Origin of the sequence: Collinsella sp. An2 (genome assembly GCF_002160065.1) — a bacterium.
Lineage (GTDB): Bacteria > Actinomycetota > Coriobacteriia > Coriobacteriales > Coriobacteriaceae > Limicola.
On sequence record NZ_NFJW01000013.1, the window covers coordinates 1 to 51,984 of the forward strand.

Here is a 51,984-nt window from a genome sequence, read left to right on the forward strand (position 1 = left end):
CTGTATGCGTCTTAGTTATCGAATATCCGTCTGGTAGGAACCGCGGGCCGCCGGCGTCCCCGCCGGCGTGTCCTCGATCCTGTACGACTTGTATCCCTTCGCATCTGGAAGATGGTGTTGTCAGTCTGTCCTCGGCAGGACCCGGGGTTCTCCCCCTGGTCCTCCCTCGCGGTATCCGGTTCTCAAGGTGCACGCCCCGCGGCCCTGGGCCGCGCGGCAAGGGGATATGTTGCCAGACCCGGGCCCCGCCGGGGGCGGGAATCGGCGTCTCCACGGGGTCTACACAATTCTGGGGTACTTGGAGCAGCCCTCTTTTCTAACTTCCCTGCTTCGCCATAGGGATAGACATCGCTCTCATAATCGGCATTTCCCCAGGTAGCTTCATCCCCTATTCCTGGTTTCTCATTAAGAAGTAGCGCCCACTCGTCTAACGCGCCCTATCAAGAGGCTCTATACAAGTTTCTGTTACAAACCTCAGCATCGGAAGAAAGCCGCTGCAATTCCTTCGAATCGGAAACGTTTTGCGGCAATCCACACGCGCTGAATACGTTTTGTGGCAATCCACACGAACGAGGTACCCTGGAAGGTGGTCGAGCGTGTGATTTGCTACAAAACTCAGCCCAGGCTCGGCGCAAGCGTGTGATCTGCTGCAAAACTCAGCCCAAGCTCAACCCAAGCGTGTGATTTGCCGCAAAAGAGGAACCTCGTTTGCTGCGGCGCAGATTCCAGCAAAAGACATGCTGCCCGCAACCTGGAACAGTCCGCTGCGAAAGGACACTTCTCATATAGACCGCCTCCGCGTATCAAGACCTCTCGCCCTATATAGAGCGCTTCCCCATGTACGTCTTCCTTCACATACAAAAACGGCGAGCCGCCGAAGCGACCCGCTGTGAGCTCGGACACACACGTGCATCCGTATATGTTTTGACCTCTTAGGCCTCGAGCGCCTTCTTGGCGATCGCGGTGAGCTCGTTGAACGACTCGATATCCTCGCAGGCCATCTGAGCGAGCACCTTGCGGTCGAGCACGATGCCGGCGAGCTTCAGGCCGTGCATGAACTGCGAGTAGGACATATCGTTCATGCGCGCAGCAGCGTTGATGCGGGTGATCCACAGGCTGCGGATCTCGCGCTTCTTGGCGCGACGGTCACGATACTGATACTGCAGGGAGTGCTGGACCTGCTCTTTAGCATGCTTGTACGTACGCGAAGCGGCACCGTAGTAACCCTTCGCACGGCTCATAACGGTACGGCGCTTCTTCTTAGCAGACACTGCGCGCTTGATGCGTGCCATATCTCATCAACTCCTCGTAGGGGAAAGAACGTGAACGGTGGAAGGGAATCTACGCGAGACGCGAAACGACGGTCTTGCGGTCGGCGGAGGACACAGTGGCCTCCTGACGGAAACCACGCTTACGCTTGGTGGTCTTCTTGGTGAGGATGTGGCTCTTATAAGCCTTGCCACGCATGATCTTGCCGGAACCGGTCACGCGGAAGCGCTTCTTGGTACCGCTGTGGGACTTCATCTTAGGCATGGACTTCTCCTTAATCGCTTGCAGAACTACTTGTCGCCATCGCTTTTGGAAGGCTTCTCGTCAAACGCTCCCTTGATGGGGGCAAGCAACATGAGCATGTTGCGCCCTTCCAGCTTGGGTGCGGATTCGACCGTTGCGTAGGGCTTCAGGTCATCGGCGAGTCGTTCGAGCACGTTCAGGCCCTGCTCCGGGTGCGCCATCTCGCGGCCGCGGAACATGATGGTGATCTTCACGCGTGCGCCCTTCTTGAGGAAGCGCAACACATGGCCCTTCTTGGTCTCATAGTCGCCCACGTCGATCTTGGGACGGAACTTCATCTCCTTGACCTCGACGCGAGACTGGTTCTTACGAGCCGCCTTGGCCTTCATGGCCTGCTGGTACTTGTACTTGCCGTAATCCATCACGCGGCAGACCGGAGGGTCTGCGTTCGGCGCGATCTCGACAAGGTCAAGACCCTGCTCGTCGGCAACACGCTGCGCGTCACGAATGCCGAAGAGACCCAGCTGGGATCCATCGACACCGATCAGGCGGCACCTGGTAGCGGTGATCTCGTCATTGATGCGCGTGTCATCGTGCTTAGCTATTTTCCTTACCTCCCTACAAATGAAATGACCCGGAGCCTCCAAGAGACATCCGGGTTCACACACTCGAAGAAACGGCAGCAAACGCTGCCGCATACCTGTTTGTTGTGAAGACCAGACAGCTGCTCTAAGGCGCCGAAAGGTGGGGACCCGCAGGTCCCACTTTGCAAACATCGCTTGCGCGATGCAGAGCGAATGATAGCACAGGCCATAGCTCTTCATCACAAGACCACGAAAGCCCTGAGAAGTGTGGTGCCTGAGAAGAGACTCGAACTCTTATGGTGTTGCCACCGGCGGATTTTGAGTCCGCTGCGTCTGCCAATTCCGCCACTCAGGCTCGTATGGCCGGGCTTATCGCCTGTGTACCAGTGCGTACCGGCACATGGTACCACAGTTGATGCGCGCAGGCCATGAGACCTCCCGACAATCAGGCCTCCTCGAGGCTTATGAGCTCGACCGAGCGGGCCATCTCGCAGTCGTCACAGCCTCGCCCGTCGACGCTCGCCTCCCCTGTCTGGTTGTCGAAGGGATCCCAGCGGATTCCGTCGGCCGGCGGTGTGAGCTCGGCCTGAAACGCCCCGTTCGCAACCATGCGCCAGGGGTCGAGGTTACCGAAGTGGTGGAGACGGCGTGCCTCGTCGCCGGTACGGCGTGCAGACGAGCCAAACGAGCAGTCCGCCCACAGCCAGCCATACTCATCGGTGTAGAACTGGGCCCAATCGTGCGGCCCCACATGGTCGGGGGCAACGTAGAGTCCGCTCTGCCAGCGAGCGGGAATCCCGGCGATGCGGCACATGGTGATAAACGTGAGCGCGAACACGCCGCAGTCCCCTCGCAGGGACTTGGCGCAGGAGTCCGCAATATCGTCAAGCTGGGCGTAGGCAGGCTGATAGCGATAGTCCACGTTGCGGGTGATGTAGTCGTAGATGGCCCGTGCTCGATCGATCGGGCGTTCTATGTCTGCGACCACACGCGCGGTCAAAGCCTGCAGATAGGGTGTGAAGCGAATGTGCGGACGCTGCTCGGCAAGATCTGCCGAAGTGTAGGCAGGATCGGGATCGGCGACAGCGTGCTGCGCCGGTGCGGGCGCGAGCGTGTCGACATAGGGTGCGCAGATACGGTAGCGATAGGTGACCTCGAACGCGCGCCTGTCGGTAGACTCCCAGTACACGGTGCGCGCCGGAACATCCTCAGGAGCAATCTGAGCTCCCGGCGTCGCATCGAGCACCTGGATGTCCGACTGCTGGAATGACGCCGCCGGCAAAGGCAGCCACGCGCGGACCGTCTCTCCCGGCAAAGCTCCCGGCACCTCGATGCGGGCGCGCAACGTGATGGCACGCTCGGCCTGCCCATCTGCACGCATACGGGCAAGCATGGCGTCACGAGCGGCGATGTCCGCGGGAGGCTCGGGCTTGAGACCCGGGACCTCGGCGGGATATACGCGCAAGGAGTCGAGGAGGTTCTTCAAGAAGCGCTGCTCTCCATCGATAAAGCGCCAATCCATGCGGCGCGTGCGCACCAGGCGGTCAAGATCGTCTTCGGTAAAGGGGGGCCACTCGGCACGAATGAGCTCGAGCGCGCGGTCGCGCGTGACGCTGAACTGTCGGGCAAGGCGCCCCATGCGGTGCCGCTCGACACGCAGACACGCCTCGAGCTCGGGCTGGACGCCCGATTCGATGACGCGCGTGCACTCTGCGATGGCCTCGTCCAAATGGCCGGCGGCCTTGAGACGCGCGATCTCGGGCGGAAGGCCCACGTCCAAGTATCGATAGTCATCGTTTGAGACGTCGTCTGTCGAGCCGACCGGCCCGACGTCTACCAGCTCGTCCTTATCCGGATAGTTGCATACAATCGCCATCGGCGTGTTACCTCCACCGTCCATCCGAGACGCCGCACTGCCTGTTGACGCCTACAGGTTTATTGCACTCGTTCGATAGGATACGCCTCTCTCCGGAGTTCTGCGACATCCCGTTTTCGCAGGCAGCCATTGCCCCAGGCAGTACGCCGAGGAGGGGCGCTCGATCTTGGGGCAGGCCTGGCGGCGCGTGCGGGCAGCTTATCCCCGGCGTCGGAGCGAAGCGGTGAATGTCGCCTCGGCTATCGAATCTGCATACCTCATCGAGTATCGAACGCACAGAAACAGAAGGAGGCCCCGAGAGCCTCCGCGACATCCGTCATGCCTGCACTATGGCGGGCAAAACGTATCACGAAAACCCTTCGGGGCCTCCTGAGCAGCCTCAAAGCAGGCGGTTTACGCCTGGTTCACCGAACCGAACTCGGCCATGAGCTCCTTGGTGCGGGCGACGATGGCCTCGCGACCAGGCTTGAGGAGCTTACGCGGATCGTAGCCCTTGCCCTGCTGATCGGAGCCGGCCTCGATGTAGCCGCGCGTAGCCTTGGCGAAGGCGAGCTGGAGGTCGGTGTTCACGTTGATCTTCGCAACGCCCATGGAGATGGCCTTCTTGATCTGGTCCTCCGGGATGCCGGTGCCGCCATGCAGCACGAGCGGCAGGTCGCCGGTGAGGGCCTTGATCTCGCTCAGACGCTCGAAGGACAGGCCGGCCCAATCCGCGGGATACACGCCGTGGATGTTGCCGATGCCGCAGGCGAGGAAGTCGACGCCCAGGTCGGCGATGGCCTTGCACTGCTCGGGATCGGCGAGCTCGCCGTTGGAGGTGACGCCGTCCTCGGTGCCACCGATGCCGCCGACCTCGGCCTCGACGGAGATGCCCTTCTCGTGGGCGACCTTCACGACCTCGGCGGTGCGCTCGAGGTTGAGCTCGAAGGTCTCCTCGTGGCTGCCGTCATACATGACGGAGGTGAAGCCGGCCTCGATGCACTTGAAGCAGTCCTCATAGGAACCGTGATCGAGGTGCAGGGCCACCGGCACCGTGATGCCCAGGGCCTCGACGCAAGCCTTCACCATGTCGGCACAGACCTTGTAGCTGCCCATCCACTTGGCGGCACCACCAGTGCACTGCATGATGAGCGGGGACTTGGCCTCCTCGGCGGCCTGCAGGATGGCGAGGGTCCACTCCAGGTTGTTCGTGTTGAACGCGCCCAGACCGTAGTGGCCAGCCTCGGCCTTCTTGAGCATGTCAGTTGCATTGACGAGCATAGAAAACCTCCCATATCAGGATTGCCCTAAAACAGTTCGCATTTTACCACGCTGGCTCAGAGCCATACCGATGGAATGGCCTCGCGGAGCGCATTCTTGCGACGAAGATGATCGCGCGCGCTAACGCCCCTCGCGCCGTGCGTGCTCGTGCAGCGCCCGCACCATGAAGGGGTTGCCGGCAAGCTCGGAGGCGATCGTGGTTGCGGGGCCATGGCCCACAAAGCAGCGCGTCTCGGGCGGCAGCACCGTCCCCAGCTTTGCGAGCGACTTCATGATGGCGCCCTCGTCTCCGCCCTCGAGGTCGGTGCGGCCGTGGCTTCCTGGAAACAGCGTATCGCCCACAAACGCCACGGGGCCGTCTTCCGTCGCCGCAAACAGCACCACGCCGCCCGGCGTATGGCCCGGTGTGGCCACGACCTGCAGATGCACGTCGCCCACCGCGATGACATCCCCCTCGGTGACCAGGCGGCTCGGCTCGCCGGGGTCTTCGGTCTCGATGCCCCACTTCTGGCGCTGGTGATCGATGTTGGCGCGCACCATGGGAACGTCCTCGCCCGAAAGGACAAACGGCGTCTCCTCCCCCAGCGCGCGCCGGATGCCGGCGACGCCTCCCACATGGTCGGCATGACCGTGCGTGCACACGATGCCTCGCAGCTCCACATCCGGATGGCGATGCGAAAAGTCGGCGACGAGCGCCTCGCCATCCCAGGCGGGGTCGATGACCAAGGCCTCGCCTTTGCTTGTGATGAAATAGGTGTTGGTCTCAATGGGACCGTTCACCACGCACTCGATATCGATCGAGCCGTGCGGTGTGAGGTCGAGGATGGACGTCTGCGTATCCATGGGAATCCTTTCAAACAGGTATGTGTAGCTCGCCATTGGGGACGGGTACAGTTGGCAGGCGCGGCGGTGTACCGAGGCATTCGCCAACTGTACCCGTCCCCAATGGCGAGCCTGTCCGTCTACCCGCGACGCTTCATGGTCTTGGAGCCTTCGCCGGGCATGAGGCGGCGAGCATCGTAGACGCTCTCGACACGGCTGATGGCCGCCAACAGCGGGTCCAGACCGCTCGCGTCGGAAATCTCGACCAGAAAACGCAGGGTGGCAATGCCCTCGCGATTCGTGGAGGTCGATGCCGACAGGATGTTCGCACCGGCATCGCCGATGGCGATCGTCACGTCCTTGAGCAGGCCCATGCGGTCGAGACACTCGACCACGATCTCTACCTGGAACAGCGCGTCGGCAGCGTTGTCCCACTCCACGGCGATCATGCGCTCGGGGTGCTCCATGAGGCCCTTCACGTTAGGGCAGTTGGCTCGATGCACCGAGACGCCGCGCCCACGGGTGATGAAACCCACGATGTCGTCGCCCGCAACGGGGTTGCAGCAATGCGCCAGGCGCACGAGCAGCCCTGCATCGGGCGACCCCTTCACCACGACGCCGGAGTTACCCTTGTTCTTGCGAGGACGGCGGTTGGAGCCGCGTGCGGGATGCGAAGCCGCGATTGCCTCGACGGCCGGGGCCGTCACCTCGGGCTTGGGGTCCAAGATGTGCGCCACCTTGTTGCCCACCATGCGCGGAGCGACCTTGCCGGACCCCACCGCGGCGAACAGGTCCTCGAGCTGCTTGTAGTTGAGCTGCTCGCAGACCGTGTTGAGGGCGCGCGTAGAGCGCGGCGTCGAGATGCCATATCCGCGCTTGCGCAGGTCCTTTGCCAGGATCTCTCGTCCGGCCGCGGCATCCTCGTCCTTGGTCGCCGCAGCAAAATACCGACGAATCTTGGACTTCGCCGACGGCGTCTTGACGATGTTCAGCCAGTCGCGCGACGGCTTGGCATTCTTGTTGGTGAGGATCTCCACCCGGTCGCCGGTGAGCAACACGTGCGTCAGCGGCGCGACCACGCCGTTCACCTTGGCGCCAACGCAGTGGTTGCCCACCTCGGTGTGGACGGCGTAGGCGAAGTCGAGCGGCGTAGAGCCCGCGCGCAGGCTCATGACCTCGCCCTTGGGGGTGAAGACAAAGATCTCCTGGTCGTACAGGTCCACCTTGAGGGAGTGCAGGAACTCCTTGGGGTCCTCGATCTCGTCGGAGGCGACCCAGTCAAGCGAATGCTTGAGCATGTTAATCTGGTCGTCGAGCCGCTGGGCGTCGAGCGACTTCGTAGCCGACGACCCGCCCGACTTCTTATAGAGCCAGTGGGCGGCGATGCCGTATTCGGCCTGCTCGTGCATCTCGTAGGTGCGAATCTGGATCTCGAGCGGGCGCGCCGTGGGTCCGATGACCGTGGTGTGCAGGCTCTGGTAGTTGTTGAGCTTGGGCATGGCGATATAGTCTTTGAACCTGCCCGGCATAGGATGCCACAGGGAGTGCACCGCACCCAGCGCAGAGTAGCAATCGCCCACCGTACGGCAGATGACGCGCAACGCCACGAGGTCGTAGATCTCTGAGAACTCCTTGCCCTTGCGGCGCATCTTCTGATAGATGGACCAGTAGTGCTTGGAGCGCCCGTTGATCTGAAAATCGGTGAGGCCGGCGCTTTTGAGCTCGTCGGTAAGTGTCTTTATGGTCTCGGCCAGGAACCGTTCACGCACCTCGCGCGACTCCGCCACCATGCGTGCGATGCGCTGGTAGGCGTCCGGCTCCAGATAGAAGAACGAGAGGTCCTCGAGCTCCCACTTGATGGAGCTCATGCCCAGGCGGTCGGCGAGCGGCGCGTAGACGTCCATGGTCTCGCGCGCCTTGAAGAGCCGCCGATCCTCGCGCAACGCCGCAAGCGTACGCATGTTGTGTAGACGGTCGGCGAGCTTCACGATGATGACGCGAATGTCCTTCGACATGGCGAGGAACATCTTTCGCAGGTTGAGCGCCTGCTTCTCGTCCATGCTGTCGACTTCGATGTTGGTGAGCTTCGTCACCCCGTCGACGAGCTCGGCGACGGTATCGCCGAAGATGCCCGCGACGTCCGCAAGCGATGTCTCGGTGTCCTCGACGGTGTCATGGAGCAGCGCCGCGCACACCACGTCGCAGTCCATCTTGAGCTCGGCCAGAATAATCGCGACCTCTACGGGATGGTTGATGTAGAGCTCACCGGAGCGACGCTTCTGGTTGGAGTGCTTTTCCGCCGCGAAGCAATAGGCGTGCTCGACCTTGGCGCCATCCTCGTCGCTCATGTACTTGCCGCAGAGCTGCGCGAGTTTGTCGTAGTTGTCGGCCTGAATCTCGGGCGGGAGGTCATCCGCCCGGGTATAGAGCACCATCTTGTCGAACGGCTGCAGGGATGCATCGTGCGCCGCGCGGGAAGCTGCGTCCATAGTCGCCCCCTTACCTCGATGTTCTCACGCCCGAGGGACGATCGGGCGATTCACTCGTGCAAGCATATCATGAGCCGGTGCCTCAAGCGCCCAGCGGCGAAACGCCGTAAAGGCGACGCGGGCATGCAGCCCCTCCAGATACCTGATAGAGCTGGTCAGCGCCATACGCCCAGGGTTTTCGGCCATATGGATGCGCCGTCCCTCGTCGTGGCCGGAAACCTGCGCGAAACCAAGCTCCTCGAAGATCGCCAGGCCGCTGCCCACGCTGCGCTCGTCCACAGGAGTTCGCGCGTCGATGGCAAGGCACATGTTGGCGATGTCCAGGTCGCTGGCCTGGAAGCTCCCCTCCCCCGTCTTGCCGCGATTGGCGCGCCACATGGTCTGAAGCGCGCGATAGAGCGTCACCAGCTCGTCCCGCTCGGGGGCCGCCGCATCCAGCATGCGCTCGTTGATGCGGGCATCGCGGGCAGAATACAACAGGTGGATGGACGCCGGAGCGCCATCGCGCCCTGCGCGGCCGCTCATCTGGTTGAACTCAGTCGCCGAGAACGGCATGTGGTAGAGCACCACGTGGCGGATATCTGGCAGGTTCACGCCCTCGCCGAACGCCGATGTCGACACGATGCACGACAGCGCCCCCGACCGGAAGGCGTCCTCCACCCGCGCGCGATCCGAGCGGGTGAGCCCTGCGTTGTAAAACGCCACCGAACCCGCGAGCTCGGGAACGCGCTTGCGCAGCGTGCGGGCGAGCGACAACGACTGGTCGCGCGAGTTGACGTACACGACGCACTTCTCGCCCGTGGCCACGATGGAGACCAGGCGGTTTTCGCGGCTTGCAAGGTCGCGGTCATCTTCGATGTCCAGGTTCTCGCGCACCGTGCCGTCCACCACCACGCGGTCGATACCCGCCAGGCGGCAGATCTCACGCGCGACGGAGGTGTCGGCTGTCGCCGTGGCAGCCAAGACGCAGGGGCGCCCTAGATCCTCGAGCACCTGAGGAAGGTCCTGATAGGCGGTTCGGTCGCCGCCTTTGGCACCTGCCGCATGGTGCGCCTCGTCCACCACCACGAAGCCCACGCGCCGCGCGCGGGCAAACCGGCTGCGGTGGATGGACAGGAACTCCGGGGTCGTGAGCACGATGTCCACCGAGCCGGACTCGAGCCCGGCAAAGGCGGCATCGCGCGCCGCCTGGACGCTCTCGCCGGTAAGCACGGCCACGCGAACACCCAGCTTGCCGCAGACGGAAGCCAGGTGATAGGCCTGGTCGGCCACGAGCGCGCGCAGGGGATATACGAAGACGCTGGCGCGACCGTTCAGCACGGCCTCGCGCACGGCATGCACCTGGAAGATAAGCGATTTGCCGCGCCCCGTCCCCATGACGGCGAGCACGCTCTCGCCTCGCTTCAAGGCGTCGAGGGCCTCGACCTGGGCGCGATGCGGCTCGGCGGCACCGATAAACGTATGCAGCAACGTACGGGTAAGCTCGTCGTAGGACAGATTTGCAAGCATGGCGCGCCGCTCGGCACCCCGAGCGGCAAGGTCTGCCGCAGAGGCATCGGGAACCGCGGACGGCTGGGCACAGGGCCGGCCGCCCTGGGACGGCTCCCCCTTGGCGAGCGCCGCATCGGAGGCGCTACCCGGGGCACCTGCGCCCTGGGCGGCGCCGGCGGGCGCATCGTCGCAGGTGCGGCGCAGAATGTCCTTCACCATGAGCTTGGGCTTCACCCTGCCCTGCCAATGCTCGGCGACCGCCTCGAATACCAAATCGACCACGCTGTCGCAGGCACACAGGGCATCGACGTCGGGCGCACGGAACATGATGGCGGGCACACTCGCCACGCCGTCGGTCGCCGTGAAGCGGATGTGATCGCCCGTGCGGCCCACGACGGCACGGTCCTGCATGGTGACGCCCGTCGCCGCCAGCAGCGGCACCCGGTTGCCCTGGCCAAACGGCTCCAAGATCGAAATCTGCTCGACCGTGTCGATGTCGAGCTCCGAGAGTGAGACGGTCGCCGCGACCTCGCCGGTATCCTCAAAGGCTTCGGCAGGCAGCTCAGAGAGCACGGCATCCATGCGCTCGCGAAGCGCATCGAGGTTCTCGGCAGGAAGGGTGACGCCCACCGCGCCGGCATGCCCGCCGAACCGCGTGAGCAGATCGGAGCACTGCTCCACCGCCTCGAACAAATTCACCGTTCCCACCGAGCGACCCGAACCGCGCGCGACGCCGTCTTCGATTGAAAAGAGCAGGCAGGGCACGTGATACCGATTGACCAGACGGCTTGCCACGATGCCCTTCACGCCCTCGTGCCAGCCTTCTCCACCCACCACGATCACCCGTCCGCCGGTATAGGTCTCCTCGACCTTGGCCATGGCGTCGTCGGTAAGGTGCGCCTCTATGTCGCGCCGCTCTTGGTTGATCTGCTCCAGCTTTGCCGCCAGGCGACCGGCCTCCACGGGGTCGCGCTCCAGCAGCAGGTCGAGGGCGAGCGTCGGGTCGGCCATGCGCCCCGCCGCGTTGAGCCGTGGGATGAGCGAGAACGAGAGCGCGTCCGCCGTAATCGTCGACAAATCCGTCTTGGTAAGCGCGGCAAGCGCCACAAAGCCCGGACGCGACGTGGCGCGCATCTGGGCGATGCCGTCGGCCACAAGAGCGCGGTTCTCGGGCGTAAGCGGCATCATGTCCGAAACCGTTCCAAGCGCGGCGACCTCGGTATAGCGCCGCCACAGCTGGGGTTTGCCGCGGCGCGTCCCCAGCACGTCCACCAGCTTGAGCGCGACGCCCGCGCCAGCAAGCTCGTGCGAGGGTCCGAAGGGGACGAGCTTGGGGTCCGTGAGCGGAACGCCTTGCGGCACCATGTCGGCTGGCTCGTGGTGGTCGGTCACCACCAGGTCGATGCCGCGCTCGCTGAGATACGCCACCTCATCGCGGGCGGCAATGCCGTTGTCCACCGTGATGACCAGCGACGGGGCGCACGCCTTGACCACGCGGTCGAGCGCCGCCTCAGAGAGGCCGTAGCCCTCGTCGAACCGGTGTGGAATGAACGCGTGCACCCGGGCGCCAAGCTCCTGCAGCGCTTCGGTAAGCAGGCAGGTCGACGTGATGCCGTCCACGTCGAAGTCCCCGAACACGGCGATGTCCTCGCCCGACTCGATAGCGGCATCCACACGGTCGGCGACCTCGGACATGCCCGGGATGGAGAGCGGGTCTGCCCAGTCGCGCTCGAGCGAAGGGGTGAGGAAGAGCCTCCCCTCCTCGACCGACTGGATGCCATGCGCCACCATGATTCGCGCCACGAGAGGCGCGACCTGGAGCTGCGTGGCAAGTTCGTCGGCAAGGCGGGGGTTCTGCGGAGAAACGACCCAACGATGCGTGGTCTTAAGCGATGCCATGGCTACCACCTGCCCCAAGCGATTTGCCGCATGGCGGCGATGGCTGCGCGGACAGGTGCCGCGATATGTGGCAGAGCGCGGCAGCATGGCACGCAACCGCGCGTAAAAGATGCGCTTGTCATAGCGAACGTCCTTGTATATGGCCCGCTGCGGCGAGCCGAGCTGTTGTTCGCCGGTCATTATACCCTGTGGCCCGGACAGACCCACTGTGCCGCCCGGCGAGCGGGCTCGTTCGCAGGACCGGCGGCAGCTTTCACGCATGGGGTTGTCCCACGGCGCGCTCACGGAGGACGCACCCTATCGCGGGCAGCGCTCCCTAGAACCGACTTGACGCACGCAATGTCGGCTCTTGGCGGCGCCGCTCCGAGCGCGCGGGAACCGGCGCGCTCACCACACGCGTCGCCGGCCTGTGCGAAGGGCGCGGCGCCGGTGCCGACGCGCCATACGTACGCGCCGCGCCGCCGCGCGTGCCCGTTGCAAATCCCTGCTGCGTCGGGCGCAGGGTCTCCCACGGCACCAGGGCGCCAACAGCTCCCACCGCCGCTATCACCAGCACGAATGCCCCCGCCATCAAGGAGTACGGCATCACATGGATACCTACGCCCACCACGCCCCAGACAACGGCAATGCCGAAGGCGACGTCATCACACAGCCTGCGCATGAGGTACGAGACGGCAAGGAGCGCCGCGGCCGTAAACATCGTTCCCGCCCCGGCGGCAACCGGATCCGTGCCGGCGCCTTGGGCCGCTACGCCAGACACGCAGGACGCCATCAACACGGCAAGCCATCCGCCCCACGCAGAAAACGGCATCCAGCGGGTCCACTCCCCTGTTATGCGCTCCCATACGAAGGCGCCGGCGACAGATGCCCATTGCAACACGGCCACAATCGTGGAAAGCACGTCGAGCCCCGAGCACCACAGCACCTGCCATGCCGCACCCAGCGCGCAACCGGCTGCAACCAGACCGAGCGCAGCGTCGCGTACGGGAGGCCTCATCTCCGCTGTGACGGATACGCGAGCAAGCCAAATGCCCACACCAAGGTCGATGACCCATGTCATGGTATACGCGTACCCCGCCGGGATAAACCAGAACGGAGCGGTATCGGCGATCTGCGCGACGGTGCACCCTCCCGCCTGAACGATGTCATATGCCACACCGATGCCGACCATAGCCACCCATGCGATCCAGCAAGCTGCCAGAAGCGGCGTGGAAGGACGCGCCGACGGGATGCGCATCGACTGGCGCTGCGATCCCCAACGCGCGGCAGAACCCCGCGGTGTCTGAGAAGGCTGTGACCTGCGCGGCGATGACTGACGCGCACGGCTTGAAGGCGCAGGCACATGCCCGCGTCCGGAGCGACGCGACGCCGTCGTCGGTGCGGGTGCCGCCGGCCATCGCGCGGTCATCCCCAGACCATATGAGGGCTGGGCAGCCGAAGACACGGGACCAGAGGGCATGGGCCGCCGCGAAGCCCCGGAGACATACTCGCGCGGAGCCGCGTTTGATGCATCCGCCCACCGCATCTCCGGCCGGACACCTCCTTGCCGGTCCATACGCACCTCTGGAGCATGCACCCGTGCACGTGGCAGCGGCTGCGTCACCTGGGCGGGAGAAAACCGCGTTCCCACCGGTCGGTACGCCCCCGATGTCGACGATACGACCTGCCCGGACGACGCCACACCCCCCGAAACGTATCCCGACGCATGACGCATTCCCTCGAGGCCGCTCGCTGGGCGAGGGTGTAGAGGCTGCTGGACCGCAGGGGGCTCGACCTGCACCGACGCCTCACGCACCTGTGCATGTCCCCAAGAACGGGCGGCATGGGCAGGCCGATAGTCCCCGCGCGATGTCCTTGAGGCGCGCGCCGGCCGCCGCGTCTCAGATACGGGCGCCCCCTTTTCAAAACGCGTCGACGAGGGGTGCGCGGGAGCGTGAGCGACGTCTTTGATTCGGGCGCGGTCGACGTGCGGCGCCGGCTTTGTCGCCGCCTTCCAGGCAGCGCGCCACGTAGTCCGGGGTGCCGGGCGTGGCGTGGGGTGCTGCGACACCGCAAACCCCGCGCCGGCGCCCTGATGCGGCGCGCGCGGGTGCGCATGCTGAGACGCTGTCTGTCGAGATGTCGCCATATATGCTCCGGTCATAGCTTTGGGAGGGACATTGTTTGCCCCGCCTCAACAATAACCTCAAATGCCCTGGTTGGTAATATTGTGACAACATCACGCGCCATTCGGCGGCCTCAACGGTCAAAAAGAAGCCCCAGGTGGCTAAGATGGTGGAGGCGAGGCATCGCGAAAACCGCATGCCAGCCTCAATTGCAAAGGAGCAGCCATGTCCAGGACGCTCGTTCTTGTTCGCCATGGAAAGCCGGAGCCTGCCGGACCCGGTGTAGTCGATTTCGACCGCAAGCTCACACCCGCAGGCATCGCGGCGCTGGAAGGCCCCGACGGATTTAACCGTACGTTTAGCCTTCTCTTGGATGAAGAGCGAAGCGGCGCCGAGATTTGGACAAGCCCCGCCGTACGCGCCCGACAGACCGCCCAGGCGGTGGGTCGCGCTCTGGACAACAACGCCATGCGCGATTGCGAGCAGCTGTGGCAGCAGGACCACGCCGGATTCCTTGCGGAGGTCGCCTCGAGCTCTGCGCCGTGCGTCATCGCCGTGGGGCATATCCCCTTTATGAACGAGGCGGTCGCCTATCTTACCGGCGCTGCGATTTCCTTCAAGCCCGGCGGAGCCGCCGCCATCGAGCTGCCCGACCCGTGCGAACCCGCTTCGCTTCAGCAGGGCTCGTGCCGCCTGCTGTGGTTTGTGCAGGGACCGACCGTCGCGTCATAGGCGCGGCAATCGGAACCTGCGCACACATATCATTTATGCGGACAGCTCGACGATCTTCGTTCCATGGAGCTCTCGGGCGCCCAAGGCTTCTGCAACCGCATCCGCATTGCGGAAGGTGATGCCCGCGCCGGGCAGAATGATCAACCGGTCGTCAGCGGCATCCATAAGCGCACGCAGATGCCCCAGGTTGTCTTCGATAGCCGTTCCGGCCGCGCCCCCGTGCGTCAGGATGCGCGAGAAGCCCAAATCGACCAGCTCGTCGATTGCTGCTGGCTGCGCGTCTTCCGGCAGCTCGTCGAAGGCCATATGAAACGTCATGTCGAGCTCCATATCGAAGGCGTCTGCCGCGCTTCGGGCAAGTGTGACCAGACGCGTCAGAGCCGCATGATCAAGCTGGAGCGCCCCCTCCTCGTCCGGGGCCAGGCAGCCCAGCACGATACCGTCGGCACCCGCCTCACAGGCAGCGAAGACGTCCGCCTCCATCGCCTGCAGCTCCGCCTCGGTGTAGACGAAGTCCCCGCCGCGCGGGCGAATCATCGCCATGACGGCGGCGTCGTGCTCGTGCGCATAGAGCGTCGCGACCTCCATGACGCCTATCGACGGCGTGGTGCCGCCCACGGCAAGGTTGTCACAAAGCTCGATGCGCCGCGCCCCTGCCTCGATGGCCTGTGGCACCAGCGTAAAGTTCTCGGCGCAGAATTCGCGCAGGAAATCAGCATTGCCCATAGGTGATTCTCCCCTGTTTGCCGGAGGCCGTCATTGGCCGAGATTATACGACACCCATATGCGCACTCGCCATCTGCCATTGGGGACGGGTACGGTTGGCAGGCGGACGGCAAATCGCCCCCGCCTGCCAACCGTACCCGTCCCCAACGGCACACCCGTCCCCAATGGCAGATAACAGGTTGACAAAAGCCCCGGCAGCCGCAGAGGCCACCGGGGCAAAAACGTAAGCCAGAACGTGCCTGTTCCCTTCTGGTCGGCTAGCCGCCCAGATACGCCTTTCGCACGTCGTCGTTGTGCAGCAGCTCCTGGCCCGTACCCGTGAGGGTAATGGTGCCCGTCTCCATGACGTAGCCGCGCGTCGCGATCGAAAGCGCCGCCTGAGCGTTCTGCTCGACCAGCAAAATGGTCGTGCCGGCCTTGTGGAGCAGCTCGATGATCTCGAAAATCTGCTCGACCATAATGGGCGCAAGGCCCATCGAAGGCTCGTCGAGCATGAGCAGCTTGGGGTTCGCCATAAGGCCACGGCCCATGGCGAGCATCTGCTGCTCGCCGCCAGAAAGCGTGCCGGCCACCTGGCGGCGACGTTCCTTCAGGCGCGGGAAATGGGCGTAGACGCGCTCGAGGTTATCGGCGATCGTCTCCTTGGGCTGGGTATAGGCACCCATATCGAGGTTCTCCTCGACCGTCATCTGCGCAAAGACGCGACGGCCCTCGGGCACGTGCACCAGGCCGTTGGCGACGATGCGCTCGGCCGGCATGTGCATGATGTCCTGGTCCATGAACTTAATGGAGCCAGAGCGCGAGCGCAAAAGACCGGAGAGGGTCTTCAGCGTGGTGGACTTGCCGGCACCGTTTGCACCGATCAGCGCCACGATCTCGCCGTCGTTGACGTCGAAGGAGATGTTCTTGATGGCATGGATGGCTCCGTACCACACGTTGATGTTGTACACGGAGAGCATTTACGCCTCGACCTCCTTCTTCTGCTTGCCCAGATACGCCTCGATGACGGCGTCGTTCCGCTGGATCTCCTCAGGCGTGCCCTTGGCGATGATCTTGCCGAAGTTGAGCACGCAGATGCCCTCGCAGATGTTCATGACCAGGTTCATGTCGTGCTCGATGAGCATGATTGCGATGTGGAACTGGTCGCGAATCTTAACGATGTTCTCCATGAGCTCGGCGGTCTCGGAGGGGTTCATGCCCGCCGCCGGCTCGTCGAGCAGCAGCAGCTTAGGGTTCGTGGCAAGCGCGCGCACGATCTCCAGGCGGCGCTGGGCACCGTAGGGCAGGCTGCCCGCCTCGTGATCGGCCAGGCCCGTCATGCCAAAGATGTCGAGCAGCTCCATGGCGCGGTCGTGGAACTCGCGCTCGGCCTTCCAGTGGCGCGGCAGGCGCAGGATGCCCGAGACCATGCCGCATGGGATCTGGTTATGCAGACCGATCTCGACGTTCTCCTCGACCGTAAGGGAGCTGAACAGGCGAATGTTCTGGAACGTACGCGCCACGCCCAGCTGGTTCACCTTGGCGGGGCTCAGGCCTGCGGTGTCGCGGCCACCCACCATGATGGTGCCGTGCGTAGGCTGATACACCTTGGTGAGCAGGTTGAAGACGGTGGTCTTACCGGCACCGTTAGGGCCGATGAGGCCGCAGATCTCGGTCTTGCCCACGGTCACGTTGAAGTCATCCACGGCCTTGAGGCCGCCGAATTCGATGCCCAGATGCACGCACTCAAGCGCAGGGGCCTCGCCCAGGTCGCGCTCGGGCATGATCGAGACGCTGGGCACCGGAACCATCTTGGTGCTCTTGCGGCGCGCCTCGGCGAAGTCGGTGAGCTTACTCATCGGCGCCACCCCCTTCCGCGGCCACCTCGCGGCGGCTCTTACGCAGGCGCGAGCGAACGGCGTCGACGGTACGCTGGTAAATCTTGAGATGCGGCACGACCATCACGAGGATGAGCACCACGGCGTAGATGAGCATGCGGTACTGGTTGATGGGGCGCAGCACCTCGGGCAGGATGGTGAGGAACGCGGCCGAGATGACCGATCCCCAGATGTTGCCCATGCCGCCGAGCACCACGTAGACCAGAATCAGGATCGAGGTGTTGAAGTCGAACTGCGACGGCACGATCGAAGAGTAGTTCATGGCGTAGAGCACGCCCGCGGCGCCGGCCAGAGCAGAGGCCACCACGAAGGCCATGAGGCGATACTTGGTGACGTTGATACCCACGGACTCGGCAGCGATACGGTTATCGCGCACGGCCATGATGGCACGGCCGCTACGGCTGTGCATGAGGTTGAGCACCACGGCGACCGTGATGAGCACCAAGATCACACCGCCCACGAAGGTGGAGATCTTATCGATACCCACCGCGCCGCGCGGGCCGTTGATAATCACGACGCCCTGCGTCATGCCCAGCGAGCTCGAGTCGGTCATAGAGAAATGCAGACCAGCATCGTCCACGCCGATATAGAAGTTGTTGAGCAGGTTCTTGATAATCTCGCCGAAAGCCAGCGTAACGATGGCAAGGTAGTCGCCCGAAAGGCGCATGACCGGGATGCCGACCACAAGGCCGATGATGCCGGCTGCAATGGCACCCGCCACGGCGGACACCACGAAGAGCAGGATGTCGGACTCAACGCCGGCGCGGGTGAGGCAGGTTGCCACGATGACGCCGGTGAAGGCGCCCACGCTCATGAAGCCCGCGTGTCCCAGCGACAGCTCGCCGGAAACGCCGACCACCAGGTTGAGCGAAACGGCCAGACACACATAGGCGCAGATGGGCACGAGCTGGCCGCGCAGCGAATTGGAGATAAGCCCCACGCTCTCGAGGAGCGTGACCACGATGAAGGCGCCGATGGCGAGGGCATAGGTGAGCAGCGTCGAACGCGTCTGTCGCTTCAAGCCTTTGATGTTCATGCCTATCACCTACACTTTCTCGCGAACGGTCTTGCCAAGCAGGCCCGAGGGCTTGATCAGCAGCACGACGATCAGCACGGCGAAGACGACGGCATCGGCAAGCTGGGTACCAATATAGGCGCGAGCGAAGATCTCGATGATGCCCAGAAGCACGCCGCCGAGCGCGGCGCCCGGGATGGACCCGATGCCGCCAAGAACGGCCGCGGTGAAGGCCTTGATGCCGGGCATGGAGCCGGTGGTGGGCATGAGCGTAGGATAGGCCGAGCACATGAGCACGCCGGCGACGGCCGCAAGACCCGAGCCGATAGCGAACACCATCGCGATGGTGGAATTCACGTTGATGCCCATGAGCTGGGCCGCGTCGCGGTCCTCGGAGCAGGCACGCATGGCCTTGCCCATCTTGGTCTTCCCCGTAAACATCACCAGCGCCACCATGATCACGATGCAGCACACGATGGTGAGCACCGCGGTGGAGCTGATGGTGAGCCGGCCATCAAAGAGCTGCAGCGCGGGCAGGCTGATGACCGTGGAGAACGATTTGGGGTCGGAGCCCATGATGAGCAGTGCGGCATTCTGCAGAAAATAGCTGACGCCGATGGCGGTAATAAGGACGTTGAGCGAAGGCGCGTTGCGCAGCGGCTTGTAGGCGAGACGCTCCATGACGATACCCAGCACGGTGCAGCCCACGATGGACAGCAGCACGCCCACGATCGCAGGCACGCCCAGGTAGCTCACGGCGCAGAAGCAGATATAGCCACCAACCATGATGACGTCGCCATGTGCGAAGTTGAGCATCTTAGCGATGCCGTAGACCATGGTGTAACCCAGGGCGATGATCGCGTAGACGCTGCCCAGGCTCATGCCGTTGATGAGATTGGCGATGACCTCCATGTCCCCCCTCCTTTCACACTGTGTGACATAAAACAAAGCGAGCGGAGACCACCTCCTGGGCAGCCTCCGCTCTGAAAATCGTCGAGGCGATCCTAGGGTTTCTCCTAGGCGTCAAGCGGCATGTACTCGCCGTTCTCGATGACCATGCCCATCGGCTGCTTGGAAACCTCGCCGGAGTCAGACCAGGTAGCGGCCTCGCCAGCGGTGGTCAGGCCGGTGTAGGAGAAGTCGCTGGAGGTGAAGGTCTCCACGAGCGCGTCGCAGATGTCGGAGAAGTCCTGGTCGGGCGTGCAGCCAGCCTGCTCAAGAGCATCACGGATGGCGTAGACGCAGTCATAGGCGTCGGCGGCGAACTGGTTGGGGGTCTCGCCGTACTCGTCCTGGTACTTCTTCACGAAGTCCTGCGTGGCGGAGTCGGTAGCGGTGGCGACGAACGGGGTCAGCAGCATGGCGCCCTCAGCGAGCGAGGTGTCGAAGCCCTCGACGGTGAGCAGGCCGTCCATGCCGTCGACGCCGAACCACTTGGGGGCAAAGCCCATCTGGTTCGCCTGCGTGAGGATGAGCGAAATGGGGGTGTAGTAGATGGGCAGGAACACCAGGTCGGCGCCGGCGTTCTTGGCATCGTTCAGCTGCACCGAGAAGTCGGTGGCGGAGTCGTCGGTGAACGTGGTGGTGGACACGATGGAAAGGCCCAGCGTGTCGGCCTCGGTCTTGAAGCTGTTGTAGATGCCCGAAGAGTAGGCGTCGGAGTTGTTGTAGATGATGGCAATCTTGGAGCCCAGCTGCTGCTCGGAGATGTACTGCGCGGACGCGGCACCCTGGTTGGGGTCGGTGAAGCACATCTGGAAGACGTTGTCCTTGCGCGGCGTGGAGATGTTGCCGTCCGCGTCGGGCTGGCCGCCGATGACGTCCGTGGAGGACGCAGACGGGGTCAGCTGGAACATGTTGTCGGCGTTCGTCTCGGAGGACACGGCGACGCACGGAGCGGTGGTCGTGGTGCCCACGAGGATCTGCATACCCCAGTCCTTCAGGTTGTTGTATGCGTTGACCGACTTCTCGGCGTCGTTCTCGTCATCCTGGAAGTTCAGCTCGAACTGGATGTCGCCGCCCTTTTCGTTGATCTCATCAACCGCGATCTGGATGGCGTTCTTGCAAGCGTTGCCATAAATCGCCGTAGCGCCGGTGGTGGGTCCGATGCCGCCGATCTTGAAGGCGGCGCCGCTCGCGCTGGAGCTGCTCGTGCTGCCCGAACCGGCGTTGTCGGAGTTGCAGCCCGCCAGGACGCCCGCAGCACCCAGGCCGGCCAGACCCATAATGAGGCTCCTGCGGCTCACCGCAGGGTTGAAGTTGATGCTCGACATGCGACTCTCCTCTCGAGCGCGCGCCCGCACAAGGACGCGCCGTTATAGAAACCCCCACCACGGGACAGACGTTGTGCTTGAAATCCCCCATGTCCTGTATATGGTGGTTTTGTTAGAGTACTCGTTTTTTCGGCAAAAGGTAAGGTACCAGCGGTCTAACGGAGCCCTGCGCGGGGTAAGGGGGCTTGCCTTATGCGTCGTACCTGCATTTTTTTCGCGAACCCCAGGCCAGGGGGCGTGTTACATCTGTGTTTCACACGCGCGAGGCGCCGCACGGCAAAACGCGATTTCATGCTCAACCGGTATATGTATGAGGGATACTGGAATATACGGCCCGGGAACCCGCCCGCGGCAGAAGGCGCCTGCGCGCACGAATCCAAGGAGGCAGCATGCAGGATACAGACCGCACCGTGAACGTTGGACTCATCGGCCTGGGGACCGTCGGCGGCGGCGTGGCGAAGGTCATCGCGCGCCATCGCGACGAATACCGCAAGGCCTATGGCATTGACCTGCGCATCAAGCGCGCCTGCGCTCTCGACGCCGAGCGTGCGGCAGAGCTGGGCTTCACCGGCGACACCTTTACGCAGGACTGGCACGATGTGGTCGCAGACCCCGAGATCGACATCGTCGTAGAGCTCATCGGCGGCGAGCATCCCGCCACCGAGATCTTCGAGGCCGCCCTTACCTCGGGCAAGCACATGGTCTCCGCCAACAAGGCCCTGCTTGGCCGCCACGTGGAGCGCCTGGCGCGCCTGGCCGCCGAGCACGGCGTGCAAATCCGCTGCGAGGCCTCTGCAGGCGGCGGCATCCCCATCGTGAACGCGCTCGAGCACGCGCTGGTGGGCAACGAGATCCTGACCGTCGCGGGCATCCTGAACGGCACCACCAACTACATCCTGTCGCGCATGGACGCCGAGGGCCTGGACTTCGACGAGGTCCTCGCCGACGCACAGCGCCTGGGCTACGCCGAGGCCGACCCCACCGCCGACGTGGACGGCTTCGACGCCGCAAGCAAGGTGGCCATCCTCTCGTCGATCGCCTTCCACACGCGCGTCACCACCGACGACGTGTTCCAGGAAGGTATCCGCAACGTGTCTGCCGCCGACATCGCGCAGGCGCGCAGCATGGGATACGTGGTGAAGCTTTTAGGTATCGCCCGCAACACCGAGAGCGGCGTGGACGTGCGCGTGCACCCCACCATGATTCCTGCCGACCACATGCTTGCCGGCGTGAACGGCGCCATGAACGCCGTGTACGTGGTGGGTGACGCCGTGGGCGAGACCATGTTCTACGGCGCGGGCGCGGGCTCCTTCCCCACCGCGAGCGCCGTGGTGGGCGATGTGCTGGCGCTCGCCGACGCGATCAGCCACAACGAGCGCGTGCAGGCCGAGATCGAGCCGTTTGGCCGCGTGCTTCCGCTGCGCTCGATCGATGACCTGAAGACGCGCTACTACATCCGCCTCTCGGTCGAGGACCGCGTGGGCGCGCTCGCCCCGGTCGTCGACGTGTTTGCACAGCACGGCATTTCGATTTCGCAGATCAGCCAGCTGCAGGACGACGGCGAGGGCCACTGCTCGGTGGTGTTCATGACGCACAAGGCCGCCGAGCGTGATATGGCCTCTGCTCGCGTCGACCTGGAGGCGCTCGATGTGGTGGAGCGCGTTGCCAGCGTGATTCGCATCGAGGACGTCGAGGCCTGGACCGAGGGCGCCGAGGCCAACGAATAGCGGTGCTGTCGGCAGCGCACAGCAACCGTCCGCAAGCGGCGAGGGGTCCTGCCGGGCCCCTCGCCGCTTTCTTGTAGCGCGCCGCTTTGCCGTGTGGTGCTGCACGCAGGGATGACGCGTTTGCCGGACGACGTTGCGTGCAGAAATGAAACCTTGGTGCAATTCCTGAAATTGGATGCAGGTCTGCACGGAATAAGGCCCTTTCAGCAGGATTTCTATGCCGCATTTGCACCTATTTTCCGATTCTGCACCGAGGTTTCATTTCTGCACCGAAGTTTGTATGTCCGGCTTCATCCCCTACCGGTAGACACCCCCGAAGAACCAGCTGCGACCGTCTGCCGCTTTGTCGCCACATAACCCGCCTCCTGGGCGTACTTTGAAGAGTGGTGAGATTGCCAGCAGCGCCGTCCCGGAGAACGGCACGCCTCGGCAACACCGTGCGTCGAACCCTCATCGGAAGGAGATCGCCCATGTCCGACTCGAGCACCACCTATACCTACGACGCCTCACGTGTGACGTTTGTAGACCACCCGCTTGTGCAGCATAAGCTCACCCTTATGCGCAATAAGGAAACAGGCACCAAGCAGTTCCGCGAGCTGGTTCGCGAGCTTGCCATCTTCGAGGGCTATGAGGCCACCCGCGACCTGCCGCTGGAAGATGCTCCCGTCGAGACCCCCATCTGCGCGACCGTGGGCAAGCGCCTCTCGGGCCGACGCCTGGCCGTGCTTCCCATCCTGCGCGCAGGCCTAGGGATGGTGGAAGGCCTGCTTGAGCTGGTGCCCGATGCGCGCGTGGGCCACATCGGCATGTATCGCGACGAGGTGACGCACAAGCCGCATGAGTATTACTGCAAGGTGCCCCGCGATATTTCCGAGCGCATCTGCCTGGTGGTCGACCCCATGCTTGCAACGGGCGGCTCGGCGACGGCCGCCATCGAATACCTGCGAGGACAGGGCGTGTGTGACCTGAGGCTATTGGTGCTGGTAGCAGCTCCCCAGGGCCTGGCAACCGTTCTCGAAGCCGACCCGAACGTACACATCTACACCTGCGCGATCGATGAATGCCTGAACGACGCAGCCTACATCGTGCCTGGCCTGGGCGACGCCGGCGACCGCATCTTTGGAACGCTGTAGGGCGCGCAGGGTCATCCGGACAGCGCGCACGCCAGGCCTGCACACCGCAACAGGATGCGCGTCGGCGCAGCGAGGCCTGCCATGAAGCCTGAAGGGGCGTGCAAAAGCCCTCTTTGTGTGTAAAATCGGGCGTTTTGTACGCCCGATTTTCTTTATGCAGTTTTGAGGCGTTTTATGCATTTCGCCGACCTGGGAAAACGTTCGTTGAGCGGACGGACAAAACCTTGCAGCGCTTTCAAGTCGTACAAAACGTCGATTTTTACACACAAACGGGGCTCATTGCTACCCCGGACATCTTGAAGACCCGCTCGGCTTGCATATTGTTTGCATTCTGTAATCAGTACCCCATGGCGACAAGCATGGCCTCGTCGTTGCCAAAATAATGACCCACCTCATGGATGACCGTTTTGCGTATCTCCTCAACGATAGCCTCGCGCGTCTGGAAGCAGCGCTCGTGAGGACCCTTGAAAATGGTGATGACGTCCGGAAAGCCGCCACTCTCACCATAGTAGATGCCCCGATCGGTAAGCGGCGTCCCCTCGTACAGGCCGAGCAGCTCGTCGTCGCAGACTTCTGCCCACTCGGTGTCTATCGCTTCCAGCTGCTCGGCCTCAGGCTCATCTGCAACGGTGAACACCACGTTCTCCAGCGCATCGAGAAACTGGTCCGGAATTGCCTCGAGCGCCGCCTCGACAGCAGCTTCGAACTCTTCCTCGGTCATGTGATACATAGCAACCCCATTCGTTCCTCGTGTGACGGTAAGCGTGTTATACCCGCCAGCCAATGCCATCCCAAGCATGAAACATGGCCTCCACGCTCCCGTTCGAGTGCATGCCTGTCGTATCATAAGGACGGTATGCAATCGGCCTTTGAGGGCAGGATTCGAAGGGCAGGATGGAATGGTCTCTCGCATCTACGTAGAGAAAAAACCCGGCTTCGACGTGGAGGCGCAGCAGCTCCTCAGCGAGCTGGTGAGCATCTTGGGCATCAAAGGCCTCACGGGCCTTCGCCTTATCAACCGTTACGACGTGGAGGGTATCGACGAGGAACTTTTCCGCTCCTGTGTGCCCACGGTGTTTTCGGAACCGCAGGTAGACCTCGCCTATGACGAGCTGCCCGATGCCGCGGACGCCGCGGCGGTCTTCGCAGTCGAGTTCCTGCCTGGGCAGTTCGACCAGCGCGCCGACTCGGCCAGCGAGTGCATCCAGCTCATCAGCCAGGGAGAGCGCCCCACCGTGCGCTCCGCCAAGGTGTACATCCTGGCCGGCGAGCTCTCGGAGGCCGACGTCGACGCCATCAAGCACTACGTCGTGAACCCCGTCGAGGCGCGCCTTGCAAGCCTCGACAAGCCCGAGACCCTTGCCACCGAGGTCCCCGATCCCGAGCCGGTGGAAGTCCTGACCGGCTTCCGCGAGCTTGATGAGGCGGGGCTTGCCGCCTTCATCGCCGACCGCGGCCTGGCCATGGACGAGGCAGACATCGCCTTTTGCCAGCAGTACTTCCGCGACGAGGACCGTGATCCGACCATCACCGAGATTCGCGTGATCGACACCTACTGGTCGGACCACTGCCGCCACACCACCTTCGGCACCGTACTCACCGACGTCAAGATCGACGACGCCGTGGTTCAGGCCGCCTTCGACCGCTACATGGAGATCCGCCACGAGCTCGGCCGCGACGAGAAGCCCGTCTGCCTCATGGACATGGGCACCATCGGCGCCAAGTATCTGAAGAAGACCGGCCAGCTCAAGAACCTCGACGAGTCCGAGGAGATCAACGCCTGCACGGTGAAGGTCACTGTGGACGTGGACGGCGAGGACCAGGACTGGCTCTTCCTGTTCAAGAACGAGACCCACAACCATCCGACCGAGATTGAGCCCTTCGGCGGCGCGGCCACCTGCATCGGCGGCGCGATCCGCGACCCGCTTTCCGGCCGCAGCTACGTGTACCAGGCCATGCGTGTCACCGGCGCGGCCGACCCGACCGTGCCGGTGTCCGAGACGCTTGCCGGCAAGCTGCCGCAGCGCAAGCTCGTGACCACCGCGGCGGCCGGCTACTCCAGCTACGGCAACCAAATCGGGCTGGCCACCGGCCAGGTCTCCGAGCTCTACCACCCGGGATACGTGGCCAAACGCATGGAGATCGGCGCCGTCGTGGGCGCGACGCCCGCCGACCACGTGCGCCGCGAGTGCCCCGCACCCGGCGACAAGATCATTCTCTTGGGCGGCCGCACCGGCCGTGACGGCATCGGCGGCGCCACCGGCTCGTCCAAGGCGCACAACGTCGAGTCCATCGAGAAGGACGGCGCCGAGGTCCAGAAGGGCAACGCCCCCATGGAGCGCAAGCTGCAGCGCCTGTTCCGCCGCGGCGACGCCTGCCGCCTCATCAAGCGCTGTAACGACTTCGGCGCAGGCGGCGTCTCCGTGGCCGTGGGCGAGCTGGCCGACGGCCTCTACATCGACCTCGACCAGGTGACCAAGAAGTACGAGGGCCTCGACGGCACCGAGCTCGCCATCTCCGAGAGCCAGGAGCGCATGGCCGTGGCCGTGGCCGAGGACGACGTCGACGAGTTCATGGGCTACGCCGCCGAGGAGAACCTCGAGGCGACCGTGATCGCCGAGGTCACGCAGGAAAAGCGCGTGCGCATGGCCTGGCAGGGAGACGCCATTGTGGACCTGTCTCGCGACTTCCTGGCATCGAACGGTGCGCCCAAGCACCAGAACGCCCACGTGGAGGCACGCTCCGTGTGGCAGCCGGCCTGGGAGGGCACCACGCTCGCCGAGCGCATGAAGAGCCTCGTCTCCGACCTGAACGTGTGCTCCAACAAGGGCCTCTCCGAGCGCTTCGACTCCACCATCGGCGCGGCGACCGTGCTCATGCCGTTCGGCGGCAAGACGCAGCTCACGCCCGCCGAGGCCATGGTTGCCAAGTTCCCCGTGGACGGCGAGACCACCACGGCGAGCGCGATGGCATGGGGCTTCAACCCCTACCTCATGGAGCAAGACCAGTTCGCAGGCGCGTATCTTTCGGTCGTCGAGTCTGTCGCACGTCTGGTGGCCGCGGGCTTCGACCACAGATGCGCCTACCTCACCTTCCAGGAGTACTTCGAGCGCCTGCGCGACGTGCCGGAGCGCTGGGGCAAACCCGTCGCGGCCGTGCTCGGCGCCCTCATGGCCCAGGTGGACCTGGGCATCGGCGCCATCGGCGGCAAAGACTCCATGTCCGGGTCGTTCGAGGACCTCGACGTGCCGCCTACGCTCGTCTCCTTCGCCGTGGCCGTGGGCCGCGCCGCCGGCGCCGTCTCGCCCGAGTTCAAGGGCGTGACGCACCGCGTCGTGCGCATCGCCCCCGCAACCTACGGCGAGGACTGGCGTCCCGACACCGCCCAGCTTCTCGACGCCTTCGAGCTCGTCGAGAAGCTCGCCTCCTCCGGCGCGGCGCTCGCCATCTCCACGCCCGGCTACGGCGGAAGCGCCGAGGCGCTGTTCAAGATGTGCCTGGGCAACCAAATCGGCCTGGAGCTCGCCGAGGACGTCGACATCGACAGCCTGTTCGAGCCCATGTACGGCAGCTTCATCGTGGAGCTTTCCGAGGACGCCGATGCGGTGCTGGAGAGCGCTGCGGACGGCCTGGTCGTCGAGCCGCTCGGCACCACCGTCGAGGCCTACGTGCTCGACGCCGCCGATGAGACCATTGACCTTGCCGAGCTGCAGGAAGCCTGGGAGAGTCGCCTGGAGGGCGTGTTCCCCTACCGCACCCCCGCCGACGAGGCCGCCGAGCTTCCCGCGGTGGAGCCGACTACCTTTACCGCCGAGGCTCCGCACGTCTATACCGGCGAGAAGTTCGCGCGCCCGCGCGTGATCATCCCCGTCTTCCCGGGCAACAACTGCGAGTACGACACCGCTCGTGCCTTCCGCGCGGCAGGCGCCGTAGCCGACACCTTCGTGATCAACAACCTGAGCCCCGAGGCCGTCGCCGAGAGCACGCACGAGCTGGCGCGCCGCATCCGCGAGAGCCAGATCGTCATGATCCCCGGCGGCTTCTCCGGCGGCGACGAGCCCGACGGGTCGGCCAAGTTCATCACCGCGTTCTTCCGGGCGCCCGAGGTCACTGAGGCCGTGCGCGAGCTGCTTCAGAAGCGCGACGGCCTGATGCTGGGCATCTGCAACGGCTTCCAGGCCCTCGTGAAGCTGGGCCTCGTGCCCTACGGCGACATCGTCGACGCCACGCCGGACGCCCCGACGCTGACGTTCAACACCATCGGCCGCCATCAGAGCCGCCTCGTACGCACCCGCGTGGCAAGCAACCTGTCGCCGTGGCTATCTGCCTGCAAGCCCGGCGAGGTCTACACCGTGGCCATCAGCCACGGCGAGGGTCGCTTCGTGGCGAACGACGACGTGCGCACCAAGCTCGTTGAGGGCGGACAGGTCGCCACGCAGTATGTGGACGAGGCCGGTGTGCCGTCCATGGACCTGAACGTCAATCCGAACGGCTCGGTCATGGCAATCGAGGGCATCACCTCGCCCGACGGCCGCGTCTTCGGCAAGATGGGCCACGTGGAGCGCCGTGGCGAAGGCCTGTACGCCAACGTGCCTGGCGAGAAGTTCATGCCGATCTTCGAGAGCGGCGTGGCATACTTCGCATAACCCGCACGGCCTGCTATAACGCCATCACAACCCCCGCCGGTCTCCAAGGATCGGCGGGGGCCGTTTGCTTTCCCCATCCGCTTTAGTTCCGGGTAAGCACCCCGCCTGGCCACAAAGCCCGCGACGCTACGACGCCATGGGATGCCACGTTGGTGCGACCATCACACTCAGTCGTCGCCATCCTGCGGCAAAGCGCGCAGGGCCCCCATAAAGACGGGAATGCCACAGCTCCTGTCCACCACGAGACAAACGAACGGCCTATCGAGCGTGATCTCACGAACGTCGAGGTCTTCCTGTTCGCCGCTCGAACCGGCTTCCGTCGTGATCGCCGTCGCCGCGGCGCCGCGTGTGCCCGCCTCGTTCACGTCGAGAAACGTACTGTGCAGCACGTCGCTCATATACAGATTGCCGTTCTCCGCGGTTCCCAGGGCAGAGAAATCGGCAGCATCGGGATCGAACGCATCGGTTATCCCCAAGCCCTTTAGCACATCCTGCATATGTGCTTCGTACGCCAGCGAGAACTTGGGCAACGCCGCCGCGGCCTGCACGTTGGCAAGCGGGGCCAACAGCTCAAGCAGGCCTTCCCCCGTCAGGGTCGCTATGGCTGCATTCAGCGCGAACCCCTCTTTAGGAAGCAGCCCCACCAGGGCGAACCGACCGCCCGCATACGGGCGCATGAAGCCCGTAAAGGCACCGTTCTCCACATACAGCTGCTCGGTCGAGCGCATCATCTTGACCGGAACCGTCGAGCCGTCCTCACAGGTAAACGTTTCATCTGTTACAAAGGCGTCCTCGTAGGGATACTCCCAGGCGGCCTCGAACGCGAGCGCGTTCACAAGCACCGCCAGGGCGCTGTCATCAAGACGGTCGATGATCGCAGGAATCATCTTGTCGGTATGCGAGCTCACCCATGCATTGATGTCGTCCACCGTCGAGGCATCAAACGGAGCCGCGAACACCGAGGCGGTGAGGTAATCACTGCACACCGCGAGATAGTCATCCCGAACCGTGAGCGCCGATCCATCCTTGAGCCAGATCGAATTGGCCGCATGCAGCACGGGAGCGTCTTCCTGGTTATCGGACTCCTCGAGCGAATGCCGACAGGCCGACAGCACCTCGTTGAGCTCGTCAATAGAAACGCCCAAGAGCACACCAAGCTGCTCAAGCGTTTCTCCCTTCGCCCCGTTTTGAGCAAGCGCGAGCGCAAAGAGCGTCGAAAGCGGGGAGATAAGCGTATTGGTATCGGAGCCGTTTGCCATATCTGACGACACGCATTGATAGAACAGTTGGCACGCAAACGCATCCACCGCCAGGCGAACGGATTCGGCGAGCGCCTGAAGGTCCTGGCCGTCCTCCGCTTGCCGGGTATCACTGGCCTCGGTGAGCTCGCGGGCCGTCAGAGAGGGCTGCGGCTTTGCCTGGTCGCAGCCAGACGCGACGAGCGCCCCTCCCAAAACAGCTGCCGCCGCACCGGCACGAACGAGCAGGTCTCTTCGATTGAGCAGCTGTCCAGAAGCAAGAAACGCGCGCGTCATAGGAACCCCACCCTTGTATCGACGTCCATTCTTGGAACCTGCTTTCATCATGCCACGGTTACAGCTGCTCAAGCCGGCGCGCGGCCTGGCGTTGCTAACTATTCCGCAAGCGGCTCTGTAGCAGTGCCGACATGCCCGGCGCACGCAAGCCCGCGTTCAGGCTCCGGACCGCCGCGCGCGCAGACCCATGAACAGGACCTGGTCCGCTCCTCACAACACGCCCGGGCGTACAATACAGAACCGAACAAACCAAACGCCCAAACGGGCGCCCACACAAGGAAAGCACCATGGAAGAGCACCTCGTCACCATTGACCGCGACCGCGCGCTCGCCGCGTTCCATCGCTACGTCGAGCCGTACGACATGCGCAACCCCCGCATCGCCCTCAAGATCGATCACACCCTGCGCGTTGCAGAGCTCTGCGAGCGCATCGCACGCGAGCAGGGGTTCGCCCCCGCAGGCGTCGATGTGGCCTGGCTCTGCGGCCTGCTCCACGACCTGGGCCGATTCGAACAGCTGCGCCGATGGGACACGTTCCGAGACGACGCCTCGGTGAGCCACGCTGCGCTGGGGGCAAAGATTCTGTTTGGCGACGCATCGAGTCGCGAGGCCATAGCAGGTCACGGCGATGCCCCCACCAAAGACGCACCCGCAGGCGACAGCGAGCCTGCCGCGCAAGCAGTCGCGATGCCCGAAAGCGCTGCGGGTACAGGCGATAGCATGGAGGACGAGCGCTTCGCCCAGCACTGCCGCCAGGCGGGGTCCATACGCGCCTTTCTGGATGACCCAGCGCTCGATGACCTCATTCGTGCAGCGGTCGAGCATCATAGCGACTTCCGCTTGCCCGACGACCTTGCGGTGCGGACGCGTGCGTTCTGCGACGTGGTGCGCGATGCCGACAAAATCGATATCCTGCGCGTGACGTGCACCGATACCGTTGAAACCGTGCTTGGGGTCACCGAGGACGAGCTGCTCGCCAGCGAGGTCTCCCCTGCCACCGAGGACGCGTTTTTCGAACATCGCACCGTCAAGCGCGATGAACGCTCGACCCCGGCGGACTACCTGGTGGGCCTTGCGTGCTTTGCCTACGAGCTCACCTATCCAGCAAGCCTCGACATCGCCATCGAGCAGGGATTCCTCTTCCAGCCGTTTGAGCGACCCTTTGGCATCGAGCGGCCGTTCAGCCAGCCCGCCACGCGCTTCCTCATAAACCAGATGGACGGCCATCTGCGCGCTTGGATTGACGAGCAGGACTGACCCCTCACGTGTGCCGGCGCGCACGACCGAGCGCATAGCACCAACGGGCCACAGGCCCCTGTCCGCACGCAGACAACAAAGAGCAGCGCCGCCCGGATGCAACATCCCGGCGGCGCTGTCGATTACCTCACAGAAAGCCTAGGGAAACACTGAATATGAGCCTTCGCGGCGGCCCTCAACGCACACTCGATTCGGAAAAGGGCGTCCCTTTCAGGAATCGTCGAGTAGGCTCCTAAGCCCCGAGCTATCTACCAGGGGTTTTATCCGTCGGGTATCCTGGTCTACTCGGCCAATCGCATTTTGGACGCCCTTTTCCGAATCGAGCGTGCATGAGGGGGGCGCAAGGAGGCTGTAATCAGTGATTCCCAAGCGCGCCTATGCCTCGGGCTTCAATGCCTCGGCAGTCTCCGCCACCGCATCGCGCTGGCGCTGGCCGTCGGCCTCGCGCTCAAGCACGTCCAGATACGTGTTGTACATGTTTTCGTTTGCCACCTTGTGCGGCGACTTCTTCGCATAGGCGCGCACCTGGGCCGCCGATTTCGAAACCGCCTGAATGGTGCCCGCACCGGCAACGCATCCGCCGGGACATGCCATACCTTCCAGCAGGTAGCCGTCGAACTTTCCCTTGACCGCCCGCTTCATCATCTTGCGGCAGTTATCCAGCCCCTCAGCGGCCTCGATCTTCACTTCCATCTCGGGGTGGTCGCGATGGATGGCGTCCGCGACGGCTTTCGCGACACCTCCCGCTACGGCAAAGCCGCGGCCATCCTGGCTCGCCACATCGAAGTCGGTCGAGCCGTCGCCCTTGAGCTTGGTGTACTCGATGCCCTTCGCCTCCATCATGCCGGCCATCTCTTCGAACGTCAGCACGAAATCGACCTCGCTCTTTACGCTGCGGCGCTGCGCCTCGAGCTTCTTGGCCGCGCAGGGCCCCACAAAGACGATCTTTGCCTTGGGATGATGCTCGCGGATGAGTCGAGCGGTGAGCACCATGGGCGTAAGCGCCATGGACACGCAGTCGGCGTGCTCGGGGAACTCCTTTTTTGCCATGACCGACCACGCCGGGCAGCAGCTCGTAGCCATGAACGGAATCTTATCGGGCACCTCTTCCAGGAAGTAGCCCGCCTCCTGAACCGCGCACAGGTCTGCGCCCACGGCAACTTCTTCCACTCCCGAGAATCCGAGCTGCTTGAAAGCCTCGCGCAGCTTGTCAACGTTGCCGCGGCCGCCGAACTGCCCCACAAACGACGGGGCGACAGCAGCGATGACCTCGTCGCCCTCCTGGATGGCGCGAATGATCTGGAAGATCTGGCTCTTGTCGGCGATGGCGCCAAAGGGGCAGCTCACCAGGCACTGGCCGCACGAGACGCAGCGGTCGTAGTCGATGACCGCACGACCCTGGTCATCGGAACCGATGGCGTGCATGCCGCATGCTGCCGCGCAGGGGCGTTCGCGATGGACGATGGCGGTGTAGGGGCACACCTGCTGGCAGCGACCACACTTGATGCATTTTTCCTGGTCGATGTAGGCCTTCTTGTCCACAAAACTGATCGCGCCCTTGGGGCACACCTCGCGGCATGGATGCGCCAAGCAACCCTGGCACAGGTTGGAAACCACATAGGACTCCTCGGCACAGGCGTTGCACGCAAACCCGATGATATTGATGAGCGGCGGCTGATAGTACGTTTCGGGCTTCGCAGCCTCGGCGACGCCCTCAGAGATCTTCGCCGGGCGGTCGGCGCCTTGCATGGGCAGTCCCATAGCAAGACGGATGCGCTCGCCCACCACGGCGCGCTCCAAAAACACACTTTCGCGATAGGTGGCGACATCTCCCGAAATGATCTGATAGGGCAACTCGTCGACCCAACCGTAGTCGCCGTCCCCGCTCTCGTACGCAAGGCGCGCGACCTCGCGGAACACGGTGCGTCGAATCTTGGCAAGGCTGGTATACACGCCGCGCATTGAATCCGCCATGGTATCTCCCCTCGAAGGCAGCGCGATCGACAGGCGGGCGAACGCCGGCAGTCGCGCCGTCGTAACTCTTGACATCAGTATAGAGGGCCTATGGGCGCCGCGGCGTCCAGATGCCCTCATCAGCCAGATTCCCCGGCTTTAGAAACGACAGGTGCTTCTTGCAGCCGGATCCCGGGAAGGCCCCAGCGAGGCGGCGACGAAAACCGCACGGCACCACTCCGGCGTGGTCTCCCCTATGACGTGCAGTCACCCGTTCTGTAACCAAATGGCAACGTAGCGGAATTGTTCCTTGCAAAGCACTTTATCGTGCTATAGTGAGCGCACTCCGAGAAGCGTCCGGCCAAGCCGGCAAGGGGAAGGTCCACCGATGACGTTGGCAGCGAACACATCTTTTAGCCTGTGCGCCGCACAGACCCTTGCTGCTGCATGGTGGTGGAACAACGGAATGCGCCCCCTCTCGGACTAGCTCCGGCTTCTGCACTCGCACGCACGAAGGCCTCCGGATCGTCCGGAGGCCTTCTTTTTTGTCGGCATCGGGTCCGCCGGCGCGTCGCGAGTCCGAAGCCGCACAACAAAGAGGCGAGGCAAAGCCCCCGTTTCGCGCCACTCGGCGCCGCGTAGAAAGGACCCGCCATGACCACCTCGACCGCACCGTCCGCACCTACCGCAACCAACGGCGCCGCCAAGGCGCGCGAACCGTATCGTCTGTACCTGAGCGAAGCACAGATTCCCACCCGTTGGTATAACCTGCGGGCCGACATGCCCACCAAGCCCGAGCCCATGCGGCTGCCCACGGGCGCCGTCGCCACAAAGGCCGACCTTGCGCCCGTATTCGCCGACGCGCTTATAGACCAAGAGCTCGATGACACGACACCATATTTCGATATCCCCGAACCGGTGTTGGAGATGTATCGGGTCTACCGGCCTTCCCCGCTCTGCCGCGCCTACAACCTGGAGCGCGCGCTCAACACCCCCGCGAAGATCTTCTTCAAGTTCGAGGGCAACAACACCTCGGGGTCGCACAAGCTCAACTCCGCCGTGGCACAGGCCTACTACGCCAAGGCCCAGGGTCTCACCAACGTAACCACCGAGACGGGCGCGGGCCAGTGGGGTACCGCCCTCGCCGAGGCATGCGCACACTACGGCCTTGACCTGGACGTCTTCATGGTCAAATGCTCATACGAGCAAAAGCCGTTCCGCCGCAACATCATGGAGACCTTCCATGCCAGCGTGACGCCTTCCCCGTCCGACACCACCGAAGTCGGCCGGCGTATCTTGGCGCAGGACCCCACCAGCTCGGGCTCGCTTGGAACAGCCATCTCGGAGGCGGTCGAGCGCGCCTTGCACGTACCCGAGAATCGCGGCCGCTACCAGCTGGGATCGGTCTTGAACCAGGTGGTGCTGCATCAGAGCATCATTGGCCTTGAGAGCTACGAGGCCATGCGCGAACTTGGCGAATACCCCGATATCGTGATCGGCTGCGCAGGCGGCGGCTCCAACCTGGGAGGTCTCATCGCGCCGTTCATGCGCGACAAGCTCACCGGCGCACGGCCCAACACGCGCTTCATTGCCGTGGAGCCCGAGAGCTGTCCGTCGCTCACGCGCGGCAAGTTTGCCTACGATTTTGCCGACACGGGCCAGACCTGCCCCCTGTGCAAGATGTATACGCTCGGCAACGGGTTCATTCCCAACCCCGACCACGCCGGCGGGCTTCGCTATCACGGCATGAGTCCCATCATCTCGCAGCTCAAGCACGACGGATACCTCGAGGCCGTCGCGGTAAGCCAGACGGACGTATTTGAGGCGGGCGAGAAGTTCGCCACGCTGGAGACCATCCTTCCGGCACCCGAGAGCAGCCATGCGATTCTTGCAGCCATCCGCGAGGCGGAGCGCTGCCGCGAGACCGGCGAGGCCAAGACGATTCTCTTTGGACTCACCGGCACGGGGTACTTCGACATGGTGTCCTACGACAAGTTCAACCGCGGCGAGATGGAAAACCACCGCCCCACCGACGAAGAGCTTGAGCGAGGCTTTGCAACCATCCCGCATATCCCGGGCATCCAGTAGAGCCCGTCGACGCGGACTGGGCGATGCCGAGCGTTGCCCAGCCCGCGACAGACACGATCCGGCCGGCGCCCGTTAGGCCCAACCCTCTTCGAGCCACTCTGCGGCAAGATCCAGCCACGCCGCGATGTGCGCGTCACGGTGCAGATCGTCCTCCCCCGTCTGCGCCGTTGCCAGCGAGAGCCCATGGCGGCCGCGGTGAAAGACGTGGCATTCGTGGTCTACGCCATGGGACGCCAGCGCCTCGGCATAGCGGTAGGCATTGGCAACGGGCACCGTGGCGTCGGTCGCCGTGTGCCACAAAAACGTGCGGGGCGTGGCGGCATCCACCAGATCTTGGGCGTGAGCTAGGGCTTCCGTAGGGTCAAGGCGGTGCGCATAGGCGGCATCGGACGGCCATCCGCAGGTGAAATCGATCACTGGATAGCAGAGCACTTGCGCCGAAACAGCCATGTCGTCGCAGCTCAAACCAAGCTCCGCAGCAAACGCGGGGTCGCGCATGACGCGGCTGTAGGAGGCGCAGAGATGACCGCCCGCCGAGCACCCAAGCATCGCGATGCGCTCGGGATCCACATGCCACGCACCTGCATGCGCGCGCACCGTTGCCACCGCGTGCGCGAGGTCGCGCTGCGGATGGGGCAGCAGCGGGGAAGCCTCATCTTCGTCGAACACCGTATAGTCGAGTACGACCGTCTGAAAACCGCGGGCTACCCATGCAAGCGCGATGGGCTCGGCCTCCCGATCGGAACACATGCGATAGGCTCCACCCGGGCAGATGACGACCGCCGGGCGGAGCCTGTCCTCCTGGGATGCAAGGTTGTCCTGAATATAGGTGGTAAGCGTCGGCGACGACGTTCCGTAGCCCGACGCGGGAAGCTCTATGGTCTCGATATGCATTCGCCCCTCCGTTCGCTTGATGCGTTTCCGCCGCCCGCTTGCAAGCGGCGTCTCGCACTATAGCAAGCCCGTATCGCGCCTGCCAAGAACCCGTTTAACACCCGCCTGACAGCAGCCGCGGGGTCAATCCGCTATCCTGTTGAGCTATCTGACACAGCGAGGGCGAAGACGAAGGCCGTGGGCGATATGGTGAAAACGGATATACAGAACAGGGGCGCCGTTCCGGATACGGCGCCGGAGCAGCGGAAATCGACCGGTTTGGACATGACGAGCCCATCGGAGTCCGGCAGCCAACGGGCGGCTCTCACCATACGCCGCGGCGAGCGGCTGCGCGCCCTGAAGGCCGCCTTCCCCTTCACCATCCCCATCCTCGCAGGCTTCGTCTTTCTGGGCATTACCTGCGGCATCTATTCCATCTCGCTCGGACTTCCTTGGTGGACGCCGACTGCCATGGCAGTCATCATCTTTGCCGGTTCGGCGGAGTTCGTCGTGGCATCACTGCTCACCGGCCCCTTCAACCCCGTGCAGGCGTTCCTGCTGGCATTCGTCGTGAATGCCCGCCATCTGTTCTACGGCATCTCCATGCTCGAACGCTTTCGCGGCATGGGGTCAAAGCGCGCCTACCTCGTCTTCGGCATGTGCGATGAGACCTTCTCCATCAACTACTCCACCGAGCCGCCCGAAGGCGTCGACCGCGGATGGTTCATGTTCTTCGTGACGCTGCTCAACCATGTGTACTGGGTTGCCGGCTGCACGTTGGGCGGCTTGTTTGGCAGCGCGCTGGCGCTCACCGTCGAGGGCGTGTCCTTCGCCATGACGGCGCTCATGGTGGTGATCTTCCTCGATCAATGGCTCAAGGACAAGCAGCACCTCAGCGCCGTGGCGGGTATCCTTGCCGCCGTGGCGGCACTGGTCGTCTTTGGGCCGGATGACTTTATGATTCCCGCGATGTTGCTCATCCTGCTTGCGGTATCTGCCCTACGCGGCCGCATCGAGCCCGCCTATGCGGCGCCGAGCTCCCCTGTCGAAGACGCCAAAGACCGCATCGAGCATGCACAGGGAGGCGATGCCGCATGAGCGCCCTGCAGATGCTTCTCACGATCGGCGCAGCAGGACTTGCCACCGTGCTCACGCGCAGCCTGCCGTTTTTGGTGTTTCCCGCAGGACAGGAGACGCCGCGCTTCGTGCGATTCCTCGGCGACGCCCTGCCGGGAGCCGTCTTCGGGCTTCTTGTGGTCTATTGCCTGCGCGAAGTCGACCCTCTCGCCGGAAGCCACGGTATCCCCGAGGCCCTGGGCATCCTGGTTGCCGGCGGCCTCTATCTGTGGCGGCGAAACATGCTGCTCTCCATCTTCGCAAGCACGGCCCTCTACATGGTCCTCGTGAACCTCGTGTTCGTCTAAGCCACCGCGCAGAATCGCGCTGCCAACGTCGCCGGTGGCGCTTCGTCGGCGGCATGCTCTGCGCGGTACGCCTAACCAGACCTTAAGAGCGACGCTCCAGCTGCGCCACCAGCTCGTTGACGACCTCGATGCAGTCGCCCACCACGCAGCAATCGCTCGCTCCGAAGATCGGGGCCTCGGAATCCTCGTTGATGGCGACGACGGTCTGCGCCCCTCCGATGCCCGCAAGATGCTGAATGGCGCCCGAAACACCGATGCTCAGCAGCAACCGGGGCGCCACCGAGACGCCCGTCTGCCCCACCTGATGACGATATTCAAGCCAGCCGGCCTCTACGAGGGGACGCGTGCAGCCAAGCTCGGCACCGAGAAGCTCGGCGAGCCTGCGCATGAGGGGAAGGTTCTTCTTGGACCCGATGCCGCGTCCGACCACGACGAGCACCTCGGCATCGGCGATGGAGGCACCGGCGTCGACAGGCTCATGCTCGAGCACCCGGATCCGCGAAGACACCGCGGGGTCAAGCTTCACCTCGGTCACGTCGTCCGCTGCGGCACCAGAGGCGGGACGCTCCCCGGATGTCTGGCCGTCGGAGGTCGCATCGCCCTCAGACGAAGCGGTCAACGAAGACCCATCTGCAGGGTCGGGCACGGGGAAGATACCGGGGCGCACCGTGGCCATCTGCGGACGATGCCCTGGGCACACGATGGTCGCCATGAGGTTGCCGCCGAAAGCAGGCCGCGTCTGCTGTAGCTGGCCCGAAGCCTGGTCGATCTCGAGCACCGTGCAGTCCGCCGTAAGCCCGGTGCGCAGCCGCACGGCAACAGCCGGAGCAAGCTCACGCCCAAAGGCGGTGGCACCTAGCAGCACGGTCTCGGGCCGACGCTCCTCGGCCAGGGAGGTGAGCCAACGGGCATAGACCTCTGTGTCGAGTGTTGCTAGACGATCGTCACGGCAACGCAGCACCTCGTCGGCCCCTGAGCTCATCAGCAGGCGCGCGTTGTCATCGGACGCCCCGGCGCCTTCTCCCAGCACGGCCACGACACGGCATCCGCGCACAGCGGCAAGCTGGCGCGCCTTGCCCACCAGCTCGAGAGCCACGCGCTCGACCGACCCTGCGGCGTCGAGCTGCGCAAACACCCATATATCCCGATACGCGTCAAGGTCTTGCCCCGAGGCGGAGGCGTCGCGCTCGATGGAGATGGCGTCGACAGGACACGCGTCTACGCACGCGCCGCACAGGATGCATCCCTGTGTTGGACGAGCCAGACGATCCACGACCTCGATGCCCGCACTTCCGCAGGCGCGCACGCAGCGACGGCACCCGATGCAGCGCTCCGCGTCGACCACCAGTCCGCTCATAGTCCCATCCCTTCCACAAGCTCCACCAACTGCTCGGCCTGCTGGGCCGGCGAACCTTCAAGCCATGCGCCGCCGGACGAGCGCTCCGGCACAAACGAACGCACCACTTGGGTGGGCGAACCGGCAAGACCGCAGCGCGCGGGATCCGCACCGACCCCCGCAACATCGAGCACTTCGACCGGGGCGGCCAGAGAGGCGCGCACGCCGCAGATGGCGGGCATGCGCAGCTGCGCAGCATCCTTTGCAACGGTGATCACCGCGGGCAGCGGTGCCTCCACAAGCTCGATGCCTGCATCCGTCCCACGGCGCACACGCAGGCAGTTCCCATCGCACGCCAGCAGCTCGCGAACGTCGGCGATGCACGGCACATCCAACACGCCCGCGATTTCCGGCCCGATCTGCGCGGTATCGCCGTCGACCGCCATCTTTCCGCAGATAACCACGTCGGGCCTGCCCAGATGACGGATACCGCACGAAAGCGCGTAGGAGGTGGCAAGCGTGTCGGCACCGGCGAAGGCGCGGTCCGAGAGCAGCAGGCCGTCGTCCGCTCCGCGAGCGATGCAGTCACGCAGCAACCGCTCGGTATCGGGGATGCCCATGGAGAGCACCGTCACCCGCACGTCGTCACCCAGAGCCTCCCGCTCGTCTTTGATACGCAGAGCAAGCTCGAGCGCCGTCGAATCAAACGGGTTCACCACCGACTGCGCGCCGTCGCGCACGATGGTGTTTGTCACCGGGTCCATCTTGACCTCAGTCGTGCTGGGCACCGCTTTCACACATACGATGATCCTCATGGCTCACGCACCTCCTTCCAACAGGCTCGCATCGAACAGATTGCCACGCCCCAGCTGCCCATAGGGATCGAAGGCAAGCTTGACCCGCGCCATCTCGCGCAGATGCTCCTCGCCGTACATGATGGCCAAAAAGTCGCGCTTGAGCTTGCCTACGCCGTGCTCGGCAGAAACGGCACCGCCCATGGAGGTAACCTCGCGCGCCCACTCACCGAAGAGCGCCTTGCCGCGGGCATACTCCTCGGAGCTGCGCGGCAACACGTTGACATGCAGGTGGTTGTTGCCGATATGTCCCCACGCGGCTGCCTCGAGACCCGCCGCGGAGAGCGTGGTGCGATAGAGCTCGATGACGTCGTGCAGACGATCATCGGGCACCGACATGTCGCTTCCCAGCTTGGTGATGGCGGGGTCGGTTCGGCGCCGCGCATCGATGAGCATATTCACGCTTTCGGGCACCGCATGGCGGAAGAACTGGAGGCTCTCGCGGTCGAGCTCGGTACGCGCGACCCACGTCGCAGCCTCCGACCCACCGGCGCGCTCGACGATGCCACCCACGCGATCGAGCTCCGCGAGGGCCAGGTCCTCGTCCTGGCAGTGCAGCTCGACATATACGCAGCAGGCCGCGTCGGCAGCCAGAAGCGGCAGGGCCGAGAAGGCCGTGCTCTGCTCGCGCTGCGTGCGCAGGATATCCAGAGAGGCCGGGTCGAAGTATTCGATCGCCGCCGCGCTTGCCACCTCGTCGCGCAGCCCCACCGTAGCGTCGAGCGCCTGATGCTCGTCTGCAAAAAAGCAGCTCACACCCCAGATGACCGGCGGAGTGGGCATGAGGGCAAGCTCGAGCTGGGTGATCACACCCAAGGTGCCGTCCGACCCGATGACAAGGTCAATGGCGTCCATGTCGTCCTGGACGAAATAACCCGACGCATTCTTGGCGTGCGGCATGTCATACGTAGGCAAATCGACCGAGATGGTCCGACCCGCTTCGGTGGAAAGCTCCAGATGCCGGCCGCGTGCAAACACCTGGCCGCGGCGAAGGTCCACCACGTCGCCGTCGGCGAGAGCCAAACGAAGCGCCGTCACATGAGGACGCATGGGCCCATAGCGAAAGCTCCGCGCACCCGAAGCGTTGCATGCCGCCATGCCGCCCAGGCAGGCCGAGGCCTCGGTGGGATCGGTGGGAAACATCTGCTCGGGGGCATCCTGCAGGGCGGAAAGGGCCTCGAGACTAGACTCATCCCAGCCTGCCGACGGAATGCTTTTTCCCTTGAGATACTTGCGGAGCTCCGAGAGAACGACCCCCGGCTGCACAAGCAGGAAGAACGACCCGTCGGCATCGCGACGCAACCCCAGACAGCGGTTCATGCGCGACAGGTTGAGAACATGCCCGCCGTGGGGCATGGCTCCCGCGGCAAGGCCCGTGCGCGCGCCCTGCACCGTAATGGGCGTGTGGTCGCCGTGCAGCGTGCGAAGAACCTCGCAGACGTCCTCTTCGGTCTGGGGAAACGAGATGCTCTGCGCCTCTCCCTGACTTCGAGACTCATCATGCCGATAATCGTCGAACTCGGCCGTAAACGCTCGAATGAGCGGATGGCCCTGCCGAACGGATTCTTCCGCTCCCGCTGCCGGTGCGTCCATATGTCCCCCATTCTTTACCGTACCAAAGTGCGTGCAGCTGATTGTATCCGCTGACGCCCTGACAACACACGATAGCGCTGTTCGTTGCCGGTTGGAAACAATGAGCGGCGACTGCTGCGCGCCGTGGTGTGGGGTGTCTGCTACCATGCATGTCCCGGAAGCATCCAGCGAAGACAGGAGGGGCCGGCGTGATCGGATTGGGAACGCTCATCAACGTGGCGCTCATCGTCGTCGGAGGGGTCGTCGGCCTGCTGGGCGGACGCCTCTTCACGCCCTCCCTCCAGGACACCCTTATGAAGGCGACCGGCGTAAGCGTGGTGTTCGTAGGGCTGGCCGGCGCACTCGCCGGCATGCTGAGCCTGCAGGACGGCGTGCTGGTGAGCGGCGGCTCCATGATGATCGTCGCCTCCTTCGCCTTGGGCTCGCTTGTGGGTGAGCTCATCGACCTGGATGGCCGCTTCGAGCGCCTGGGCGAGTGGCTCAAGCGCAAGACGGGAAGCGAAGGCGACAACCAGTTCGTGAACGGCTTCGTGACGGCCTCCCTCACCGTATGCATCGGCGCCATGGCTATCGTGGGCTCCATCCAGGACGGTATCGCAGGCGACTGGTCGACGCTCGCTCTGAAGGGCGCGCTCGACTGCCTGATCGTGTGCGTTATGACCGCTTCCCTGGGACGTGGCTGCATATTCTCCGCCCTGCCGGTAGGCGTCTTCCAGGGTGTCATCACCCTCCTTGCCCGGCTGGTTCAGCCGCTCATGACGGATGCGGCGCTCGCCAACCTGTCGCTGGTAGGCTCGATTCTCATCTTCTGCGTGGGCGTAAACCTCATCTGGGGCAAGATGTTCAAACCCGCTAACATGCTTCCCGCCGTCGTGGTCGCCGTGGCGCTGGCGTTTATTTAGCGCAAGCGGGAACCGGCAACGCCGCGACGTACGCGGCTTCTGCAGACCTACGCACCAAGCTGACGAGATGCACCTGTTGGGTTACGGTGCCCTGCCCCCGCTCCGCCGGGTTCTGCTCGCCGATCGCCGAAACGAGTCCTAACGCGCCCGCAGCATAACGGCGACGTGCGCATAGAACAGAACGCATGTTTGGCTTGATGGTATACTGGAGCGATTGACACCAGTAGGCTCTTGGCTTGGGTTGAGGAGGCGAGACCCACGGCACGCAACTCCGACGACATCGAGCAGCTTATTGCCCGCATCAACGCCAGCGAACGCCTGCGCGCGGGATCGCGATATTCCTCGACCGTCTACCGCGACGAGCCCATCGTGCGCACCGGACGCCAGCTTATGGACGAACGCGAGGCGGGCCGGCATGCGCAGGAGAGCGGGGGACGTGGCAATCGCAGCGAACGCGCCCAAAGGCAGTCGGCGGACGCATGGCCGCACGCGGAGGCAACTCCCCCTGTCGCTGCACGGCAGCGTGCCACATCACGTCCGCACGTCGAATCGCAGCCGCAGTCACGCGCTGCATCGCAAGCGCAGCCGAACGCCATGTCGCAGCCGCAGCCAGATGCCATGCCGCAGCTGCGCCTTCATGCCCAGAGCCCCGCGGCAACGCAGCAAACCACGTTGGATCCGTTAGCCACGCGCTACCACGAGATGCGGAGCGTATCGAGGTGGCAAGAGTGCAACGGGCGCGGGCGATGGCTCACCGAGGCCGAGCTCTTCGTGAAGCAGGGGCGCCTGATAGCCGATCTGGAAGACGACCGGCCCTACCACGGCACCTTCAAATCGTACTTCCCCACCTATAACGCCATGAGCGACCAGCAGCTGCGCGGCTACGTCACATGGCGCACGGCGGTGCGTCGCGGCGAGGTCCAGGAAACCTCGCTTTCATTTGCCTACGTCTATCTCTACGAGTTCATCAACGGCATCGGTGTCTCGACGCCACTCGACGGGTTCATGCGCATGCGCGACTTCTGGCACGCCTATCGCGACATCGCCCCCGAGATGGACCGCTTCGCCCGGGTGTGGCTGCGCGACTACGTGGTGTACCACGGCCTTGGCCCGCAGCTGCTGGACGGCGACAAGACACTCGCCTTCGATCGCGCCCTCATGGAGCTGCGGACGCTCTCGTCCCAACTCGAGGAAGCGGCGGGCGTGAACGTCCCGTACGCCGAGAGCCAGGGCCGTGCAGCCGAGACGGCGGGCGGAGAGCGTGCGACGAGGCGGCGCTCCCGGCGCACGCCCGCCCTGCCGCTGCCCCCCGACAGCGCATTCGAATCCCGTCTCCTTGAGGGCATCGACGCGCTCTCCACCTATCGGATTCGCCTATCCCGGCTCTACAAGGACTGTCCCGACGACCTGCGCCATGTCGCTTGCGCCGTGTATGTCCGCATGCTGGAGTACTATCGGCACAACCGTAAGAGCGGTCTGTTGGAAAGCCTGTTCGGGGAGGAGGCGACCATGCCGTACACCATGTTCGCCTCTGCGGTGTTCTACGACGAGCACCCGCATCCCGATGCGGTGGTCGAGCTCGACCCTATCCACCGATATCGCTGCGAGCACGGGCTCTGGAGCTGCACGCGTGTATATGGGACGCGCGAAAAAAGTCCCAAGCTCGGCGCCATCATGCGCGCTTGCGACCGCAAGCTGCGCTCGGCCATGGGATACCCGCACCCCCTCAAGGCGCACGAGGAGCCCAAATACCTGGAGCGCATTATCGACCGCGAGATCACCGAGTGGCTGGAATGGAAAGCTGCCCACGCGCCGCGCATCATCGACATCGACCTTTCGAAGCTCTCGGGCATTCGAAGCGCCGCAGCCGAGACGCGCGAGGCGCTGCTCATCGACGAAGAACGCGACGATGCGGCGCCCACGTCAAGCCCCGCTGAGACAGAAACGCCCCCGGATGCCGCCGGCCACGCGCCGCGCTGCGAAGAACGTACGGCCGATTCCACCGTCCACGAAATGCCGGAAGATGCGGAGGTCGCGCATCCCGCGGCCACCACCGAAGAGCTTCCCGGCCTTTTCGCGGAGCCCATGAAACCGGCAGGTGCACGGACGGCGACGGGCGGTGCCCCGACACCGGACAGCTCGTCGCCCCTTTCTCCCGAGCAAACCGCCTATCTTGCGGCGCTGCTCGAGGGAACGCCGACGCCCCTGCCGCCCGGCACGAGCGAAGACATGCTGGTGGACGCCATCAACGAGGCGCTTTTCGACGAACTCGGCGATACCGCGATCGAGTTTGGCCCCGACGGGCCCCAGGTGATTGACGACTACGAGGACGATGTGAGAGGACTGATCGCCCGATGACCCAGAATGCATCCGCCGCGCCGCGCGTCCCCAAGCGCGTGGCTGCCGTGATCATTAACTCGCTGAAAGGCGGCGTCGTGCCGCGCATCGGCCTACCCTATATCACCGTGGGACGCGAAACGGAGATTCGCGCGCTCCTGACCGATCTTGACCTCATCGCCGACGGCGGGGCGTCGTTCCGCTTTTTGGTAGGCCGCTATGGAAGCGGCAAGAGCTTCCTTTTGCAGACCATTCGCACCCATGCCATGGGTGAAGGCTTCGTCGTCGCAGACGCCGACCTCTCCCCCGAACGGCGCCTTCAGGGCGGCCAGGGACAGGGTCTTGCCACCTATCGTGAGCTCATTCGAAACCTCTCCACCAAGACCCGCCCCGAGGGCGGCGCACTCACGCTTATCTTGGACCGATGGATCTCGAACCTGCAGACACAGGTAGCATCGGAGCTCGCAGCCAACGATCCTGGCGGCGTCGCGCCCGTACCGGACGACCCCGCACTTGTGACGGCTGTTGATGCGCGCATTCGCACCGAGGTGGCAAGCCTTGAGGAAATGGTGCATGGCTTTGACTTTGCACGTCTGCTCACTCTGTATTTCCACGCGAGCACCACGGGCGACGACGAGACGAAAAGCCACGTCGTCAAATGGTTCCGCGGCGAATATCGGACAAAGACCGAGGCGCGCCAGGAGCTTGGCGTAACGGTGATCGTGGGAGACGATGACTGGTATGACTACATAAAGCTGTTTGCCCGGTTCCTCAAGGGCGCTGGCTACCGGGGAATGCTCGTGCTTATCGACGAGCTGGTGAACCTGTACAAGATCCCCAACGCCATCACGCGCCAGTACAACTACGAGAAGATTCTCACCATGTATAACGACACGCTGCAGGGAAAGGCCCATTACCTGGGCGTCATCATGGGCGGGACCCCGCAGTCGATCGAGGATCGGCGGCGCGGCGTCTTTAGCTACGAGGCGCTGCGCAGCCGTCTGACGCAGGGGCGCTTCGCCCGCGAAGACATGCGCGACATGCTGGCACCCATCATTCACCTGCACCCCCTCACCTACGAGGAGCTGCTGGTGCTTGCAGAGAAGCTGCAGCAGATTCACGCCGGGTATTTTGGCTACGAGCCCCGGCTGGGCGAGAACGACCTGGTGCGTTTTCTACAGATTGAATTTGGCCGCGTGGGCGCCGACACGCATCTCACGCCGCGCGAGGTGATTCGCGATTTCATCGAGCTGCTTGATATCGTGTACCAGCACCCGGAGCTGTCGGTGGAGCAGGTTATGGGAAGCGCGGGCACGGCGAGCGTCACGGGGGCCGTGGCAGCCGGTGCAGCCGAAGGCGCATCGACGCGCGCAGGGGCACCATATGCACCCGGAGCCTTGCCGACGCGCGAGGGCGCAAACGGTCCTGACGGCGGCGCGACGTCCGCCGGAGGTGCAGGCAGCATGGCCAGCGTCGTCGCGCCCGCCGTGCCGTCGACAGACCCCAACGCGTTCGCCGAGTTCGAGATCTAGAGCATGGCGTCTACCTGCAGGACCTCCGCTTTACACGACATCGAACTTGGTATATAAAGAACATATGTTCGTACATGGCGTCCAGGAGCACTCATGAGCATCTTCGATCGATACGCGCCATTCGTGCAGGATTTCATCTATGCGCACGATTGGGAGAGCCTTCGCTCCATCCAGGTGGCGGCGGGTGACGCCATATTCAATACCGACGAGAACGTGCTGCTCACGGCATCCACCGCATCGGGCAAAACGGAGGCGGCATTCTTCCCCATCCTCACACTCTTCTGGGAGAACCCGCCCGCCTCGGTGGGCGCGCTCTATATAGGCCCCCTCAAGGCGCTCATCAATGACCAGTTCATGCGCCTCAACGACCTCTGTGAAGAGGCGGAGATCCCGGTCTGGCACTGGCACGGCGACGTTGCGGCGTCGCACAAGCGCCGTCTGCTCAAACATCCCTCGGGCATACTTCAAATCACACCCGAATCGCTCGAGGCGCTTCTGCTGCACAAGCACATGGCCATACCGCGCCTCTTTGGCGACCTGCGCTTTGTGGTGATCGACGAGGTTCACTCGCTCTTGCGTGGCGACCGCGGCGGCCAAACCCTCTGCCTTATCGAGCGACTCTCGCGCATGGCGGGCGTCAACCCCCGCCGCATTGGCCTCTCGGCCACCATCGGCGACCCCGAACGCACGGGGGCGTTTCTGGCGTCGGGCACCGGTCGCGGATGCATCATTCCCCGCTTTGAAGAGCCTCGCCACATCTGGCGCATCTCGATGGAGCACTTCTACATCACCGGACCCCAGGCGACCGAGCGGGCCATGGAGCGAGCCGACGGCACACAGGAAGCAGACGTTCTCTCAATCGAGCGCGTAAACGCACCCGGTCTTCCTGGCGACGGCGCTGGACCGGCAACGGAGCAGGTGGCGCCGGCCGGCTCTGCCACAGGCTCTTCAGGCCAGCACGCCGCCGAAGGCGATGTCAGCATTCCACCCGTGACCGAGCAATCGCTTCTCGCCCCCACCGATGCCGCGCCGCGCGACGCCGATCCCGGCATCGGCTACATCTTCGAGCGTACACGCGGACACAAATGCCTGGTGTTCGCCAATTCGCGCGAAGAGGCCGAGGCCGTCTGCACCATGCTGCGCTCATATTGCGAGGCCAATCACGAACCCGACCGGTTCCTTATCCATCACGGCAACATCTCCTCGGCGCTACGCGAGTCAGCCGAAGAGGTCATGAGGGATGATGAACGCCTGGACACGACTGTTACCACCGCGACTCTTGAGCTGGGGATCGATATCGGGCGGCTGGAGCGTGCCTTCCAAATCGATGCGCCGTTTACGGTATCGAGCTTCCTCCAGCGGATGGGTCGCACCGGCCGTCGTGACCTGCCGCCCGAGATGCACTTTGTCATACGCGAGGAGCAGCCCGAGCCTCGCACCACCATGCCCGAGACCATTCCATGGAAGCTGCTGCAGGGCATCGCGCTCGTCCAGCTCTATCGAGAAGAAAAGTGGGTCGAGCCGCCGTGCCTCGATCGCCTCCCCTACAGCCTGCTCTACCACCAAACCATGGCGATTCTTGCCAGCACGGGCGAGCTCTCCCCTGCCGAACTTGCCCAGCGCGTGCTCACCCTTTCATACTTCCACCGCGTGACCGCAGACGACTTCCGCGTGCTGCTGCGCCATCTGTTGGAAACCGACCAGTTGGAGCGAACCGAGGCGGGCGGGCTCATCATTGGTCTTGCCGGAGAACGGTTCACCAACTCGTTCAAGTTCTATGCCGTGTTCCAGGAAAACGAGGAGTTCACCGTTCGCAGTGAATCGGCCGAGCTGGGAACCATCGTGAACCCGCCGCCCCCGGGCGAACGCATCGCCATCGCCGGACACTGCTGGCTAGTTGAAGAGGTCGATTGGAAGCGCCACCTGGTCTTTGCCACACAGGTCAAGGGACGGGTCCCCGCTTATTTTGGCGACTGCCCAGGCGACATACACACGCACGTCCTCGAGCGCATGAAGCGCGTTCTGGCCGAGCATGAGACGTACCCGTACCTACTTGCTAACGCTCGCGCCCGTCTTGCGCAGGCGAGGCATACCGCCAAAGTATCTGGCGCGGCAACGCGACCACTTATCAACCTGGGCGGCGAGACGTGGGTGCTTCTGCCCTGGCTGGGAAGCTACGCCTTCTTGGCGCTGGAGCGGCTGCTCAAGATCAAATGCGCCGGAAAGCTTGGGCTCAAGGGACTCGATGCATCACGGCCCTACTTCCTGCAGTTCAAAATGAAGGCCGATGAGGATGCGTTCTTCGACGTGCTTGCCGAGGAGGCTCTGACGGACTTCGACCCAATCGAGCTCGTCTACCCCAACGAGGTCCCCTACTTCGACAAGTACGACGAGTTGCTGCCAGCAGAACTCGTGCGCAAAGGCTTTGCCGAAGGCGTACTCGATATCGAAGGCATGCGGGAACGTGTCCGCTCGTGGGTGTCCTGACATGAGCCAAACAGCACGGCAAGGCACGCGGCATCTGTCGCGCTTGACCTGACCTGTCGCATGAGGCGCGCCCGTCCTTCATGCGACGATCGGGCGCGCGGTGTGGCAGCACAGAACATCCAGCTGCCTGCAGCACGGCACCTTTGAGCTTGACGCCGCCTTTCCCAGCCTATGCCACGTCGCTGTCGTGTAGAACGTCTCCTAAGAACTCGTCGTCAAAGGGGATGGCGTCCTTGAACTTCAACTCTCTGTCCGAAGCGACAACCAAGAAGTTATCCTCCCCGCCAAGCTCATCATCTGTAGCGGAGACCACCTGCACGCAGGCAAATACCTGGGAGAGGGTCGCCACCACATCGCGCAAGAAGCTCACATCGGTTCCCTCTGAACGAGAGACGACATTTGCCGCATATACGCCCCCGGCAACGAGATGGTTCTTCGCTGCACGGATGGCCTCGACCGTGGCCAAGGCGCGCACGGGCTCTGAGCCAGAAAACACATCATTAACGATGGCGTCATAGCACGGGGTCGCGGCGTCGTCCAAAACGATGCGCGCATCTGCAGCAACAAGCCCAAGGCGAGGAGCGGCCGCATCTCGAATCGGGGCCGCCTCGCCACCCCTGCCGGAGCTTGCTCCCTTGCAGAAGCCTTCGACAACACCCACACGCTCGGCCAACTCATCCACGAAAAACCAGGCCCGAGCCGCCCGCGTTATAGCCGGATCGATTTCAACCACGTCGACCGCAACGTCAGCGAAGCTGGTCAGAGCATGCTTGGGCCATGCATAACCGCCTCCGCCGAGCGCAAGCACGTAACGCTGCCCCTCCTGCGAGGGGGCGACCTCTAGAACGCGGTCAAATGCGCGATGATACGCAAACACCGGTTCAAAACGACGGTCGTCCAGATAGGTTGCCGACTGGTACACGCCACGCGTGCGAAGAACACGCATGGCATCGTCGCCGACCTTTCGCGTATAGACAAGGGCCCGTCCGTCGCGCGTCCGCACTACGTGAGGCGCAAAGCGCAGCATAATGCACAACACCACGACGGCAACAAGCGCCACGATAACCAAAAACGCAGCAACCGGCTCGGCGAGCTGGGCCGTCTGAAACGCAAAGGCGACAACGAGTACCATCGCAACAACGCCCAACGTATGCCAGTCGTCACGATTCCGATCATCGGGCACGCTCATGAAAGCCTCCTCTGCTGGTAAAGACCATGGTCGGCAAAGCCCAGGCTGCGGTAGTACTCACGCGTACCCACGGCGCTGATCACGTTGATACATTCATACCCCGCATCGCACGCAATCGCGCACGCACGCTCCACCAGACGCTTGCCCAGCCCGTGATGCTGCGCCGCCGGGCCGTCGGAACCCACAGGAGTCGCCATCCCGTACACATGCACTTCGCGAATCATGGCCTCGCCGGGGCCTACCGGTGCATCGTTTCCCAAAGCGGCAAGCGCATCAGCATGGGGTAGTGACAGACGCAAGAATCCAGCAATACGGTTTTGATGCGTCACCCATTGCAGGAAGCGCTCTTCGGTCGTCGCAGTCTTATAGGCAACCACATCAAGCCTCAAGTCGGCCAAATCCACGGCGCTCGTACTGATTTCGCGCATGCGGATCTCCTGCACGACCTGCCCCTCAAGCCGCTGCTCGACCATCTGGCGAAGGTTGGGCTTCTTGTTGCCCGCCACGATGTCCTGCGTCGAGAAGTCGCGAATCATGCGCGAAACGCGCGTGAACGGCGGGGTTGCCAGCACGTCGCTTGTAAGAACATCCAGCAGCTCTTCCTCGGAGTAGGGCTGCCACTGCCCCTCGTGGTAGAAGCGACAAAGCTCCGTTCCACCGATTAGCGCGCAGGGGTACAGCTTGACCTCGTCAGGCCGGTACGCGGGGCTTTCCATGAGTCGCCGATAGTCCGCTTTGTCCGCATCGGGCGTGGCTCCCAGCAGATTGACCATGGCATGCGCATGAATCTTGAACCCAAATAACCGCAGCAGCGAGAAAGCCCGTGCGATGGCTTCCGTGCCCATAGCCCGCCCGTTGCGAGCCAAAATCCATTCATCGGTGGACTGAACGCCCATCTGGATCTTGGTGGCTCCCATACGGCGAATGAGGCGCAAGCGCTCCGGCGCAATCGCATCGGGCCGCGTTTCGATAACGAGCCCAACCACGCGATGACGTGCCGTCTCGTTGCGGCGCTGTTCACGCTCAAGATCGTCAAGCGAAGCGCGCTGCCGCGATGCTACGTGCTGCCATGGATCGCTCGCATCATAGAGCCTGTGGAATGCCTCGTTGTAGGTCATATGACCAGCGTCGACCTCGGCCTGCACGGCCTCAAGCTCCGGAGTTGCCTGGGCCATCGGACGGCCCTCGGCGCAATTCGGGTCGGCAAGCCCACAAGATGCAAGCTGGTCACGACGCTCCCGCACCGCGACAGGCATGGCATCGAGCGACGAGCTGTCATTCGCCGTGTCCCCCGGGAACCCCCTGAGCAACGGGTTTGCAGCAACACCCGACACCGCGTCATCATTGAGCGCGCGGAACAGTTCTTTCATGAACCACGTTTGGTATGCAACGGGATAGTCGCTCCACGTGCCGCCGAGCACAATGAGCTCGATTTTGTCCGTCGCGTGCCCCATCTGAGAAAGTGCCGTAAGGCGTGCGGAGACCTGAAGATACGGGTCAAAGCAGCTCTGCTCCGCACGCGCGCAGGCCGGCTCGTCGGCAAGATAGCTTTTGGGCATGCGCAGGTCATTGGGGCAAAACACGCATGTTCCACCACACGGCCAAGGCTTTGTGATGACCGTGATGGTCGCCACACCCGAGGCCGAGCGGCGTGGCTTCATGCGCAGCACATGAAGCAGACGACCTTCGAGCTCCGGTGTCACGTCCCACGATGCCCAACGCTTTGGGTCGTCGCGCTTCACGCTCTGATAAAACGGGAGCAATCGCCGCTTGGCAAACGCCCGCTTATCCCCTCCTGCGCGTTTTGCCGCGGCATGGATGAGCTTTACGAGGACCTGGTCGTCCACGACCTGGCCCTCTCGGAGCAAGTCCAGTATCTGAATAATGATGTCTTCCATGCGCAGCATTCTACTATCGACGGCATCCTGCTGCCCAGGCATCGCGCAAGAAGGTCGGTCTCTTGCATCTAGAAGTATCCAGCGGCCGGCGTCGTCATGGCCCGGGCATCCGGCGGCCGGCGTCAACGCGGCCCGGGTGTTCTGCAGCTGGCGTCGTCACGGTCCGGGTGCCCTGCAGCCAGCGTCATCACGGTCCGGGTGTCCTGCAGACGGCACCGTCGAGACCCGGGCATAGCAGCCAACGGCGCTGCGGCCCGAACATCTCAGCCAGCGCCGCTGCTACCTGGACACCTCAGCCAGCACCTCGCCAGCCCAGACGGCGACAACCATTCCCTACGTCACTCCCCAAGCCAAAATCCAACTCGCGGAACGCGTTCGCTCCCGCCTCAACAGAAAACTCCCAAACGAAGTCCTAGATTTGGACGTTTTAGAGGCTCAAAATGGGCTATGTTAGACATTCTTGGAGGCGCAGATAGGCACCGGCGGGGGCGGGTACGGGGCCTCCACCATCGCCCGCCAGGTCGTCCTGTACCGCCCCACCGGGATGAGGGCGATGAGCT

36 protein-coding genes and 1 tRNA gene are annotated in these 51,984 nt (G+C 63.8%); 12 read left to right on the top strand and 25 right to left on the bottom strand.

What is annotated here, in order from left to right; translation table 11 throughout:
- Positions 1-932 precede the first annotated feature (932 nt).
- The 10 genes from rplT to B5F33_RS08350 form a co-directional block, all read right to left on the bottom strand.
- Positions 933-1,292, bottom strand: coding sequence for a 50S ribosomal protein L20 (gene rplT / locus B5F33_RS08305; protein WP_087411346.1), 360 nt, complete (start codon positions 1,290-1,292; stop codon positions 933-935).
- A gap of 49 nt (positions 1,293-1,341) precedes the next feature.
- Positions 1,342-1,533, bottom strand: coding sequence for a 50S ribosomal protein L35 (gene rpmI, locus B5F33_RS08310; protein WP_087411347.1), 192 nt, complete (start codon positions 1,531-1,533; stop codon positions 1,342-1,344).
- Between the two features lie 26 nt (positions 1,534-1,559).
- On the bottom strand, positions 1,560-2,210 hold the full coding sequence (infC, locus tag B5F33_RS08315; protein ID WP_087411348.1) for a translation initiation factor IF-3: 651 nt from the start codon (positions 2,208-2,210) through the stop codon (positions 1,560-1,562).
- A gap of 154 nt (positions 2,211-2,364) precedes the next feature.
- Positions 2,365-2,451 (bottom strand) — tRNA-Leu (locus B5F33_RS08320).
- A gap of 90 nt (positions 2,452-2,541) precedes the next feature.
- Positions 2,542-3,972 carry a transglutaminase-like domain-containing protein gene (locus B5F33_RS08325; RefSeq protein ID WP_087411349.1) on the bottom strand — a complete coding sequence of 477 codons (1,431 nt, stop codon included), beginning with the start codon at positions 3,970-3,972 and terminating at the stop codon, positions 2,542-2,544.
- 393 nt (positions 3,973-4,365) lie between these two features.
- Positions 4,366-5,232 (bottom strand): class II fructose-1,6-bisphosphate aldolase, encoded by an 867-nt coding sequence (fba, locus tag B5F33_RS08330; RefSeq protein ID WP_087411350.1) that lies wholly within the window; start codon positions 5,230-5,232, stop codon positions 4,366-4,368.
- Positions 5,233-5,352: 120 nt separating this feature from the next.
- Positions 5,353-6,075, bottom strand: coding sequence for an MBL fold metallo-hydrolase (locus tag B5F33_RS08335; RefSeq protein WP_087411351.1), 723 nt, complete (start codon positions 6,073-6,075; stop codon positions 5,353-5,355).
- A 119-nt stretch (positions 6,076-6,194) separates the two neighbouring features.
- Positions 6,195-8,543, bottom strand: coding sequence for a bifunctional (p)ppGpp synthetase/guanosine-3',5'-bis(diphosphate) 3'-pyrophosphohydrolase (locus B5F33_RS08340; protein WP_087411352.1), 2,349 nt, complete (start codon positions 8,541-8,543; stop codon positions 6,195-6,197).
- A gap of 24 nt (positions 8,544-8,567) precedes the next feature.
- Entirely contained in the window at positions 8,568-11,933 is a 3,366-nt protein-coding gene (gene recJ / locus B5F33_RS08345; RefSeq protein WP_087411376.1) for a single-stranded-DNA-specific exonuclease RecJ, read from the bottom strand.
- A gap of 316 nt (positions 11,934-12,249) precedes the next feature.
- On the bottom strand, positions 12,250-13,104 hold the full coding sequence (locus B5F33_RS08350) for a hypothetical protein (protein ID WP_087411353.1): 855 nt from the start codon (positions 13,102-13,104) through the stop codon (positions 12,250-12,252).
- A 1,159-nt stretch (positions 13,105-14,263) separates the two neighbouring features.
- On the opposite strand from B5F33_RS08350, the gene B5F33_RS08355 reads away from it, so the two are divergent.
- The gene (locus B5F33_RS08355; protein WP_087411354.1) at positions 14,264-14,770 is read left to right on the top strand and encodes a histidine phosphatase family protein; all 507 of its coding nucleotides are present in this window, start codon (positions 14,264-14,266) and stop codon (positions 14,768-14,770) included.
- Between the two features lie 33 nt (positions 14,771-14,803).
- Here B5F33_RS08355 and B5F33_RS08360 read toward each other — a convergent pair whose 3' ends face one another.
- The 6 genes from B5F33_RS08360 to B5F33_RS08385 all read right to left on the bottom strand — a co-directional run bounded on the left by B5F33_RS08360 (position 14,804) and on the right by B5F33_RS08385 (position 20,661).
- Entirely contained in the window at positions 14,804-15,496 is a 693-nt protein-coding gene (locus B5F33_RS08360) for a copper homeostasis protein CutC (protein ID WP_087411355.1), read from the bottom strand.
- 257 nt (positions 15,497-15,753) lie between these two features.
- A complete protein-coding gene (locus B5F33_RS08365; protein WP_087411356.1) occupies positions 15,754-16,455 on the bottom strand; it encodes an ABC transporter ATP-binding protein in 702 nt (233 codons plus the stop codon).
- On the bottom strand, positions 16,456-17,334 hold the full coding sequence (locus tag B5F33_RS08370; protein ID WP_087411357.1) for an ABC transporter ATP-binding protein: 879 nt from the start codon (positions 17,332-17,334) through the stop codon (positions 16,456-16,458).
- Positions 17,327-18,409 (bottom strand): branched-chain amino acid ABC transporter permease, encoded by a 1,083-nt coding sequence (locus tag B5F33_RS08375; protein WP_087411358.1) that lies wholly within the window; start codon positions 18,407-18,409, stop codon positions 17,327-17,329. The genes B5F33_RS08370 and B5F33_RS08375 overlap by 8 nt, the downstream gene beginning before the upstream one ends.
- A gap of 9 nt (positions 18,410-18,418) precedes the next feature.
- Positions 18,419-19,300 carry a branched-chain amino acid ABC transporter permease gene (locus B5F33_RS08380; RefSeq protein WP_087411359.1) on the bottom strand — a complete coding sequence of 294 codons (882 nt, stop codon included), beginning with the start codon at positions 19,298-19,300 and terminating at the stop codon, positions 18,419-18,421.
- 104 nt (positions 19,301-19,404) lie between these two features.
- Complete coding sequence (locus B5F33_RS08385; RefSeq protein WP_087411360.1) at positions 19,405-20,661, bottom strand: ABC transporter substrate-binding protein; 1,257 nt, start codon at positions 20,659-20,661, stop codon at positions 19,405-19,407.
- Positions 20,662-21,050: 389 nt separating this feature from the next.
- Here B5F33_RS08385 and B5F33_RS08390 point away from each other — a divergent pair, with 389 nt between their 5' ends.
- Complete coding sequence (locus B5F33_RS08390; RefSeq protein ID WP_087411361.1) at positions 21,051-22,388, top strand: homoserine dehydrogenase; 1,338 nt, start codon at positions 21,051-21,053, stop codon at positions 22,386-22,388.
- Positions 22,389-22,858: 470 nt separating this feature from the next.
- Positions 22,859-23,521, top strand: coding sequence for a uracil phosphoribosyltransferase (gene upp, locus B5F33_RS08395; RefSeq protein ID WP_087411362.1), 663 nt, complete (start codon positions 22,859-22,861; stop codon positions 23,519-23,521).
- Between the two features lie 337 nt (positions 23,522-23,858).
- Here the strand turns inward: upp and B5F33_RS08400 are convergent, their stop codons facing one another.
- Entirely contained in the window at positions 23,859-24,251 is a 393-nt protein-coding gene (locus B5F33_RS08400; protein WP_087411363.1) for a metallopeptidase family protein, read from the bottom strand.
- Positions 24,252-24,420: 169 nt separating this feature from the next.
- Here B5F33_RS08400 and B5F33_RS08405 point away from each other — a divergent pair, with 169 nt between their 5' ends.
- On the top strand, positions 24,421-28,167 hold the full coding sequence (locus B5F33_RS08405; protein ID WP_087411364.1) for a phosphoribosylformylglycinamidine synthase: 3,747 nt from the start codon (positions 24,421-24,423) through the stop codon (positions 28,165-28,167).
- Positions 28,168-28,334: 167 nt separating this feature from the next.
- On the opposite strand, the gene B5F33_RS08410 is transcribed toward B5F33_RS08405, so the two are convergent.
- Positions 28,335-29,702 carry a serpin family protein gene (locus B5F33_RS08410; protein ID WP_158095344.1) on the bottom strand — a complete coding sequence of 456 codons (1,368 nt, stop codon included), beginning with the start codon at positions 29,700-29,702 and terminating at the stop codon, positions 28,335-28,337.
- A 287-nt stretch (positions 29,703-29,989) separates the two neighbouring features.
- Between B5F33_RS08410 and B5F33_RS11030 the strand changes: the two genes are divergently transcribed.
- Positions 29,990-30,958, top strand: a complete 969-nt coding sequence (locus B5F33_RS11030; RefSeq protein WP_239284972.1) for an HD domain-containing protein — start codon at positions 29,990-29,992, stop codon at positions 30,956-30,958.
- A gap of 375 nt (positions 30,959-31,333) precedes the next feature.
- Here the strand turns inward: B5F33_RS11030 and B5F33_RS08420 are convergent, their stop codons facing one another.
- Positions 31,334-32,932: a 4Fe-4S dicluster domain-containing protein gene (locus tag B5F33_RS08420; RefSeq protein ID WP_087411366.1), complete on the bottom strand. Its 1,599-nt coding sequence runs from the start codon at positions 32,930-32,932 to the stop codon at positions 31,334-31,336.
- A 633-nt stretch (positions 32,933-33,565) separates the two neighbouring features.
- Between B5F33_RS08420 and B5F33_RS08425 the strand changes: the two genes are divergently transcribed.
- Positions 33,566-34,999, top strand: coding sequence for a TrpB-like pyridoxal phosphate-dependent enzyme (locus B5F33_RS08425; RefSeq protein ID WP_087411367.1), 1,434 nt, complete (start codon positions 33,566-33,568; stop codon positions 34,997-34,999).
- Positions 35,000-35,071: 72 nt separating this feature from the next.
- On the opposite strand, the gene B5F33_RS08430 is transcribed toward B5F33_RS08425, so the two are convergent.
- Positions 35,072-35,893, bottom strand: a complete 822-nt coding sequence (locus tag B5F33_RS08430) for an alpha/beta hydrolase (protein ID WP_087411368.1) — start codon at positions 35,891-35,893, stop codon at positions 35,072-35,074.
- Between the two features lie 186 nt (positions 35,894-36,079).
- Here B5F33_RS08430 and B5F33_RS08435 point away from each other — a divergent pair, with 186 nt between their 5' ends.
- Complete coding sequence (locus tag B5F33_RS08435) at positions 36,080-36,970, top strand: AzlC family ABC transporter permease (RefSeq protein WP_239284974.1); 891 nt, start codon at positions 36,080-36,082, stop codon at positions 36,968-36,970.
- Positions 36,967-37,296, top strand: coding sequence for a branched-chain amino acid transporter permease (locus tag B5F33_RS08440; RefSeq protein WP_239284976.1), 330 nt, complete (start codon positions 36,967-36,969; stop codon positions 37,294-37,296). Before B5F33_RS08435 ends, B5F33_RS08440 begins: the two co-directional genes overlap by 4 nt.
- Before the next feature lie 82 nt (positions 37,297-37,378).
- Here the strand turns inward: B5F33_RS08440 and B5F33_RS08445 are convergent, their stop codons facing one another.
- From B5F33_RS08445 to B5F33_RS08455, 3 genes are read right to left on the bottom strand one after another with little or no spacing between them, the layout of a single operon-like run.
- A complete protein-coding gene (locus B5F33_RS08445; RefSeq protein ID WP_087411369.1) occupies positions 37,379-38,653 on the bottom strand; it encodes an electron transfer flavoprotein subunit alpha in 1,275 nt (424 codons plus the stop codon).
- Positions 38,650-39,447: an electron transfer flavoprotein subunit beta/FixA family protein gene (locus tag B5F33_RS08450; protein ID WP_087411370.1), complete on the bottom strand. Its 798-nt coding sequence runs from the start codon at positions 39,445-39,447 to the stop codon at positions 38,650-38,652. The genes B5F33_RS08445 and B5F33_RS08450 overlap by 4 nt, the downstream gene beginning before the upstream one ends.
- 3 nt (positions 39,448-39,450) lie before the next feature.
- On the bottom strand, positions 39,451-41,079 hold the full coding sequence (locus tag B5F33_RS08455) for an FAD-binding oxidoreductase (RefSeq protein ID WP_087411371.1): 1,629 nt from the start codon (positions 41,077-41,079) through the stop codon (positions 39,451-39,453).
- A 188-nt stretch (positions 41,080-41,267) separates the two neighbouring features.
- Between B5F33_RS08455 and B5F33_RS08460 the strand changes: the two genes are divergently transcribed.
- The 4 genes from B5F33_RS08460 to B5F33_RS08475 all read left to right on the top strand — a co-directional run bounded on the left by B5F33_RS08460 (position 41,268) and on the right by B5F33_RS08475 (position 48,337).
- Positions 41,268-41,981, top strand: a complete 714-nt coding sequence (locus B5F33_RS08460; RefSeq protein ID WP_204214483.1) for a DUF554 domain-containing protein — start codon at positions 41,268-41,270, stop codon at positions 41,979-41,981.
- Positions 41,982-42,212: 231 nt separating this feature from the next.
- The gene (locus tag B5F33_RS08465; RefSeq protein WP_087411372.1) at positions 42,213-44,339 is read left to right on the top strand and encodes a TerB N-terminal domain-containing protein; all 2,127 of its coding nucleotides are present in this window, start codon (positions 42,213-42,215) and stop codon (positions 44,337-44,339) included.
- Positions 44,336-45,850 carry an ATP-binding protein gene (locus B5F33_RS08470; protein WP_087411373.1) on the top strand — a complete coding sequence of 505 codons (1,515 nt, stop codon included), beginning with the start codon at positions 44,336-44,338 and terminating at the stop codon, positions 45,848-45,850. Before B5F33_RS08465 ends, B5F33_RS08470 begins: the two co-directional genes overlap by 4 nt.
- Before the next feature lie 93 nt (positions 45,851-45,943).
- Positions 45,944-48,337: a DEAD/DEAH box helicase gene (locus B5F33_RS08475; RefSeq protein ID WP_087411374.1), complete on the top strand. Its 2,394-nt coding sequence runs from the start codon at positions 45,944-45,946 to the stop codon at positions 48,335-48,337.
- Between the two features lie 169 nt (positions 48,338-48,506).
- On the opposite strand, the gene B5F33_RS08480 is transcribed toward B5F33_RS08475, so the two are convergent.
- Positions 48,507-49,526, bottom strand: coding sequence for a fused MFS/spermidine synthase (locus tag B5F33_RS08480; protein ID WP_087411375.1), 1,020 nt, complete (start codon positions 49,524-49,526; stop codon positions 48,507-48,509).
- A complete protein-coding gene (locus tag B5F33_RS08485) occupies positions 49,523-51,424 on the bottom strand; it encodes a tRNA uridine(34) 5-carboxymethylaminomethyl modification radical SAM/GNAT enzyme Elp3 (RefSeq protein WP_087411380.1) in 1,902 nt (633 codons plus the stop codon). Before B5F33_RS08485 ends, B5F33_RS08480 begins: the two co-directional genes overlap by 4 nt.
- Between the last annotated feature and the right edge of the window lie 560 nt (positions 51,425-51,984).

What these genes read in the sequence shown, in the direction of transcription:
- B5F33_RS08375 (WP_087411358.1), bottom strand. Translation starts at nt 18,409, where the DNA reads ATGAACATCAAAGGCTTGAAGCGACAGACGCGTTCGACGCTGCTCACC.
- B5F33_RS08425 (WP_087411367.1), top strand. Translation starts at nt 33,566, where the DNA reads ATGACCACCTCGACCGCACCGTCCGCACCTACCGCAACCAACGGCGCC.
- recJ (WP_087411376.1), bottom strand. Translation starts at nt 11,933, where the DNA reads ATGGCATCGCTTAAGACCACGCATCGTTGGGTCGTTTCTCCGCAGAAC.
- B5F33_RS08335 (WP_087411351.1), bottom strand. Translation starts at nt 6,075, where the DNA reads ATGGATACGCAGACGTCCATCCTCGACCTCACACCGCACGGCTCGATC.
- B5F33_RS08420 (WP_087411366.1), bottom strand. Translation starts at nt 32,932, where the DNA reads ATGGCGGATTCAATGCGCGGCGTGTATACCAGCCTTGCCAAGATTCGA.
- B5F33_RS08470 (WP_087411373.1), top strand. Translation starts at nt 44,336, where the DNA reads ATGACCCAGAATGCATCCGCCGCGCCGCGCGTCCCCAAGCGCGTGGCT.
- B5F33_RS08355 (WP_087411354.1), top strand. Translation starts at nt 14,264, where the DNA reads ATGTCCAGGACGCTCGTTCTTGTTCGCCATGGAAAGCCGGAGCCTGCC.
- B5F33_RS08370 (WP_087411357.1), bottom strand. Translation starts at nt 17,334, where the DNA reads ATGAGTAAGCTCACCGACTTCGCCGAGGCGCGCCGCAAGAGCACCAAG.
- B5F33_RS08450 (WP_087411370.1), bottom strand. Translation starts at nt 39,447, where the DNA reads ATGAGGATCATCGTATGTGTGAAAGCGGTGCCCAGCACGACTGAGGTC.
- B5F33_RS08475 (WP_087411374.1), top strand. Translation starts at nt 45,944, where the DNA reads ATGAGCATCTTCGATCGATACGCGCCATTCGTGCAGGATTTCATCTAT.
- B5F33_RS08485 (WP_087411380.1), bottom strand. Translation starts at nt 51,424, where the DNA reads ATGGAAGACATCATTATTCAGATACTGGACTTGCTCCGAGAGGGCCAG.
- B5F33_RS08380 (WP_087411359.1), bottom strand. Translation starts at nt 19,300, where the DNA reads ATGGAGGTCATCGCCAATCTCATCAACGGCATGAGCCTGGGCAGCGTC.
- B5F33_RS08440 (WP_239284976.1), top strand. Translation starts at nt 36,967, where the DNA reads ATGAGCGCCCTGCAGATGCTTCTCACGATCGGCGCAGCAGGACTTGCC.
- rpmI (WP_087411347.1), bottom strand. Translation starts at nt 1,533, where the DNA reads ATGCCTAAGATGAAGTCCCACAGCGGTACCAAGAAGCGCTTCCGCGTG.
- B5F33_RS08400 (WP_087411363.1), bottom strand. Translation starts at nt 24,251, where the DNA reads ATGTATCACATGACCGAGGAAGAGTTCGAAGCTGCTGTCGAGGCGGCG.
- B5F33_RS08445 (WP_087411369.1), bottom strand. Translation starts at nt 38,653, where the DNA reads ATGAGCGGACTGGTGGTCGACGCGGAGCGCTGCATCGGGTGCCGTCGC.
- B5F33_RS08455 (WP_087411371.1), bottom strand. Translation starts at nt 41,079, where the DNA reads ATGGACGCACCGGCAGCGGGAGCGGAAGAATCCGTTCGGCAGGGCCAT.
- B5F33_RS08405 (WP_087411364.1), top strand. Translation starts at nt 24,421, where the DNA reads ATGGTCTCTCGCATCTACGTAGAGAAAAAACCCGGCTTCGACGTGGAG.
- B5F33_RS11030 (WP_239284972.1), top strand. Translation starts at nt 29,990, where the DNA reads ATGGAAGAGCACCTCGTCACCATTGACCGCGACCGCGCGCTCGCCGCG.
- B5F33_RS08365 (WP_087411356.1), bottom strand. Translation starts at nt 16,455, where the DNA reads ATGCTCTCCGTGTACAACATCAACGTGTGGTACGGAGCCATCCATGCC.
- rplT (WP_087411346.1), bottom strand. Translation starts at nt 1,292, where the DNA reads ATGGCACGCATCAAGCGCGCAGTGTCTGCTAAGAAGAAGCGCCGTACC.
- B5F33_RS08385 (WP_087411360.1), bottom strand. Translation starts at nt 20,661, where the DNA reads ATGTCGAGCATCAACTTCAACCCTGCGGTGAGCCGCAGGAGCCTCATT.
- fba (WP_087411350.1), bottom strand. Translation starts at nt 5,232, where the DNA reads ATGCTCGTCAATGCAACTGACATGCTCAAGAAGGCCGAGGCTGGCCAC.
- B5F33_RS08410 (WP_158095344.1), bottom strand. Translation starts at nt 29,702, where the DNA reads ATGACGCGCGCGTTTCTTGCTTCTGGACAGCTGCTCAATCGAAGAGAC.
- B5F33_RS08360 (WP_087411355.1), bottom strand. Translation starts at nt 15,496, where the DNA reads ATGGGCAATGCTGATTTCCTGCGCGAATTCTGCGCCGAGAACTTTACG.
- upp (WP_087411362.1), top strand. Translation starts at nt 22,859, where the DNA reads ATGTCCGACTCGAGCACCACCTATACCTACGACGCCTCACGTGTGACG.
- B5F33_RS08435 (WP_239284974.1), top strand. Translation starts at nt 36,080, where the DNA reads ATGGTGAAAACGGATATACAGAACAGGGGCGCCGTTCCGGATACGGCG.
- B5F33_RS08430 (WP_087411368.1), bottom strand. Translation starts at nt 35,893, where the DNA reads ATGCATATCGAGACCATAGAGCTTCCCGCGTCGGGCTACGGAACGTCG.
- B5F33_RS08350 (WP_087411353.1), bottom strand. Translation starts at nt 13,104, where the DNA reads ATGGTCGGCATCGGTGTGGCATATGACATCGTTCAGGCGGGAGGGTGC.
- infC (WP_087411348.1), bottom strand. Translation starts at nt 2,210, where the DNA reads ATGCGGCAGCGTTTGCTGCCGTTTCTTCGAGTGTGTGAACCCGGATGT.
- B5F33_RS08480 (WP_087411375.1), bottom strand. Translation starts at nt 49,526, where the DNA reads ATGAGCGTGCCCGATGATCGGAATCGTGACGACTGGCATACGTTGGGC.
- B5F33_RS08340 (WP_087411352.1), bottom strand. Translation starts at nt 8,543, where the DNA reads ATGGACGCAGCTTCCCGCGCGGCGCACGATGCATCCCTGCAGCCGTTC.
- B5F33_RS08325 (WP_087411349.1), bottom strand. Translation starts at nt 3,972, where the DNA reads ATGGCGATTGTATGCAACTATCCGGATAAGGACGAGCTGGTAGACGTC.
- B5F33_RS08390 (WP_087411361.1), top strand. Translation starts at nt 21,051, where the DNA reads ATGCAGGATACAGACCGCACCGTGAACGTTGGACTCATCGGCCTGGGG.